We start from the raw sequence: 57671 nt of genomic DNA on the forward strand, positions 1-57671 counted from the left end.
GTTGTTGGCTGTAGTTGTTGGCTGTAGTTGTTGGCTGTAGTTGTTGGCTGTAGTTGTTGGCTGTAGTTGTTGGCTGTAGTTGTTGGCTGTAGTTGTTGGCTGTAGTTGTTGGCTGTAGTTGTTGGCTGTAGTTGTTGGCTAGAATTATAATATTTACAGTGTAAATTAATATGACGATTTACACTGTAAATATAATTAAGTCTCAGTTTACACTGTAAACCAAAACATTATCTGATCACCATTTATGATTTTCATATTGTTCAGCAACAGACTTTCCACGCTCAGTTAAGAATGCTAAGAATGTTTCAGGGCATTGAGTCACAATTAATTCCTGCGGAAAATCAACATGTGCTAACAAAGTCTTAATGCTTGAGAAGTTACCAACATCCGCCGCAAAATGAGCATCAGACCCAGTCGTAATTCGAGCCCCAAGTTCTTTTGCTAGTGCAGCAATATCTTCACATCGAGGTGCACTACCAACACGAGAGCGGCCCAATGATGAGTTATTGATTTCAACTAACACATTATTCTTAGCGGCAATACGAATGACGGCTTCAAAGTCAAAATCATAATTAGGATTTCCAGGGTGACCGATCGCATCAACCACGCCTGACTGTATTGCATTAATCAATGCTTCAGTATGATCACTTTTCGTCATCGGTTTAAAAACGGGCTCATGCAAACTCGCTATCACCCAATCTAATTTCGCTAAAACGGTATTATCAAGATCGACCTCACCCGCAGTATTCTTGATATTTGCCTCAACACCACGTAAAACAGCGACACCTTCAAGAAATCGAGGAAGTACACGTTGATTCGCAAAATACCAGAAATGAGGAGCACCAGGCATTAAAGAAGCATGGTCAGTATTACAAAACATTTTTAATCCCTTTGCCGCAGCAGCTTGGGCATTTTCAATGATTGTACTATAAGCATGACCACTGGATAATGTATGTGTATGTGTATCAACTTGAATTTGCATAATGAAAAACCTCTAATAAACTTGAGAAGATAAAGAATAATAACGAGCAACTATATTTCGTAAATGCTGCTGAGCAACTTTACGACTGGCTAAATGATATCGCTCCCCCACCGCTGACCAAGTTTGTTTTTGCAAAATCTTAGCTACCGCAAAGCCGACATCATCATTCCAAGCACAATCATCTTGCAACAAATACTGTGAGAGCCAGCTTTCAAGACTAGCAACCACGACATCATAACCAAGTCCACCTTGAATAAAGGTTTGTAGCTGATGTTCAATCTGTATCTGTGATAAGCCATAATTCAATGGTTGCTGAACATTTTGAGAATATAATTTAAAAAACAATTGGCTATCAAGCTGACTAAATTGTTCAACTCGCTGGCAAATAAAAGATGCACTGAACAAAGCAACCGCCTCATCAAACCATAATAACGCAGCGCTTGATAACGGTTTAACAAACAATAAAGAATGGAGACCACTCGCTGCATCTTTAGTGATTCCTAACCGCAACGGCCGTAATGAACAATGACACCAAAAATCCACAAGCTCATTAGCCGCACCAAAGCTTGTACCGATATAGTCAATGTTTTCATTCTGTGCTTGTTGTAAAACAGCGTCCACCAAATGGGTACCAATACCTTGTTGTTGAAAACTATCAGCAACAGCAATACGTAATATACGATAACAACGCTGCTCGGCCGCAATCGCATAACCTAAATGAGCCGCTAAGGATTGAGCCAATAAATGCCCTTGTGGACGACGTTTACCTTGCATCACTAATTGTGCAAGTTCAGCATCAAATCCACCTTCTTTAGACACAACACAACAACCAATAATTGTCTTCGCTTGTAACGCAACAATCAGGGATAGCTCAGGATCATCTAGCAGTTGTTGAATATCATTGGGTGAGGTTTGGTAATGGGCGTTAATCAATAAACCAAACAGTTGGTTTAATAAGTTTTCATTAGCCGCTAATTCAGAGGCCGGTAACACAGAATATTCAATCGCAGCGACATCAGAACCAACATCAAGCACAGTACAATTCGGGGCTTCGGCGGATAATAACAACGCTTTAAAAATCCAAGCTTCAAGCGGATCGCCAACAGCCCAGCGAATAGGTTGTTCTAAATGATAACTGCGCCACTGTGGCATTTTAATTGTTAATTGTTGTTTGAATTTAATTTCAAACCCACGCCCAGTACCTTCATAACCATGAATAGTCGTCGCAAAAATTAATCGATTATGATGAGAAAGTAACGCCATTAAGATAGATGCTGGAATAGCGGCAGCTTCATCCACCATAATAAAATCAAATTCTGATGCGCGGTTAACTATTTCATCAGCGGCTACAAATTCTAACTGGCTAGCGCCAAAATGTAATTGATGTCGATGTGGTTGTAGCGCCGTTGCTAAGCGTAATTTAGCAAGTTTAAATACCGTATCCGCACAAGCAAAAGAAGGAGCCGTAACAGCGATTTTAATTGTTCGTGTTTGTAATAATTCAGCAGCAGCAATACCAAGCGCCGCCGATTTACCTCGACCACGATCAGCAGACAACACTAATGGACGTTTACTATGGCCGGTCACAACTTTAATAATCGCATCCACTGCGTCTACTTGGCCTGCAGTTAAACACCCTCGTTGAACATTAGCATCCGTAAATATTTGAGAAGAAGATAAGTCATCAGGTATCACAGCTAAAGATAATAACTCGACAAGTTGTGACTGCTGAATAAGCATAACCTCAGGCTCTAAAAACAAACGACCTAAACGATGATAAAAATGAGAGCTAATATTAGCAAGTCGCCATGTTGGTGGCGTAATAATAACAAGAATACCCCCACCTTTAACGGTGCCAGAAAGTGCACCGAGTGTATTTGCATTCAATCCATCTAATGCGTTGATAGCCACCATATCAAACTCTTGCCCAAGCCATTGCTTTGACTGTTTAAGAGATGAAGGCACAAATGACATTGGCGCATTATCCCCAGCCCATAATCGTTGTGAAAAGTGCTTACCAATAACAGTTGCCATTGTCGTTGCCCATTCGCAATCGCCTTCTAAGACAATTAACTGACGACAAAAATGGTGTGATAATTGTTGCTGAAGTTGAGCGAAGAAAATATCTAACTGCGCCGACATAAATAGATCCATAAATAAATGACCTACAGATCATAACACAGCCACAACAGGCATAAAAAAACCACGCATAATTGCGTGGCTTTTATTAAGTAAAATAAACGTTACTTTAGATAATCATTTAAATAAGCCAGTACATCATTGATTTGACGATCACTCATCTTTTTCAATTTAAGCTGTAACTTATCACCATCACGCATATAAGAGACTTTACCCTTAATTAAATCTTGCGATGTTGGCTTCTCAATCACTGTCTTAGGATGTAATTGCTCACCTAATTGTTCTAATTTACCTGTTACTTCACGCGTAATACGGCTAATGCCTTGTGCGTTAATCGTCTTCCATAATGCTGCATTATCACCGCTCAAATCAGCAATCATGTGTTGCTGTTGTTCGTGATTTAAACCAAAGAAAATACGGTGAAGTTTAACAATAGTAGGACGACCAAGTTCACCCACACTAGGATAAGCCATCAATAATTCCATCGGTAAACTTGCAGCTTTTAGTGCACCACTCACTAATGCTTCACTGCACTGTAAATACTTAGCCAGTTCTTTTTGATCAGCAACTTTGCCAGTATCTAACAGCGACTGCATTTCTTTACCACGTTCAAATAAAGATAATGGCTTATGCGCGTTCGCAACATCGGACAAAAATTTAGCATGCTCAGTATTGATGCCTTTAGCGACATAAATTAGAAAATCTTTATGAGCAATAATACAAGACATACGACGGCGGCTACCGTCTAATACTTCAATACGACCATCATCAAGCCAACGACCAACGGCGGGATATTGCTGGCCACGATCTTTTAACGTTACTAAAATATCAGCAAGAGCATGCTCATTTAAAAAAGCTTGCTCACGCGCATTTTCAGCAAAAACGATCGTTTGTGTGCTGATATCATCTGCGTTTACTTTTACTAATTCAAAAGCAACAGTATCTTCGCCAGCAACAGCTAATTCAATCACAGCGGCTTTATCACGGGCTGCTGTTTGTGCTTCTGTAACATTGGTCGCACGACGTTTATCGGCTTTACCAAATAAACGTGCATTAAGATCTGTAGTTTTAATTGCCATCTGTCAATTACTCCTCGTTCAAGTTTGCCCAGTGGCTGTGCATAACACGTTCTAATTCAAGACCAACACGCTGAATGGCTTCTTGAGCCGTAGAAAGGGTCTTCTTACCGCCCTCAAATTCAGCCGCAGTAAGGTCAAAAACAGTGCTATAAGTGTCTGCACATGTCTCAAAAGCGCGGCTTCGTGGTACTGTCGCCATCATTACTTGCTCACGTAACAAGTAATTCATTTCGGTTAATACTGAAACTTGCTTTTTATTATCGTCTTCAAACATCGTTGGCATCAGACGAATGAATTCTAATCCGTGCCAATCTTCTGGAAACATCTCATAAACAGTGGGTAAATGCTGAAAGAAGTTAACGGTTGATGCCCAGTCTAAACGTTTAGCAGCACAAGGAATGATCAACGCATTTGATGCATACATTGCATTCCAAACTAATGGATCAATATGAGGACCCGTATCAATCATGATGATATCGAACTCATCAGCAATCGGATCAATCACTTTTTCTTTAAGTAAACGCACGATATCAAGATCTTGATTTACAGCCAAATCTTGCCATGCATCAGCATTGAACATCGCATCTTCAGGGAAAGCTGCAATGGTTTTAAGATTCGGATATTGGGTTGGCATTACCACATTATCCATTACAAAATGCTTATCCGTTAACACACCTTCCGGCACGTTATCTAACATTACGTCCACTGCTGAATAAATAGTCTCTTGTTTACCTATACTAATCAATGGATTAAGAAATAAACGTAACGATCCTTGAGGATCAAGGTCAATAAGACAAATTCTGTAACGCTTATCTAAATCTAAGGCTAAACAAGCAGCGATGTGCACCGCTGTCATCGATTTTCCAGTACCACCTTTCTGATTCTGGACATTCACCACCCAAGGTTTACGTCCAGCGCCTTCTCGTTGATAAAAAGCAGGCTTTTTTGCTGACTCCATCAACTGATGTGCTTCTTCAAGGGTAATTGAATAGTGATTTGCTTTATTTTTTGTAAATTGATGCCCAGTCGCTTCCATACGTGAAATTGCATCATCTAACTTGCGACGAGTTAAACCTGAGCGCGTTTCCATTAATGCTTTTGACATTGGTGGAAAAACTTCCTCGCGACGCTCTTCTAAAACAATTTCAATACGATCCGCTTGTACTTGTTTAGTTTGCTCTGCAATATTGAGCAAATTTTGTATCGTCTGTTCCCTATTCATTAGTACTCTTCGCCATGATAATAGACTGCCTCTATTGTACAATAAAACACACTGTAAACAATAAAAAGCTGAACAAAAACATGTAATACCAATCTCAACTAAAAAACATCGATTAATGCAAAAAGCATAAAAAAATAAGGTTTTTAGACTTCAATCTACTCAAAAATCCAACCTAATCTACCTCATTAAACCCATTTCGCAAAACTGTTACAGTGTCACAAGTTTACAATGTAAATTCAACTCATCTGCATTATTAGCGGAACAATGAAAAAATAGTGATAATTTACGGATAATGTCATTTCAATATAAAAAAGAGTCGATGAAAGATTTTATTCTATTTGCTAGTGAAATCACCCAATTTCATTAGTAAAAAGTAAAAAAAAGCAAAATAAAACTAAAAACAACCTGAAATCATATTCAGTGAATTCATAAAAGCTCATGATTACTTGATCATTGTTCCAACAAAGAAGAACAAAAGATGAAACGATGATCAAGCAAAGATAATTGCTAATATAGACCTGTAAACCGTACTTTTAGACTCACTTAATAGCGGAAAAATGATCAAGATAAAGTTCAATGATCACAATTATTGAGTTAACAACACGGAAGCATGTAAAATTGAAGATAAACTACGGGGAACGCTGATTCAATAAGGGTTGGGGCTTCATAGCTGTCATTTAAAATCTACTAAACAACCGCTTAATTTCTTCAATATGGAGAATTGAAATACACCAAATACACGATGATCATTGATCCAATGGCGGATACATGACAAATCCACATTGGTTTACGTTGAATGTCATCTCAATTAAGTGTCAATTCAACTTAAAAAAGCATTTGCGAGAAGCAATACAAGCATAAATATGCCCCAAAAACTTGAAAACACACCAACATGATCATCTTTCCAGTAAAAAAAGGCTATCGATAACACTGAAAATAACAATCAACACCAATAAATACGTGCTCTCACATCTTAGTTGTGGATAACTTTGTGGAAAAGGTGATAATCAATGATGATCATGCTTTCATTATTATTATGATCATGTTTTCAGCTTTATAATGATCATCTTTCCAGTGCTATGATGATCATGCTTTCTAGCGCTATATGATCATGTTTCTGTACTTCTGTTGATCATCGTTCCAACTGCCTGTAAAATAATAATCATTATAAACATACAGTTACAACAAATTTTCTCACCTGATCATTAGATCATATAATCAATAAGATCAGATTTAATCATAAAGATCAGTTTTAAAATCTTTAAATAAAAAACTTTATTTATTGATCTTTTTCTATTAATCTCTACGGAAAGATGATGCTTCTACGGCTAATGACAAATGAATTCCGTTCGAAATACTAAAAAAAATCCGATTGATAAGATATTGATCGAAGCGCCAAGATCACACAAAGATGGTCATTTATTTGTGATCCCTGCAAATTTGGTTGATTGGTTACCCCAATACCAGCATTTTAAAGGTGTAACCAAAAGTATTATCGAACTGTTGAATTTAATTTCATTACGTGGCTTATCAAGCCAAGATGGTATGGTTTCAACAACTGAACTTATTGAAGCAACAGAAGGCCAGTTAACCCGCGCTGCTATTCAGCAACGTTTACGGGCAGCTGTCAGTGTTGGGCTATTTAATCAACAGCCAGTGCGATTTGAAGAAGGCCTTGCTGGTAAAACTATGCTGCATCACTTTATTAATCCAGCACTACTCATCTCTCAGCTTGGTACTGGTAGTTTACTATCAGATCAATTTAAGCAACGTGAAAAACAAAAGCGGTCTAAGGCATTAGCCCAAAATCATGTTAACCGTCGCTTATTGACTGAATATGGTTTAGGTACTCCACCATCGATGCCAGATGAAGCCGATCAAATTGTGGTATCGCCAACAAGTTGGGCTGGTATTATCGATCAAGCTTTAGCGCCACCACGAACAAAGAAAAGTTATCAAAAAGCAATGGTTGCGATCAGTGGCACCAAAGCGATCATTGAAACACGATCTTCAAAATCGATCATGACTGTTGATGATCTTATGACGTTATTTGCGTTGTTTACGCTAACCGTACAATATCACGATCATCATCTTGCGGATTATGAGATCCAACTCCGCTCAATGGCAAATAAAACCCCTGTTTATATCACTGATATTTTAGCTTTACGTGGTAAAAAAGACAGTGGCCCTGCTCGTGATTCTATTCGCGAAAGTATTGATCGTATCGAATTTACAGATTTTCAGTTGCATGAATTAACCGGTCGTTGGCTGAGTGAAAATATGCCAGAAGGTTTTAAAAGTGATCGGTTTAGATTTATTGCTCGTACGATCACAGCATCAGAAGAAGCGCCTCAAGAAGGTGACGATGGTGAGATTCGCATCAAACCTAACTTGTATATTTTAGTGTGGGAACCTTCCTTTTTTGATGAATTACTCACCCGTGATTATTTCTTCTTGTTCCCACCAGAGATTTTACGTCAACATACTTTAGTGTTTCAACTGTACACGTTTTTTAGAAGCCGCATGTCACGTCGCGTTGTTGATTCAATGCTATTAAGTGAATTGAATCAAAAACTTGCTAGAAATATTGAATGGCGTCGTTTTTCTTCGGATATTATTCGTGAATTAAAAAAACTGGCAGAAGGTAAAGTGACCGAGACGATGTTTGCGGTTAATTTATGGGGTTATCATTTAACGATTTCGGCTGATGATGTTGATAAACGTTATACGGATTATCGAATAGATATTAAATCTGATGCTGAAGAAGTTATTCGTTATTCTCGTGCGAAAACCACTAATGAAGGCAAACGTAATATGGCACCAACGATGCCAAATCCATTACGTAATGAGATTATGCCTAAACAAGCACTAGATCAGTTATCCGCGATTATTGATGGCGAATTTGAACCAATCCAACGTAAAGAACCTCGACCTCGAGGGCGGTTAGGACGTCGTATTAAGCTGCGTAAGCATTTAGTTGAAATAAATGCAGATGAACTTACTATCGTTTTATCTAAATATACCTCTTCTGAGGCGCTACAACGCAGTATTACGGCGTTGTCTGCAATGACTGGTCATCCAGCTACTACGATTACAGAAGAGTGTCAGGGGTATTTAGAGAAGCTTGATTGGCTTCATGTCGCAGGGGAGCGTGTTAGTTATGAAACGCTCAGTAAAACGGTTGAGCTGTACAATAGCCGTCAAGATGAACGCCATTTATCCATTGAACGCTTAATTTCAGGTTTAGCGGTACGTCGAAAAGTATGTAAATTGGTTCATGAAGGTCATATAACCGATCAAGTATTAACAGCCTTAGATGATGTCGCAAAAGGAATTTAAAACATAAATAGTGATAGCTGAATAGAGAAAGAGCGTGTTTATCGACGCTCTTTTTGTTTTAATACTGCTAAAGGGTTAACACGTAATACTTTGATGTGTATTACGTTATACTAAGTATTATTGTTAGCGGAGTTAGACGATGTTGTTTAGTAAAAAGAATTTTAGCAGTATTTTATGTTGTATTTTTGTGAGTACATCAACTGTTAATGTCTATGCTGCAACAGCAGATCGTCCTGTTATTGAGCGTCCTAAAATTGGTGTAGTGCTTAGTGGCGGTGGTGCAAAGGGTGCGGCCCATATTGGCGTACTGGAAGTTCTTGAAGAAAATCGTATTCCAGTTGATATTGTGACTGGTACGAGTATGGGAGCCTATGTCGGTGGCATGTATGCCATGGGGCTGTCTGCTCACGAAGTTAAACAACGAACATTTGATATTAACTGGAATACGGGTTATATCGATAGGGCTAGTCGTAATGATCTATCGTTACGAAGAAAGAAACAAGGCGATACTTATCAATTACATACTGATTTAGGTTTGGATATTAATGGTGAGTTTAAATCTCGCCCTGGTGCATTTCAAGGCCAAGGGCTCGCTGTTATTTTACGCCAACTTACCGTTAATTTACCGGCATTAAAAACCTTTGATCAACTCGCTATTCCATACCGCAGTGTTGCGACGGATATAACGAAGGTAACCCCTGTTATTATTGGCTCTGGTAATTTAGCCACTGCAATGCAAGCATCAATGACGGTGCCTGGCGCATTAAAACCCGTTCACCTCGATGGTAAGTTACTTGTTGATGGTGGGGTCGTTAATAATATGCCTGTTGATGTGGCAAAGCAGCTTGGCGCTGAGGTTATTATTGCGGTGGATTTACGTGATAGTTTAATGCCTAAAAAAGATTTAGACAGCGCTTTAAATATTGTGTCACAGTTAACGACCTTTATGACTAATGCCAGTGCTGACTATCAGAAAAGCTTAATGAAGCCGAATGATATTTATTTACAACCCAATGTTTCTTTTATGACTGCAGCTGATTTTGATAAATTAGATCAGGCTTATCAAGCGGGACGGAAAATAGCCCAAGCATCACTTCCTCGTTTATTACGCTATCAATTATCAACTTCTGATTATGCTAAATATAATAAAGAAAAAAATATGAGACGAGTGAAATTATCTGCACATGACTCATATTTTATTGATGATATTGAAATCATCAATAATACTAATTTACCGGATAAAACATTATTAGCACAACTAGAATTAAAAACAGGTAAAGTGATTTCTAATAATGAATTAGAACAATCTGTGAAACGCTTACAGAGTGAAGATATCTATGGGCGAATTAATTATTCAATAAAGCAAAAAGATAATAAAAATATTTTAGTGATGGATATTAATGAAAAATCTTGGGGGCCTGGATACTTAAACTTTACACTGGCGTTTGAAGATGATTTTGAAAGCCGATCTGATTTTTCTTTTGGCGCACAATATATTTATACTGATCTTACCGATAAAGGTGGAGAGTGGTTACTTGAGTGGAAACTGGGGAGTTGGAAGGATATTTCAACTGAACTATATTTTCCGATAGATTATCAACAACATTTCTTTACTGCTTTTGGCGCTGCAACGAGTAATGAAATTCGTCGATTTGATAATTTTAATGCTTATAATTTAAATACAGAAGATCTAAAAAATATTGATGCGAAATATAATCAAACTAATGCTTACGCTGAAATGGGATGGAATATAAGACCATGGGCAGCATTAACATTAGGGTATAAAGGTCAAACAGGTAGTATTGCGGTATCAGCATTGGATAGTAAAGAAAACTATGATTTATATGGACCATATTTAGATCTTACTTATGATGATTTAGATAGCTTCTTCTTTCCATCTTATGGTTCTTATTTAAATGGTGAGATTGGCTATAGTAATACCTTACGTCGACCAACGTCAGGTGAATCAGAGTCTGGTGACACGGTATATTATAATTTATCGATAATTAAACCATTCACATACGATAAACATACAATGGTATTTTCAATAAAAACTGCTGGTTCAGATGCTGATAATTTATTACCTATCTACGCTCAAGATCTTGGAGGATTATTTAATTTATCGGGCTATCATCGTTATGAGTTAAATGGTCGTTATAGTGCTTTAACCAGTTTAATATACCGTTATCGTGTTATTGATAATAATTTTGGAGCATTTAAGTTTCCGGTATATGTTGGCGGTTCACTTGAAAAAGGTGGCGTATGGGATCGCACATCAGCCATGAGTTGGCACAGTGCGATTACTGCTGGCAGTGTGTATGTTGCCGTAGATTCCATTTTAGGGCCTGTTTATTTAAGTTATGGTCAGACATCCACGGGTGAAAGCTCATTCTACCTTTCACTCGGAGGGACATTGTAAATATAAATGTATTAATGTTTATTTATTAACGATGGATATTCAATTGTGAATATCCATTTAATACTTTACATATATTTGACAAATTAAAGTGAATTTAGTTGATAATCGTTAGCGATACACTTTTTGCTTTTATTTATTTATTCTCTGTTTATATGGATATAAATAGATTAACAATAAAATATTTAAAAGTATTATATGATTTTTTCGAGTCTCTTGAGGCTCGTTTTTTTTTGTTATTAATTTGATTGAATACACGCACAAAAACGCCCCTTAATAATAGTAATTAATAAAGGGCGAATAATAGGATGATTATTTAGTATTCCCAATGCTCAATATTATGTGAACCACTAAACTGATTAGGGAAATAATCTTCACACTTACCTTCACGCCATACATCAGCCGTTGCACAGTGTAAACCACCACCAAATGCATACGCATCACGTAAATCAACCGGAATAACGTTAAAGCCGAGTTTATCAAATTGCTCCATTTGTGCTTTTTCGCTGGCTTCAACACACACTGTTTTATGGTCAATGATCAATGTATTCATTGATAGCCACGTACTTGAATAACAAAGTGGTGGTGGGTTATCCCATGCAGGTTTAACGGCTTCAACAATTTGCCAATCATTCTTTTCAAAAATTTCACGTTGGCCGGCAAATAATGGCCGATGTGGATTAAGCAACATTAGACCTGGGCGTAAAGGACAGAATGTAGCATCAATATGAATTGGGTGATTATCTGCAAAACTTAATGTATGGATACGGTATCCCATTGGCTCATATTTACGCTTGATCCAGTGAATACCGGCTAAGTTAGTGGTTAAGCCATGTTGAACAAAGATATCTTTACCTAAGCGCATGACATCTGCGGCATCAAATAAAATATCTGTTTCTTTGGTGCTGTATTCTTTATTTAATGAACGCGCCATTGTTTCTTCATCAGATAAATATTCATAAGCAGCAACATAATCCATACGGAAACTATCGTCAGATAAACGTGGGCGTGGTGCTTGTTCGATCATACATTTTTGATCTGATTCAAAATATTCACGAAGAAGATCAGTGTATGCCAAATATTCAAAATAACGGCTTCTAAAGCTCATGGGTGCCATTAGAATACTTTTACCCATAGTAAGCAAGCAATCACGAGGAGGCATGCAACCAAAGCCTGAGCTGATTGAAAAATCGGGAGTATTGATACGATCATGCCAGTCAACGGCGCCTGGACGGTCAACAATGATGCCACGGTTTTCAAGGATCTGCGCAAAACCATTTAAACATTCGTTTGCACGATCAATGGACTCTTGAGTACGGCGACCTGCTTTACTACCACGCATTGGTGAATCAGCAGGGATCTTTTCATTACTAGCGGGGCAAGCTTCTGGAATATGTTGGTTATCAGCAATACCAACAATAACATGACGAAGAGGATCAAAATCGTTATAAGACTCGACATGTAATCCCGGTCTAACATAAGGCACACCTGATTCTTTGCGCTCAAGCGGTAAAGAAGCATTTGGATAAAAATCGTTTGAAATACTCATTGCAAATTCTCCATGAGAACGAATAGTTGTATTGAAACAGTGTGTATTGGCACATTGTTAGTTTTACTTACGATAACGAATGTTTATTCTTCTATTTAACAATGTGTTATGTCGCTGCCTCTCGCTGTTGAAGATCATGAGTTGTGCTCTTCAATGGTTTTATAATGCGCCTTTAAAACTGATTTTATAGCGAAGTTATGCCGATAAATGTCGATTATATGCTGATGATGGTATTTATAGCGGTTGTTATCACTTTTTAGTGGGGATAACACATAACAATGGCTCTGACCGATTTTTATGGCACTCTGAATATGCTCATTTCAGTTATTACTTAAAAAGCTCGATGGAATATCACATAATTTAAAAAAGACTATATCGTGCCAGTGAATAGCCGCTCACTTTGGACTAAAGCATCTAGCTCTATAGCATAAAATTGTAATAATGGAGTGATTCAAGGAGGGTAGGTTATGTATCAAAGGGTCATTGCAAATACACCTAAATTTTTAATGTTCGATTTACAGCCATTGATTGAGAATAAACAGTTTATTTTTGGAGCTGATTATATATTGATTCGCCCCCAACAAAATGGTGGCACTCTTTATTTGTCTTCCACTGATATACCATTAGTTGTTGGACAGCTAGTCTTAATCGCACCATTCAATCCATTTAAAATAAGTGGTGAAGCGCTAAATAATAATGACAGTGCGGGAGACGTACTGCATTTTCGTTTAAATGCTTTAGGGCAAACTTTTATTGATAGTATTCAATTTACCAATATAAAAAACATGCTGGATAATGCGAAACAAGGTTTGTTATTTGATAGTGGGGGGTTAGAAACTGTATTTGAAATTATGGATAATATAGAAAACTCCTTTGATTTTAAGCAGCTACTGAATATATTAATGCTACTGGATCAGTTAACGAAAACACCATCGCAGCAATGCTTAGAAAGCCACCCTATTACTTTTTCTACCACCAAAAGAACCGAAAATCGGGTTGATATTGTATTGCAATATATTGCGACAAATCTTGCTGAGCCATTAACTGTTACTATCGTCGCCCAGCAATTACACATGGCGGAAAGTACGTTTTCACGTTTTTTCCATACTCATCTAGGGGTGACGTTTCGACAATACTTAATTGAACAGCGGGTGAAACAAGCAGCAAGATATTTAGTCTCAACAGATTGGACTATTGCACATATTGGTGCTGAAGTCGGATTTTCATCATTATCAAATTTTAATGAAAAGTTTAAAACGTTATTACATGTAACACCGCGGCATTATCGAGTGAATCATTTATCATTACGGGAAAATATCGATACATCTCAATCAATACAAGGGCAATTACAAAAGCAATTACATCATTGGCAAACCAGTGCTTCGATTGCGCCCTAATAACAAGAGAATAACGGGGGAATTATTCTCTTGTTGCTTCGTTATAGGTGTCGAAGATGATTGGCTATGAATTGATATTGGCAGCATTTAGCCACCAGCGCATAACTACAACAAGCTAAAAATGAAGCATAAAGCGGTGCCTCAACCCAGCCAAAATGAAATTCAACAAACAGTAGGCAGCCACTAAAAAAACCAATCACTAATGCGCTCAATGCGGCATAAATATTACCAGGTAACCAATGGGCTAATAACGTTGGTGCAACTAATGCTGCCATTAATGTTCCTGATCCTAAAATTGCTAACATAGAAAGCATAAACGGGGGCGCAAACAGCATGATAATAAATCCGAGAGTACCAAGTCCGAGTACTGCACTACGATTGAGTAGTAACAACTGTTTTGCTGTTAGTGATGATTGGGGCCACAATGCTTGACGTAAATCATGAGAAACTGCACCAGATATTGCATGTAATACTGAGTTCGCGGTTGATTTCATCGCAAATAAAATAAACAAGGTCACAATGGCGGACAAGGACGGTGATAGAAATTGGGTTAGAAAGACGGGCATGGCATCGTCAGGGGTCGTTAAGGTTGGTACTTTTACACGAATATAGCAGCCAACGATAGGAACCAAACTTAATAAACACGCCATAGGGGTCATATAAGCCGCTACATGGTGTAATTTAGTGGTATTAGCAAAAGCCATAAACCGTATCGACATATAGGGCAGGGTAGCACTGTAGATAAACGCATACGGTAGAACCATTAATACATGCCAGCGGCTACTACCATAAGGGCCTGAATCTTGCGGCGCTAATAAGTTTTTATCGATGGCATTCAGTTGCTCGATTAACACTGAAGGAGGCAGATCAGTAAAAATGGTCACCATAATAATAATGGCTGATAAGCACATACCGAGCACCATAAACGTATCAGTAAAAGCAACCGCTGCAAGCCCACCGATTGATGTGTAGATAATAATAATCGTCACCATAATCAATGATGCACTGGTGTGACTGATACCCAACCATGGCCCCGCTAATAACCCTAAGGCTTTTATTTGGCCAACAAGGAAAATCAGTAATAGTACGATGGTAATAATGGCACAGAAGGCTTGAGTTACCCGTTTGACACTTTGAGGACCATCATGACTGGCTGCAATATATTCTGCAATTGTTAATGTGCCCATGGTTTGGGCTTTTTGATGTAAAAAGCGTGCGCAAAATAGTACCGCTAAAATCATCGCGGGGGCAAAGAAAAAATTACCTAATAATTCAATCGCACCATATTTATACGCAACGCCAGGAGAGCCCATAAATCCCCAACCAGAGAATGCGGTAGCAACAATGGTTGAGGCACCAATAAAAGGGCCTAAGCAATTTGCGGCAAGCAAAAAACCACCTTCACCCTTGCTGCTGTGCATGACTTTATTACTGTACAGAGCTAAAGCAACCATAATTGTTACGGTTACTAGGAGTAGCCCCCAATTGAGTGAAGTGTGCATAGCGTCACCTTATGATTGTGGTAGCGGCTTATGAGACAATGCCCGTTTCTTGATGATATTAATCACTATCTCTCCCATACCACCACCAATCACCAATACGCCACCAATGGCTTGTAAAACCGTTAATGATTCACTAAAGACTAAAATCCCCAGTCCTGCACCGACAACCGTTTCTAAATAAGATATACAGGCTAATTCCGCTGCTTTTAAATGTTTAGCGGCAATGGTTAATAATGATAGTGCGCCAAAACCAATAAAGAACCCCATTGATAGTAGCCATAGCCATGAGGTGCCATCCATTGCTGCTAATGATGGGGGATTAATGATAAAGCAAATCGCAATGGCTATCGCACCAAATGAAAAGTTAAATAATGAACGCGAGTCTGAACCAATATCGGTACGGTAACGACTAAAGAATAAATACAAGCCATAGCCGATACCTGACATTAATCCCAGAATATCCCCGATCATATTTTCTTTAGAAAACGACAGCGATAACGTCAACCCAGTGTGAGGGTTATAACTGATAATGCCGATAATAAACAAACAGCCAATAAATACTGCGGTTAACATCGATGCAGTCAGGGCTGAAATTTTTTCTTTTAAGAATATCGCAGCGAGGATAGTTGAAAAAACAGGGCCGGTATAAATTAAAAATACCGCATTGGCTAAGGTTGTATATTGGGTGGCGGAGACATATGCGGCTAAGCATAATCCTAAACAGACGCCACTGGTTATGACGGCAGGGGTCAGGGTTATGTTTTTTAATTGTTGCGCTTTACCTTGGTAGAGCATAATGGCAAAAATACAGATAGCACCGACGATCATCCGTGTAAATGCAATGACATCACCACTGGTATTAATATTACGTGAGAACAAGCCAACACAACCCATAAGGGTGGCAGAAACAATCATCGTGGTATATCCAAGCGTTTTAGGGTTCATTTTCTACTCCTTGAATGGGTACTATTTGATTGGTTTACCAATGATCCACCACCGGAATGTTGTTGATAGATAAAAATACCTGTCACCGTGATCCAGAGGATAATATTGGCAATAATAAAAGCATCAATTGCCCAATAACCTGTTTGCATTACTCTTTCCTTATATTTAGGCGGGGGGAGTAATTAAGGGAAATGCTAATTATTTATTAATGACAATAATTGATGATTTTGAGCGAATGAACTAGCTAAAAGCTGCTATAAAATAACCAATAAACGCTCTCTATGTTTAAATGAGATCTTGGTCATTTTTAGGTATTAAGCGGAAAGAACAGGGGAGTTGATAATTTGAATCGAGGTTTAAAATGACAAAGCCCCTCAAGAGAGGAGCTTTATATTGATAAGCTTACGTTTAAATTATAAGCCAATCTGTTCAGTAATAATGGCAATAATGGCTTCTGGTGATTCAGCCTGACGTAAACTGTCACGGAAACTTTCATGAATAAGTTTACGTGCAAGCCCGGCAAAGATACGCATGTGTTGATCACCTTGGTCTTTGTTTAGGGTTAGCATGATAACAAAATCAACTTCACCAGAATCTGACATCCAATCAATCGGTTTATCGAGATGCGCAATACTGATACTAGAATGACGAATATGGTCAGACTTCGTATGTGGAATTGCAAATCCATGTCCTAAACCGGTAGAGAATACGGCTTCACGTGCCCAAATATCTTCCTCAAGCTTATACACTTCATCTGTACGGCCTTGAATACCCAAGTTACCAACTAGCGCTTGGATCACTTCTTCTTTGTTAGCAAAATCGGCGGCTTTAAATACACATTGCTGAACTAATATTGGTTTAACTTGTGCTTGAGCATGACGTTGTTCAAGTAATGCTTCAACTTCTTCAATGGTGGCGCACTCACATGCTTCTGCAAATAACGTTTGGCTGTCAGTAAAGTTGATCTCAGATAGTTGTGCTTTGGTCGCCGCAATTTTTGGTGCACTCATGCTTATCTCATCAAGGCCAGCACCGACGAGTAATGGTAAAACTTTATTGTCTGCACCAAGCTCACCACATAAGCCTACCCATTTACCATGAGTATGCGCAGTAGTAACTACTTGCTTCAATAAGCGTAAGAAAGCAGGGGCTAAGCTGTTATACAGTTTTGATACGCTGGCGTTATCACGATCAACCGCTAATAAATATTGGGTCATATCGTTTGAACCGATACTGAAGAAATCGACTTCTTTACAGAATAAATCAACAATAAATGCCACTGATGGGATTTCAACCATGATGCCCAATTGCAGATCAGCATCAAAAGCAATATTTTGTGCTGTCAGTTGTTGCTTAACGATTTCTAGTTGTTGCTTAACCCAACGGATCTCTTCAATGCTTTGAATCATCGGGATCATGATTTTGGCTTTGCCATGCACAGATGCACGTAAAATCGCGGTTAATTGGGTATGGAACAGTGCCAAGAACTGCGGGTAAATACGTACCGCACGGTAACCTAGGAATGGGTTATTTTCATGGGGTAGGGCGAGGTAATCAATGGGCTTATCGCCACCAATATCCATGGTACGAATGATCACTGGTTTACCATTGGCGGCGGTTAATACTTCACGGTAATGATTAAATTGCTCTTCTTCATCGGGTGCTTGCTGGCGATCCATAAACAGCATTTCAGTGCGGAACAGACCAATTCCTTCAGCCCCTTGTGCAAACGCATTATCCGCTTCTACTGAACAGGCAATATTAGCAGCGACCTCAATCGTGTGACCATCTTGAGTGGCTGCTTGCTGGTGGGCATACTGACTTTGCTGTTGTTTAAGTGTATTCGCCAATGTGATGGCACGATCGAAGTAACCACTAACTTCATTGCTAGGCTCGATAGCCAGTACCCCTAACTGAGCATCAACATAAACATGATGATTTAATGCCGCCGCACAGTCTTTAATTTCAATCCCTGACAAGGTTGGAATATTAAATGCACGTGCCAAAATTACGGTGTGTGAAGTGCTACCAGCATGGGTTAACACCAAGCCTTGCAGTAACGCTTTATCAAGCCCTAAAAATTGACTTGGGGTTAAATCGTTGGCGATCACAATACTTGGTAGCTGGAGTGAAAATTCAGCTTGGTTATCAAGTACTGTTGGATAAGCGGCGGTTAATAGTTGAATTGATACATCTTTGATATCCAGTACGCGTTCACGTAAGTAACTACTTGCTGACTGTTCAAGTTGATGACACAGTTTTTCCATCACTGCCAAAATAGCATTAGCCGTTGAATGGGTTGCTAGCAGTGTTGTTACGCCATCAATGAAGCTTGAGTCGTTAATGATGGCTAAATGCGCACTAGTGATTTCTTGTTCATGGTGTGAACCATTAGCAATGGTGTTATTTAAGTGAGTACTAACTTGTGCTCGTGCTTGCTCAAAACGTTGGGCTTCATTGTTATCGTGGGTTGTTGTCGCAAATTGCTGTGGATCAATTTGGCTCATTGCAACGAGTACACCACAACCAATACCTGGGGCAAGACGTTTACCGGTGATCAAATGGGGTTGGTGGCGTAATAATGATTGCGGTAACACGATTTCGCTCTCATCCGATAACGTTTCTAATGCTTCATCACAATGTGGAAATTGTTGTTCAATGTAAGTTTGAAGGGTCTGATATGCTTGTTCACTGTCTGCACCATCAAAGCTTAAGGTACAGTTATCATTTAATAGCGTATCTGTACCCACTAATGCCAAAACACTTTTTGCATCACCTGAATTGTTAGTGCGGTGATTGGTTAGCGTAATTTGACACTCAAACTGACGGCACTGTTGTTCTAAATGGTTTGCTGGACGCGCATGAATGCCATTAGGTAATACACATTGAAACTGAAATTGGTGAGTCATAAATAATACGCCTTAAATTTATTTAATGTTATTGGTGAGCTAACAGCAGTTGCTGACATTGAGAAAAAATACGTCGTGGATGCTGCAATGCATCTTGAATAGAAACTTCTAGACAGCGATGTTTTGTAAAACGGTCACTTTGCTCGACATTAATATCGGCTGCGAGGATAACAATATCAGCACGCTCAACATCCTGGTCGGTGAGGCGATTTTCTACTCCCATTGCTCCTTGGGTTTCGACTTTTATTGTGATCCCGAGTTTTTTCGCTGTCTCAGTGAGCTTGTCGGCTGCCATGTAGGTATGTGCAATCCCTGTTGGACATGCGGTAATCGCGACAACTCTCATATGTCTCTCCTGCTGTTAGATAATGTAATGCTAGGGCAATGGCATAAATATAAGCAGTTAATAGAGAGCAAGATAGAAGAGAAACGACGCTTTTATAGGACATTTGTAACCGTAATAACCAACCGTGATAAGGATCTCATTGCATTTTTGGTGAATGTTCTCAGTAATGATTAGCATTTTTGTGCGTTGGGTATTGAAAGGTAATAGTACTTTAATGATGGTTGGCTGCATTTATTAAGGGAAGAATGACGGCATTATTATTAATTGATAGTGCTTAGAATGTGGTGTTAAGAAGAAAAGATGAATAAATACAAGAGCGGTTGTCATCACGTAATAATAAAAAGGCAGCATGAGCGGGGGACTGCATGCTGCTAAAGGTCATTGTTCGGGAAAATAATGACAATATTTTATATTTTAAACGCTGGGTTAATTATTACTTAAATTAAAAATATAAATAGTGGATAAATATCACTTTAATAGCACTATTCTATCTAATCGTTTTTTATGTGATATCACGCAGTCTTCTTTAAATAATAATGATGATGTTTGATAATATATAAATTAAATATGGTCATTAATTATATTTAAACAAAAATAGCAAACTGTGATATTGAGTCAAAATATCGCAATATAACAATGAGAGCCTACTCACAGCGATTAGGTGTTGTTACAAATATACAGTGAATGCGTAATTTATCCTATATCGCCATAATTCTTTATTTTTAATAATGCGAGTCAATAAAACGAATAGTGATTTTATTTAATCTTATTGATCCAATTGTTTTAATAATATCAACCTTGCTCAGTAAGAGTGTGGTGCAATTAAAAAATAGGGATAGAAAACCATGTTTAAACTGTCAATCGTCGCAGCAGCAATTGCTCTTTCTGTTGGTCTTGTCGGCTGTAATAATGATAATTCAACCCAATCATCAACGGATAAAAACGATAATCTGCCAACATTAGCGGTACTTAACTATGTTGATCCTTTGATTGGCACGGATGGTTTAGGCAATGTTAATCCTAGCCCTGTAACCCCTGAAGGTATGATCCAACCAAGCCCTGATAACTGGAATCCGACGAATTGGGAAGGGAAAGGATCACCATCTGATTATCATCACTATTTAAATCAATTATCAGGATTTAGCACCACCCATATTTCGGGTGCAGGTAAAGGGGATCTTAATGATTTTGCATTCTTACCTTATACCGGTTTTCACTCAACCGCTGTTACGATGGATAAGCAAACTGAAATATCAAAAGTGGGTTATTACGCGGTTGATCTTATTGAAACAAAAGTTAAAGCTGAATTAACAGCAACGGATCGAGTTGCTTTTCAGCGCTATAGTTTTCCAGCAGGTGCCGATCGTAAAGTAAAGATCGATTTACAACATGAGTTACTCGAACAATACGGTAATCACTCTCGCAGTATTTATTATAAAAAAGTGGCAGATAATGCTATTGCGGGGGCGCGTACCAGTAATGAATGGGGTCAGTGGCAAACGGTATATTTTTATGCTGAGTTTTCAGAACCGTTTAGTGGTCACATGGCGTATGTTGAAGGTAAGCAAACTGCTGCAACAGAAGTTGGATTAGCCGATTATCAAGGTTACGGCGATAAACGTGATCGAGTACGTGATGTGGTGACCTACCTTAACTTTGGTGACGGTGATCAGCCTATCACGGTTAAGATTGCCATCTCTGGTACCAGTATTGATGGTGCGATGGCCAACTTACAAGCTGACGACAACGGTTATGATTTTGATGAGGTTGTGGCTGACAACCAACAGCAATGGGCGAAGGTGTTAAATAAATTCACCATTAAAGGGGGAACCCAAGCCGATAAGACCATGTTCTATACTTCGCTTTACCGTACTTATGTCGCGCCGTTTGTGTATCAAGACGTTGATGGTAAATACCGTGGTATGGATGGCAAAGTCCATCAAGCTGATGCCGATTTTACTAACTATTCAGTGTATTCTATGTGGGATACATTCCGCGCTGCTCATCCACTTAAAACCATTATAGATAAAGAACGTGCAATTGAATACGCCCATGATTTGATGAATAAATTTAAAACTGGTGGTGTATTACCTAAGTGGGAATTGCATTCTGATTACACCGGTGAAATGGTCGGTTACCCTGCGGTTTCTGTGATTGCCGATGTAATGGTGAAATACCCTGATGCTTTTACTCAACAAGATTTTGAATTAGCACTTAAAGCGGCAGATGTGTCAGCTAACTTTGATTTAACTATTACACAAGATTGGGTGCCTTATAAAGATGCGTGGAATGGTGATAAACGTTTTACGGTCATGACCCGTCATGGTGAATATGCTGAGCAACACGGGTATGTGCCAGCGGACGCTAAGAAAAAACCTCAAGATGGTGGTATCGCCCAAGATAAATACGATGAATTAGTCAATGAATCGGTGTCATACGGATTAGAAAATGCTTACTACGATTGGTGTATTGCCCAAATCGCTAAGTTAGCAGGTGATGATGCTCAATATCAACGTTATATAGCACGTTCACAAGCTTACAAGCCTTACTTTGATCTCAATAAGGCTGAATATGCTAAATACGGTGCAACTGGATTTATGCGCCCTAAAAATCATGATGGTTCATGGGTAAATAACTATCCATCATGTGCCATTGACGGTCAAGGCGATCCAATTACGCCGTTACCTGAGGGTTGTGATATTAATGATGCTAAATCATTTGATATTTTCTGGCCTTACCGTGCCGAGCATCGTGGTCAAGATTTCACGGAAGGGAATACATGGCAATGGAGTTGGTTTGCACCGCATGATATCGTTGGTTTAAAACAAACCATGGGCGGTGAGGCAGGTTTCTTACAGAACTTAGATGCGTTATTTACTGCAAATGATAAAGCTGATACCTCTCAAGGGGATATGACAGGTTATATCGGTCAATTTATCATGGGTAATGAACCTGATCATCACGTGCCATACTTGTATAACTGGACGGCAGAGCCTTGGAAAACCCAAGAATATGTCGATCAGGCGATGAAAAAATTCTTCCACCCAACCAAAGCGGGTTTAATTGGTAACGAAGATGTAGGTCAAATGTCAGCTTGGTACATTATGGGTGCATTAGGCTTCTATCAAGTGAATCCTGGCGCACCGATTTATACTATTGGACGACCACTGTTTGATGAAGTGAAATTTGATATTGATGACGGTCAATTTACGATAACGGCTGAAAATAATAGCCCTGATAATATCTATGTTGAATCGGTCACTATTAATGGAAAGCCCTTGGGTAATCATTATACTTTTGCTCATAGTGAAATTATGGCTGGTGGCGAATTACACTTTGTGATGACCAATAAAAAGCCAACAATTAAATAAATTAATATTAGTTATATTTGAAGCAGACAAAGTTGATTATATTTGTCTGCCTCTCAATACTGTTCGTTTCTTTATATCATTCATTGTTTAATCATCATTGATATTTACGTTTCAATATTAATTAAACGGTGGGTTTAAATTACATTGTTTTATTTATTTCTTAAATACTGTCTATTTCAGCGTGGTCGCTAATGGTTTTTTATTAATGACTATTAATAACAGTGTTAAAAAATAATATATAAATTAGAAAAGGATTTGAAATGAAATTCAAACGTACCCTACTTTCAATGGCTGTTATTGCTGCAACATTGAGTTTAACGGCTTGTGATGACGACACGCATAATATTGATGTTAATGTTACTGTCCCTGATGGTGATGGCACTCTTCCTCCTGTTGACGAAGGGGATAAGCCCGTTTGTCCACCGACTGGGGACGGTGATTGTGATGATAAACCAAGTACAGAAAACCCAGTTATTGATATGGGGGTTCATATTCCGGTTGATTTATCGGGCATGGATGTCACCCGCTACGTTAATCCATTTATAGGGACTGGTAATTTAGGTAATACTTACCCTGGTGCAACTACCCCTAATGGCATGGTGCAATTGTCCCCGAATAATGGCTCTAATGGCTGGGAGTATATTTCTGGCTATTATTATCATGACGCTCGTACCAGTGGTTTTTCTCATACTCATTTATCTGGCGCGGGGGCTGGGGACTTAAATGACATTCTGGTAATGCCAATTAACTCCCGTTCAGACTTTATGATCAATGAAGGTTCAGCGACCCTCAATTTAGAAGCATCCCATTTTAAACATAAAGATGAGCAGGCGACCGCGGGTTACTACAAGGTTGAGTTGCTTGACTATGACATTACTGCTGAACTGACAGCGTCTGATCGTGTTGGTGTGCACCGTTATACGTTCCCACGCGATACAAAATCTGAAATTATCGTTAATACCGGATTTAAGCTTAACTGGGATTACACTTCTGATTCTTTTATTCGTTGGGATAAAGAAAATAACCGTTTGATTGGCCACCGTTTATCTGATGGTTGGGCAGCCTCTCAGAAAGAATATTTTGTGATGGAGTTTGATCAACCGATCAAAAATGTCCGTTTTGCTTATTATGATAAAGAGACTAAACAATACGTTAATGCGCCAGCTGACTTTACTGAAATAGGGTCAATTAAAGGCTCTCAAACCTATGATGCGGTTAATGATCGTGATGTGTTTGGTAAATATCAATATGCTCGCGCTTATGTTGAATTTGATACTGAAAAACAAGGGTTAGCCGTTGAAGCAAAATTGGCGTTATCAAGTACTGCGATTGGTAATGATGGCACCAATAAAGCGCCATTAACGGGAGCGTTCTTGAATCTAACTGAAGTTGATAATAAAAACTTTGATGATGTACGTTTAGAAGCCACCAATGAGTGGGAAGCATTACTGGGTAAAGTAAAAGTTGAAGGTGATGAAACCTACAAGCAAACTTTCTATACTGCGATGTACCATGCTTTCCTAGGTCAAACAACGCACTCAGATATTGATGGTAAATATTACCGTGCATTCCAAGGTCGTAATGCTTATCCAAATGGTCGTCCATCTTGGGGTAAAGAAGCGCCATTAGTGGATGATGTTCGTTTAGCCGATGCCAACAATGATGGTAAAGCTGACTTTACTCGTTATGACACATTCTCACTGTGGGATACTTACCGTAATGTACAACCACTAGCATCAATCTTTACCCCTAATGCATTAGCGGATGTTGTGTTATCAATGCTTTCTTATGCAGAAGAAGAATTTACGCCTCTTGATGCGGCGGGTACTGCGAGCGAATCTCGTAAAGGCCGTTTACCTGAGTGGACATTTAAAGGTAATGAAACCGGCATGATGATGGGGATGCACTCAACCCCGGTTATTTATGATGTATTGGCAAAAGGCATCCTTGATACGCGAATGACAGAACTTGGTTTTAGTCAGGCAGATCAAAATGATATTAAAGCGCGCTTAATTACCGCCATGGTAACGGATGCACGCGGGAAAACGAGCCAAGGTGTGTCATGGATTAAAGAATATGAAAAAAATGGTTGGGTGCCAGCACAGCTCCATGATACAGAAACGGACTCATACGGTAAGCACTCACCTTTTAAAGATTCATGGACAGCGTCATATTCACTTGAATATTCAATGAATGATTGGATGATTGCAAAATCCATTGCCTTGGTGTTTGGCGAAGATGATCCACGTTATACCGAATTTGCTAATCGCTCAAATAACTGGCAAGCACAGTTCGATTTTGGTGGCGAAGCAAATACACCGTGGAAAGGGTGGTTTAAAGCGCGTGATAATAATGGCCAATTTATTGATAAGAACTGGACAGATCCTGTAACCGGTGGAAATGCTGGTAAAGATTGGCGTCCTGACATGTTTAACTGGGCATTCTCAGAGTCAAACGGTTGGCAATACTTCTTTAGTGTACAACATGATATTCATGGTCTAAAAGATCTGATGACTCAAGCGGATCGTAAGTTTAACCCTGAAGCAAAAGAGGGCGAATTATTTGCGGCACGTTTAGATGAGTATTGGTCAACATATCCAGATCGTAATGCGGGTGATAACCAGTTCCCTGTCTTTAATACTGGTAACGTAGGTCAACACGTACAAGGTAATGAACCTGATCTGCATGTGTCTTATTTGTATAACTACGTGGGTCAGCCGTGGAAGACTCAAGCGGCGATTGCAGCCTCAACTAATGTTTGTTACGACAACACTGCTGATGGTATTTGTGGTAATGATGACTTTGGTACGCTTTCTTCATGGTTTGTGTTCCGTGCGCTAGGTTTCTATCCAGTGAATGCAGGCAGTATTTATGAAATTGGTACACCGATGTTTGAAACTGCTTCCATTGATGTGGGCAACGGACAGTCGTTTAATGTGGTCGCAAAGAACGTGAGTCGTGAAAATATCTTTATTCAAAACGCAACGTTTAATGGTAAGACGTTTAATCGTACCTATCTTACTCATGATGAGATTATGTACGGTGGTGACCTAGTGTTTACGATGGGTGATACACCAAATAAACAGTGGGGTGCTGCCGCTGACTCTACACCACCAAATACTGGAATTGGTGAGTTCTTACACGAGAAATCACTACCTGTTGGTGCTCGATAAAGAGTTATGCTTTTTTAGCATAAAAATTATTTATAGTTATTGTTCTTCAAATCCTACGGTTAACTACCGTGGGATTTTTTTATTCCTCTTTTTAATATTCAAATCATAATCAATATCAAAAATTGTATTGATTATGAATCCATTTATAGAATCAGTGTTTGTTATTTTAAGATTTATTTTAAATTGAAATAAAGCGTAGTATTCATGATATATCCACATATATAAATAAAATAATAAAGCTATTAAAAATATTTGATAGATTATGCATTGTTAATAAGTATGATTGACGGCAAGTAATTTATTGTCATTAATAAGTATTGAGTTCAATGCGTTTAATGTCATTATTTTCAAGGCGCTTAGAATATAAATGGCAATTGGAGATATTATGCCTATTTCTCGTCGTAACTTTCTAAAATCAGCTATCGCCACGGCTATTGCAGCAAATGGTTTAACACTATTCCCCGCTAACTTTGCATTTGCTGATGATACAATTTTAATTCCTAGTGCAAGCCACTGGGGACCTTTCTATGGTGTAGTAAAAGACGGTAAATTAGTTGGTATTCAACCTCGTAAAGAAATTGATCCACTGCCAACTGAAATGTTATTAGAAGGTTTATTAAGCCGAACTTACAATAAAACACGTATCCAATATCCAATGGTGCGTAAATCATATTTAGAAAATTTAGGTGGTGACACAAAACCTGAATTACGCGGTAAAGAACCGTTTGTTAGAGTAAGTTGGGACACTGCATTACAATTAACAGCCAGTGCTATTCTGCACACAATTGAAAACAAAGGTAACCAAGGTATTTTTGACTCATCTTATGATGGTTGGTCAAATACAGGCTTATTACGCCCACCTGTTGTTCAAGGTCGTTTCTTTAATTTAATTGGTGGTTGTAGCACCACTATCGGTGACTATTCTGCGGGTGCTTCAACCGTTATTTTGCCGCACATTGTCGGTGATATGGAAGTATATTCACCACAAACAGCTTGGCCTGTTATTGAAGAAAACACTGAAGTATTTGTGTTAGTGGGTAGTGATCCTTGGAAAACCAACCGTGTTGAATTCCGTGTTGCTGATCATCAAATGCAAAGCCATTGGCTTAAATGGAAACAAAAAGGGATTAAGTTTATTTCCATTAACCCTAAACGTACCACGACCGATCATAATTTAGACAGTGAATGGGTATCAATTATTCCAGGTACTGACACTGCACTATTTAATGCGATGGCTTTCCATTTACAAGATCAAAAATTAGCAGATCTTGAATATTTGAAAAAATATACTGTAGGTTATGATCAATATCTTGATTACTTATTAGGTAAACAAGATGGCGTAGCTAAAACACCTGAGTGGGCAGCTAAAATTACGGGTATTCCCGCTGATGAAATTAAAAAGTTAGCCGTATTATTTAAATCTAAAAAAACCCAAATTGCAGCAGGTTGGGCCGTTCAACGAGCTGATCACGGTGAGATGATCCACTGGTCGATTATTAACTTTGCAGCAATGGCGGGTAAAATTGGTAAACCTGGCGAAGGTTTTGGTTTTAGCTGGCACTATGGTAACGGCGGTATGCCACAATCAGGTGCATCATTACCTGTAACATTAGGTCAAGGCTTTAATCCTATTTCTGCAGGTTGTCCGGTTGTACTTCAGTCTGAAATGTTACGTAATCCTGGTAAGTCATTTACTTATAATGGTCAAACTTTAAAATTCCCTGATATATCAATGGTATACAACTCAGGTAATAACCTGTTCTCACACCAACAAAATCTTAATGCTTTAATCAAAGCAATGAATGACAAAGTTGAGACTTATGTTTGTCAAGATACATGGTGGTGTGCGTCAGCGCGATTTGCTGATATTGTTTTACCAGCAACCAGTGCTTTAGAGCGGGTCGATATTACTTCTGGTGGCACATACAGTAATAATAAAGTTTATGCTATGCAGCAAGTGATTGAACCTTATGGCGAAAGTCTAGATGACTATGAGATTTTCCGCCGTTTAGCGAAGATTTTCCACGTAGAAGATAAATATACTACGGGTAAAGATATGATGACGTTGCTGAAAACAGCTTATGAGTCATCAACTGCTGCGAAAATTAAACCGTTTGATGAATTCTGGAAAGATGGCGTTACTGTTATGCCAACCCCAGAAAAAGCAGATTACTGGCAACGTCATGGTGCATTCTATGATGATCCAGAGAAACACCCATTACATACGCCATCAGGTAAAATCGAACTATACAGTGAATCTATCGCTAAAATGAAGTTGGATGACTGCCCACCAGTACCGACTTATATGCAACCGTTCGAGTTTTTAGGTAATGCTAAAGAAGGGCAATTGCATATTTTGAGCCCACATCCTTGGATGCGTTTACACTCACAAATGGCAAACGCAGATACCAATAGTTATGAGTGTGTTGATGGACGTCAGTACTTATTGATTAACGATCAAGATGCGCATGCTCAAGGCATTAAAGACGGTGATTTGGTTGAGTTACACAATGATCGTGGTGCGTTACTGTGTGGTGCTAAATTATCAAAAGAAGTTCGTCGAGGCGTAGCATGTCTACATGAAGGCGCATGGATGCAACTTGATAAATTAGGTCGTTGTAATAGTGGTCAGATTAATATTATTACATCGGATCAATCATGTGGCGGACTAAGCCAAGGTACAAGTGCGAATACTTGTTTAGCATATTATAAAAAATGTACCGATCCATGTTCACCAAATAAAGCCTATGAACCACCAATGATCGAACAACCAACAGGACCAAATGATGGTTCTATTTTACCTATGGTTGATCTTAATATCGATGGTCGTATTGCATTACTTCATAAAGCAAATGCAGGTAAAAAAGCACCGAAGATCAGTCGTGGTCAAGAAATTTTCTATGCAAGTTGTACTATGTGTCATGCGGCACCTAATCCATCAGCACATACTCGTGCACAGTGGGAAGGGATCACACAAAGTATGTTCCCTCGTGCGGGTTTAAATGCAGCTGATCGTAAACTTGTTTTAGAATATTTAGATAAACACGCTGCAAAAGCGTAATAAATTTAGATTAGATATTGATTTTATATGATTAAAATCCGAACAACTCAATGGAGTGTTCGGATTTTTTTTATAAAAAAACGTAGATTATGAGGCCAATGCCACAAAATAAAACAACCGATATTGTTAAGCCTTATGATTCATAATAAATTTGTTTGGCTACGAAAATCTTGTGCCTCGTTAAGTTAATCCTGAACAATTAGCTTACGAGGCAGTCCTTCTCTTCGATTTCATTTCCCGTTTCTCTTCTTAAAATAACAGCGTTTATTAACGCTCATTCTAGTGACTATCTGGTTTTTTTTATCAGTTAATATTCAAATTATCAGAACTATCTTATTGAATTAAATAATTTTAAGCTATGGGGTTATTAGTAATTCTGCCACATTATTATTTCGCCTTTTTTGTGGCGTATTTGCCATCAAATATTCGCTGGTGGATGATGTAATTCTTACTGTTAGTGCTAACGATACGAATGTGCCCCCAGTGTTTAAATGTATAAAATTATGCGATTGAAATTCGTTAAATGATCATTCCTCTAGTGAATAAATATCCTTTTAAAGAATAAAAAAGGCGAACAAAATTTGACAACTATTATTAAATGATTATTATTCTCATTCTCTTTTACCTAAAGGTAACATCAAATGATGCTTAATTGACTGAGGTGATTTTTGATTAATAACAATAAACTTGCTCTGGGGTTGTTATGTCTGGCAACAGCAAGTGGCACCATAAATGCGGCAACTATTTATAAAACAGATGATTCAAAATTAAATATTGGTGGTCGAATTGAAGCGCGATCTGAAAATGCAGATCATGATATTAGCGATTTAAGTCGAGCGAGAATTAAGATTTCGGGTGAGACGAAACTAACAGATACTATTAACGGTATTGGTGTTTTTGAACAAGAATTTAAAGCTGAATCAGAAAAAACACGTCACTTATATGTTGGTATTAAAGCCGCTTTAGATAATGGCTATGCAACTCTTGTATATGGTAAGACAGATGGTGCTATGAGTGTTGTTACAGATATTACCGATATTCAAGCGTTCTATGGTGCGATTGCCGCTGACAAATTTAAAGTTGGTAAGCGTATCGCTAACAGTATTGCTACTACTTATACCAACGACTTCGGAACCACTTTAAGCGCAAACTATGCTGGAGCTGAAGGTAAAGTAAAAGGTGATTTTGATCATGGTTTCTCTGTCGCCGGATCTCAAACGATCGGCGATACTGGATTCACCACTGCGATCGGTTTTGCCAAGCAAACTAAAGTTCAACGGCAATCAAAACAACAATTTGATATTGGATTAGGTTATCAATTAAATAAATTATATCTTGGTACTTTGTATACTAAACAGAAGGTTAAGGGTGAAACGGGTAACGGTTATGATGTTGTCGCTGCGTATAAATTCAGTTCAATATATACCGCGACTATCGGATTTGGTGAATTGAATTTTGAGAATGCGAATGACACTCGTGCGGCCAATGTTGATATTACCGCAAGGTGGAATCGTCAGTTTAGAACCTATGCCGCCATTAATGTCGACACTATAAAGAACGACGTACAAGAAATGATTGGTATTCGTTACGACTTCTAACTCTCAAAAGGTTTTATTATGAAAACTCGCTTAAAGACGTTAACTATAGCTCTTGGCGCTATTGTTTCTTGCTCTGCCTTTGCCGCAGATTATCCAATGACGGTCACCGATATTACTGGTCGCGCGATTACGTTAGATCATCAACCTGAGTATATTGCACTGGGCACAGCCCGTAACTTTCCATTATTAGAAATCGTTTACGGTAAAGACGCTGGTAAGCATTTAGTCGCAATGCGTGATGATATGAAAAATTCAGCCCCTAGCATGTATGATCTTTACCTTAAACGTTATCCGTCGTTAGCGAAGGCACATAGCATTGGTAAAATCAGTAAAGGGCAATTTGATGCTGAAGCCTTTATTAACATGAAACCTAAACCTGATGTGCTGATTATTGGTTTAGATAGTGCTAAAAAAGCCCAGTCAACGGGATTGATTAACAAGCTAGATGCGGCAGGTATTCAGGTGATCACTGCTGATTTCCGTGAAAAAACTATTGCCAATACTTTAAACTCAGTGACCACTGTTGCAACTGCATTAGGCCAGCAGCAACGAGGTCAAGCCTTCTCTGATTATTACCTTAAACACTTAAACCATATTAAGGATGTAATTGCACAACATCCTGAAATTAAATCAAAAAATGTCTTTCTTGAAACGGCAGCAGGCTATACCTTTGAATCTTGCTGTGATACCTATTCTGGTGGCAATATGAGTGATTTTATTACTCTATTAAAAGCTGAAAATATTGCAACAAAGCCATTAAAAGGGGCACATAAAGGAGTAATGTCACCGGAAACAATCATTACCGCCAATACGGATGTTTATATTATGCAGTCAGCAGGGTGGATTGAGAAGAAAACAGGTAAAGCGACCCATGGCATTCCATTAGGTTATGCAATGAACACTCAGGCTATAACAGATCAAACTAAATTGCTGATGTCTCGTGATTGGTTAAAAGCAACCAAAGCATTCCAAACTAAGGATGTTTACGCTGTCTATAAACCGTTTTACAACTCGCCTTATAATCTTGTTGCTCTTGAATATTTCGCTAAATGGATTCGCTCTGAATTATTTAACGATCTCAATCCTGAGCGTACCTTTGAGGAAATGAATAAACAGCTTGGTGATCATGATGTGAAAGGTATTTTTGGGATCAGTAATTTTGAAGTAATGACACAGTAGTTTCTGTTTAGTTAAATAAATATTGAGTATTAATATTAGAAGACTTAAAGCCTGTTGATACTAAAATTAGTAGGCTTTTTTTATTAAATAAATACAAGTTAATGTTCTTATATAGTAATTAATTTATATAATCTGAATAAATATTTATTAGGTTAAACGGTTTATAATAAGATTGTTTACAACTAAGCGTTAGTTATTATATTTAAAATAGCCCCTATAGTAGAGGCTTTAAATCAATCTTATGATTTGTTAATCGCTTTTATATACATAATTAAAACCATACCTAGACCTAATAATTGCCATAGATACTGGCCATCAGATGATCCCGCAATGGTTTGACTAAAGAGTAAAACACTGGTTACGAATAGTGATGCAGTCGCTGCTCGTTTTGTGAAGTCATTATTTTCATTATGCATAAACTCACGTTTTAGTATAGCAATTATAATCATAACAGCAGGTAAACATTGAAGAAAAATTATGACTGGAAATAAAATGTCATATGCAGGAGTAAACAGTGTGTGTGCTACCTCTGATTTATTCCAGCCTCCTGTTATATATGATTCCCACCCAGCCCATGAGTCGCCTTTATTGAACTCTGTTGGGTTGAATGCTGCAATGGTTACACCAAAAAACTTATCAATAAATCCATTTTTAAACCAAAAGGCGAAAAGAAAAATTTGAACAGGAATTATTTGGAAGTTTATTCTTTTTAAAATATTCATCGTGAAAATATCCTTATAAAATACAAAATATAATTATATGAAACTGGACGTGGATTTTTTTATAATTGTTTTTAAGCCTTTATTTATTCTATATATAACAATGTTACAATTTATTTGTAAGCGTTGGTATGGTTATTTGTTTGCTATTAATTAAATGTTTGTTTTCAATTTTATTAAAAATGATGGCTGGCGATTTGAAATGAAATATTAAATATATTACTTTTAAAAATAATATATTTAATATTTGTATGTTTCTGGTTGGTGTTATTTTTTTGGCGTGTATGTGAGGGAAATATACTTCTAATTTATAAAGGATAACAATATGTAAGGTCTTAGCTTGGAAAAATAATCATTTAAGAAAATTAATAATATAAAAAGACCACTAATCATAAATCAGTGGTCTTTTGTTTATTAAAGCCTGTAATCACTGATAGTCAGAATAATTACATCCGTGCTTTAAAGATATTAACGATTTCTTCTTGGCTAGCTTTGCGTGGGTTAGTTAAAGAACATGCATCGTTTAGGGCGTTTTGCGCCATAAATGCGAGCTTATCTTCTGTAACACCAAGATCTGCTAAACGTTGTTTAGTACCAACTGCTGCTGATAAACCATCAATTGCTTCAAGGGCTGCGTTAACCGCTTGCTCTTGTGTCATCGTTGCCGTATCAATCCCCATTGCTTTGGCGATATCAACAAAACGCTCAGGTACTTGTTTAGCATTAAAGCGTGACACTTCAGCAAGTAGAATAGCGTTACATAGGCCGTGTGACAGGTCGTAAACACCACCTAATTGGTGCGCCATTGAGTGCACGTAACCGAGAGAAGCATTTGAGAATGCCATTCCCGCTAAGTACTCACCGTACTGCATTGCATCACGAGCTGCACGGTCTTGACCGTTACTTACTACTGTTTCTAAGTTATTAACAATCAACTCAATCGCTTTGATGGCTGATGCATCCGTGATTGGTGTTGCAGCGGTTGAAACATAGGCTTCAACAGCGTGAGTTAATGCGTCCATACCTGTGGTTGCGGTTAGGAACTTAGGCATTGCGACCATTAGTTCTGAATCGTTAACGGCAATAATAGGGGTGAAGTGCTTATCAACTACTGGGTATTTAGTTTGATCTTGTTGGTTAGTGATGATCGCAAATACTGTCATTTCTGATGCCGTACCCGCTGTTGTATTCACTGTTACCAATGGCAGTTGTGGTTTTTTCGATAAGTGAACACCTTTAGAGTAATCACGAATATGACCCCCGTTAGCTGCAACTAACGCAATACCTTTTGCTGTATCGTGTGATGAACCACCACCAAATGAAATCACGAAGTCTGCTTTGCTTTCAGCCAATAGGGCAAGACCATCTTCGATATTTTTCTCTGTTGGATTAGGTTGCACACCATCATAGATAACGTAATCAAGGTTATGTGCTGTTAGCTCATCTGTTAGCTTACTAACCAGACCCACTTCAACTAACACACTATCAGTAACGATAAGTGCTTTTTTCAATTCTTTTGACGCTAATTCAGCACCTAGAGATTGAATTGCATTAGGACCCATTAAGGTGACAGGTGGCATGTAAAATACATTGCTCATAGTAAAGCTCCGATAATTATTGATTAATTTATAATGACTTACCACGATAGCCATAAGTCTGAATTTATTTGATGTCGCGTTATAAACGACTGGTGATGTAACATGCTATATCGAACGTAGTGGTTATTATTTGTGTCGATACCGCTATTTTACACCTTGTCATTTTGGTAATAATAGAGGTAAAAATAAAACACTTTTACTTGTGTGTAATAATTACATTGTACGTAAAGTGTGGTGTGTTTCTCTGTAAACTATGACTTATCTGCTGCGGATAGTAGTTTTTCTGCAAACGTCATTTGAGTGTTTTTGTTAGTGACCACAATGCCTGAATGTGATTTATCAGCAGTAGCATTTACTGCGTAATGACGTGCAACCACAGTGTTATTAGCTTGATTGTTGAAGCTAACATTACCTGTGAATGCGCCATCACGTGCTGATGCAGTGTAAGATGTGGCGATAATAGCGGTCGCGATAATTGCTTTAATAACTGTTTTCATGAGTCGTATAACCTTATATTTATAATTGTTTGTCAACGCTGTCTGCGTTTCGATGGGGTTATATTAACAATTACCAAAAACAAAACAATACAAGATAATTGCAAAAGATTATTACCATATAGAGATAATGGCGGTGAGGATCGAGCTTTCTAGTGGCGAGGGATAAAAGCCGCTTTAACTATTGCGGATATATAAGTTATGAGTAATTTTCGTCGGTTGAGTGTAAATGGTCGTAGAAACAGTAATTGATGAATGCCGTAGCATGGTTAACAAAATAACAATCTCGGTTTATGGCGATTATTGGCACTTAAAAGGATTCAAAACAGCACTTATGGGGTTGTTTTTTATTAAAAGTGATCGCGTAGCGCGGGATAGATCCATACTGTTAAATACAGCTGTTTTCAGTGGAAATTAATTCTTTAAGGTGTGACATATACGAATTGTTGCGCCAGATGAAATATATTCAAGTAATAGTTTACATTTACGACTGCGTATTGGGTTATTGATTTTATTTGAACCAATAGTCAAACATTGAATTAATCCAACAGATTCATATCCTTCATATGGTATGAGAACATAACCGTTAATATTAAGTTTTTTTTTATACCCTTTCGAGTGAGCACTTATTGAAACCATATTTCGATCATGTCTATGGTTACGAACTTCCACGATAACTTCATTTTCTTCCATGTTTTTTCTCTTTCAATATTTTCGAACATAATACTTGTTATTTCTTTCTAATAAATGTCGATATGGACATAACGTGATATGTGGATGCCATATGTTAAATACAGCCGTTTCTAACTCTAGGTGTCGAGTTATAGGTATTTGTGGTCTTAGAATCGTTTTTAGAGACGAGTTGACGGGTATTTGAGTCATGTCAGACTGATAAGCGATTTATGGCGAGATTGATTGATAAATGTAATTTACAAATCTCATAATATTAATTATGCCAAGTACAACACGTCTTTACGTTATTGATCTAGGAACTTAAATTAAACTCCTTATTATATGGATGAGTGTTCTGTATTTTGTGAGATGATAAATGATTAAAATAGATTATATTTTTAATGATAATTTGGGTGAGATTGAACTCGGATTATTAACTGGTTTTGAGTCAAAAGAAGATATTTTAGAATCAATTGGTACATCTACCCTTGAGGACATAATAATCGAAGATGTATTACAAATATTGAATCCTGATATTGACCCTACACCTATTATGGTAGCAAGAGTTCGAGGTGGAGATAGAGGTGAGCCAATTTCACCCAAGTCAGAAGCGGAACGATTAGGCTTTTCAAAACTAGTAGCAACAATAGATGACTCAAAAGTTATTATTATCTAGTATTTACTTCCTTTTTGAGGTTTTTATGCGTTATTTATTATTGATGCTGGTTTTATTCTTTAGCGGAATAACACATTCGTTACCAGTTGATCGTGATGCTATTATTAATGATGATTTAAAAAATAAACCTGAACTTTATAATCAAGTCGCTAAATTAATTCGAGCATATGGGTATAGATGTGATTCTTTAAGTGGTATTCACCCAATGTTATTATCTCGTGGCTTTACTGTATCGTGTAATAATTTTTCATATTCGTATGAAATAAAAGACAAAGGTGGGAATTGGGTTGTTACATTAAATTAAGATATAAAAGATAAGTTAATTTGTCAGTACTCATAAATAGATTAACTGTTAAATACCGCCTAATTTGAGGCGGTATTTTTGTATGCGAGGTAGATTTTAAATAAATCTAGAATATTACTTATCGCGTTGGTTTTATTTAATAAAAACAAGGTTGTTTAGATAACACAACGGTCGCAATGAGTGCGACCGTTATAGGCTAGAAAAGAGAGTTATTAACGTTAATTAAACACTAAATTGGCAGATCAAGTTTGTCGTAACTACGTAGCTTATAATTGATGATCGACAGAACCCAGCAACCAATAAATATCGCGATAACACCAATACCGACGATACCAAAATGATCGGTCATGGTATTAATGCCATCCCAAAACGAGCCGCTTAATTTTAAACTTGATGCAATGGCGCTTAATGCTTCTAAGCCACCAATAATCAATGCAACAATGACAGAAATTCCAGTAATGGTCATATTGTAGTAAAGCTTACGTGAAGGTTTTGAAAATGCCCATCCATAAGCGCCAAGCATCACTAGATTATCTAGGGTATCTATTAATGACATACCGACGGTAAATAAAACCGGGAAGATCATGATTAACCAGATGTTCATTCCTTGAGAGGCATTGGTTGCTGATAGTGCTAATAACGTAATTTCAGTTGCAGTATCAAAACCTAAGCCAAATAAGAAACCAATAAAATACATGTGCCAGCTTTTATTGATAAATTTAAATGAAAAATGGAATAATTTATTTAATGGACCGCTTAATTGAATATTTAAATCCGCATCTGTTGGGCGAATACCTTGTTTATAAGCATTGAATTTTTTATAGACTGAAAGAAAAATTCTAAGGTTGATATAGGCCATAATTAATAAAAATAAAATAGAAACGCTGGTACCTATAATGCCGCCAATATCGCTGATAAAAGGGATTTTTGACTTAAATGTACCAACGGTTAACGCAATGGCTGCCGCGGCTAGCATTACAATAGTTGAATGGCCTAGCGAGAAAAAAGTACCAATGGTGATGGGTTTTTTACCTTGTTCCATCATTTTTCGAGTGGTGGTATCAATTGCTGCGATATGATCAGCATCTACAGCATGGCGTAAACCTAAGGACCATGCTAATAGCGACATACCAAGCATTGCAGGGTGTTGATAGAAGGCAAGTACAGCAATTACCCACACTATTATATTGATCAAAATAAGGCTAGATACCAGCCATATCGCGTTTTTTTTCGTATTATCACTGATTTTCATTATATTTAGTCTCTAGTCTTTATTGATTATGTTTAGAACGTTACGCTAAGAGGATGAGTGAAAATTAATGTTTATTAACAGCGTAAACTAAATATAATATTTCTGTTTTAATAATAGTTATCATTCTCTTTACTTTTGATGGTTATCTTTGTCCATGTATTGAATTTATAATATTTTCTTGTTTTTTTATCATTGAGTTATCTTTTTGTTATTAACAATAAAGCCACTTTTTATTTGTGGGTTATACGTTATCCGTCATTATAAACATCCCTTTGACGTATGTATTTAATTTTTAATGGTTGTTATATCGATAAAAGTAGCACAGTATATTTTGGCTCTTTAAATACAAAAATAATTTAAAAGAATAAAAAGGTGAATGTTATGTCAGTAACTGTTGAAGGCAAAAAATTATCAGTATTAGGTCAATTCCCACAAGCAGGACAACCCGCACCAGAGTTTACACTTTGTGGTGCAGATCTTGGTGATTTGACACTGAGTTCACTTAAAGGAAAGAAGGTTGTTTTAAATATATTCCCAAGTGTTGATACGCCTATTTGTGCGATGAGTGTACGCGCGTTTAATAAAATGGCGGCGGATGTTGATAATACGGTTGTAGTTTGTATTTCAGCCGATCTTCCATTTGCTGCAAGTCGCTTCTGTGCTGCAGAAGGGCTTGAAAATGTTAAAACAGCGTCATTTTTCCGTGAGCCTCAGTTTACCCAAGCATACGGTGTAAATATTAATGAAGGGCCATTAAAAGGTTTAGCTGCGCGTGCTGTGATTATTTTAAATGAAGATGGTCAAGTGACTTACAGTGAACGCGTTGCTGAGATTAAACATGAACCTAATTATGAAGCAGCAATGATGGCTTTACGCTAAGAATTACCTTATAGCTTGTAGGGCTAGAGAGGTTTTCAATTAATTAAAAAAGTCGTTATGTGGTTATACATATAGCGGCTTTTTTATGCGTAAAAATAAAACTGTGATATTGAGTCCAAAGAGAGCTTTAAAGGAATATGCGTTATGTCACAGCGAATAATTGCGGTTACAAAAAGCCAGTGAATGCGTAATTAATCCTATATATCCTATCACTAAGTTTATTGATAATTCAGTTAGAATTTTTCAATCGTAGTTGTCGATATAACAATCTACAGCTAACGAAATAAGCTAGGGAATGGATATGTCGACAATGAAAATAATGCCTTTGGCACTGATGGTCGCAGCAGTATTAGCTGGGTGTAATAACGAAACGATAAATAATACGACCATTGTGCCAGATAAAGATCAACCTGCGATTGAGTTAACGGGTAACACTAAATTTGTCGACCCATTTATTGGTACTGGCTTTAATGGTCATACTTTTCCGGGGGCAGTGGTACCTGAAGGTATGATGCAGCTTTCACCCGACACTGAATTGATGGGGTGGCATTCTTCATCAGGTTATCATTACGATAAAGATACGTTATTTGGTTTCTCTCATACTCACCTAAGCGGTACTGGTATGGGGGGATTAGGCGATATTCTATTTTTACCGTTTACTGAAGATAATCAAAAATATATCGAAGATAATGATGATTACCGTAACGCTATTTCAGTGAAAATGGATAAAACAACTGAACATGCTGAAGTTGGCTATTACAACGTAGAAATTGCAGACAATGATATTAAAGCTGAGCTAACCGCTTCTGAACGGGTTGGTTTCCATCGTTATACTTATCCTCAAGATACTGATCAGAAATTAAAAATTGATTTAAATTCTATATTAAACAGTGATTGGGGCTCTACGTCATTACGTAATCAATTAACGGTCAGTGATGATGGTTATACGATCACGGGTGAAAGAGATGCCGCACATTTTTCTGGATGGGCTAAAAATCAAAAAATATTCTTCTATGCGACCTTTGATAAAAAAATCAAGAACGTTGTTATTCTGGCTAACGGTAAGCCTGTCGATGGATTAACTGCCGAGCATGCATCAGTGTTACTTCATGATGAAACGGGTAAACCAGTGAAGCGTACTAAAGCGGACGTTACCGCTTATGTTGAATTTGAAGCTGGTGATACCCAAGTTGTAAATGCTGCGGTAGCAATCTCTGCCGTGAGTGCTGATGGTGCTAAAGCAAACCATGATGCAGAAGCTCATCAGTCATTTGATGAAGCTCGCGCCAGTGCCGTTAAAAAATGGCAACGAGCATTAAATTTTGATGTGAAAGGTGGTACGCCAGAGCAAAAAGAAATTTTCTATACTGCGCTTTACCATACAAAAATAGCCCCTCAAGTGCATCAAGATGTCAGTGGTGAATTTAGAGGTATGGGTAAAGGTTCTATTCGTAATGGCGAAGGTGAATATTCTATTGCTTATGGTCAAGCAACGCCTGAACAACCAAACTTTTCGGTGTATTCATTATGGGATACTTTCCGTGCGTTACATCCATTAAAAACCATTACTGAGCCTGAACGTGCCGTTCAATATGCCAAGAATATGGTTCAGAAATGGCGGGAAAGTGGTTTATTGCCTAAGTGGGAACATCTAGGGGATGAAACAGGCACCATGATTGGTTATCCCGCGGTTGCTGTTATTGCTGATGCAATCACCAAGTTTCCGAATGAATTTACGCAACAAGAAAAACAACAAGCACTGCAAGCTGCGGTTGAATCATCCACTTATGATAACTATGCAACATTAGCGCAAGAGTGGGATCTTGATGTATTAAAACGAGTTCTACCTGATGCCATCAAATTTTCTCAGCAACAAGGTTTTGTACCTGTCGCGAATGAAAATGCTGAAAATATTAAAGAGTCGGTATCTTACGGCTTAGAAAATGCATTTTATGATTGGGCTATTGCACAAATTGCTAAAGCTGCGGGTAATACTGACATTGAGCAACAATATTTAGCGCGATCAAAAGCATTTGAACGTTACTTTGATAACAATCCAACTGAATATGCCAAGCATGGCGTAACTGGTTTTATGCGTCCATTAACCATTGATGGTGAGTTTATTTCGCCATTTGATCCGTATAATACGGCTCATGAATCAGGTCCTTATGCAGAAGGTAATGCATGGCAATGGACTTGGTTTGTACCGCATGATATTAAAGGTCTGCAACAGGTCATGGGTGGGCAAGCTGCGTTTGCGAAAAACTTAGATGCGACCTTTACCGCCGGTAGTGAAGGTACAGAAACAGCCGATATGTCGGGAATGATTGGCCAAGTAGCCTTTGGTAATGAGCCATCGCATCATATTCCATACCTTTATAATTGGACCGCGGAACCTTGGAAAACCCAAGAAGTGGTCGATTATATTTTAGATGAAATGTACTTTGCAGAACCTGCTGGCATTATTGGTAATGAAGATGTTGGTTCTATGTCGGCATGGTATGTGATGTCTGCAATGGGTTTCTATCAAGTTAACGCAGCAGCACCTATATATACTGTTGGACGGCCATTATTTGATGAAGTACGTTTACCTGTAAAAGACGGTTTCTTTACCGTTAAAGCGATTAATAATGCCGATGATAATATGTATATAAAATCGGTATCAATTAATGGTAAGCAGTTAGATAACGGTTTGTTCTTTAATCACTCCGAATTTAAAGTAGGTGGTGAACTTAAATTTGTGATGACAGGTGATAAATCTCAGGCTATGCAAGCTTCATTCATTGAATAATTAGAGTTAACTAAACAAATAAATAAAGAAAATAATCGGCAGTCATTTATATTTAATGGCTGCTTTTTTATATATTAATATTATTGATTATTACGTTGAACCAATGTCACTAAAATATAAGTTGGTGATAAAAATCCAGTAAATGTTCTTTTTTGCTACTATTTAAATAGAGTGTTTATTTTTATTATTAATCGAATGTAAAGTGAGTTGATATTTATTTAACTCGTTACTCAACCATCAATAATATAGGTCGATAATAATGATAAATAAACTGAGTCCAATAGCATTTTCTATTGCATTAGCGATGGGATTAGTTGGTTGTAATTCTGATGATACATCGGTATCTAAAGATAATATCACTCCAGTTTCAGACGTATATTTACAATATGTAAACCCTTTTATTGGTACTGGTGCTGATGGTCATACTTTCCCTGGTGCGGTATATCCATCGGGAATGGTACAGTTAAGCCCAGATACTGAGATGGATGGTTGGGGCTCTGCTGCGGGTTATTTTGATCATGGCAAGCAACAAGATATTCCAGTGTATGGTTTTTCACATACTCATTTAAGTGGTACTGGCATTACTGATTTAGGCGATATACTTGTCCTACCGTTTACTGAAAAAAATAACGCAACTTATAATACCTTTGATAAAGCGAATGAAATTGCAGAAGCGGGTTATTATTCCGTTGAATTAAACCGTGGTGATATAAAAGCGGAATTAACCACAACAGCACGTGTGGGTTATCATAAATATACCTTCGCTGAAGGGACTACTCCATTTATTAAATTCGATTTAGATCATACGTTAAACAAGAGTTGGGGTAATCGTACCACTGTCGGTAATATTGAAATAATTGATGAATATACTATTCGAGGTCAACGTAGTTCAGATGGTTGGGCAAATAATCAACATGTCTATTTCTATGCTAAATTTAATCAACCGATTGTGAAAGCAACCGCATTAATTGATGGGGTTGAAACGAGTGTTAAATTAAATAATGATAATATTGAAGCGGTTAAAACAATCGCTTATTTAGAGTTTGCGCCAACAGATCAACCATTAGAATTAAAAGTGGGTCTATCTCCTACGGGCATTGACGGCGCAGAGAAAAACCTTAATGCAGAAGTACCTGCGTGGGGCTTTGATCGTGTGTTAGCGCAATCTCAACAGGCATGGCATAACGAGTTAGCCAAGGTTGAAGTTGAAGGTGGCACTGAAGATCAAAAACAGATTTTCTATACTGCCCTATACCATGCTTCTATTGCGCCAATGATTTTCCAAGATGTGGATGGTCAATATCGTGCAATGCGAACCCAAGAAATTAAAGACGCTGGGGATACACCTAACTATTCAGTGTATTCAATGTGGGATACTTTCCGCGCTTTCCATCCCCTACAAACTATCATTAATCCACAACGCGCGACAGAATATGCCAATGATTTAATTCGTAAATATAAAGATGGCGGTATGTTACCTAAGTGGGAATTACAAGGCCATTATACGGGGACGATGATTGGTTTTCCGGCCATTTCAATTATTGCTGATGCAATGGCAAAGGATTTAAAGGTGAATGCGCAAGATGCATTAGAGGCGGCAGAATTCACCGCGCGTTATCATGAGAAAAGTGAATTTCCAGATTGGACTGACGATCAAAACATTGGTGCTGCAAATGTGGTGCAAGTGAAGGTTTATGAACAAAATAAATATGTTCATCATGGCTACTGGAACTCAGCATCTTATACCTTAGAGTTTGCTTATGGTGATTGGGCAGTATCAGAAATTGCGCGTATGGCAGGTGATGTAAAACTGCAAGACGAGTTTTTAAGCCGTGCTGATAACTGGTTGCAGCATTGGGATAAAGTTAGTGGCTTCTTACGTCCGAAGAATCACCCATTAAGTGTTAGTCCGAATAAACCTGCATCACAATTTAATCAGCCTATTGATGAGTCGCGCAAAGATGAATGTGTGATGATAGATGTGGTACAAACGGATGGTAGTAGCAAAGCAATGGAGCAATGCCCACTATTGCCATTTGATCCGTATTTTGTTGATGAATTTGCCTTTACTGAAGGTAACGCATGGCAGTGGAAATTCCAGCCAATGCATGATTTTGAGCGTCTAAAGCAAGAAATTTATGCAGCTGATGTTGCTCAAAATAAACCGAATATGACGCCTGAAAAATCATTCCGTGAAGACTTAGATGAGTTGTTTACTGCTCGCTCTTCAAATACTGGTGAAGAACTGCCCGATTTAACCGGTTATATTGGTCAATATATGCATGGTAATGAGCCATCACACCATATTCCATACTTATATAATTTGACTGATGAGCCTTGGAAAGCACAAGAATATTTAGATCAAATAATGAATCAGTTCTATACCACTGAACCGACAGGTTTGATTGGTAATGAAGATGTCGGCCAAATGTCAGCATGGTACATCATGAGTGCTTTAGGCTTTTACCAAGTGACGCCAGCCGATCCTACTTATTCAATTGGTCGTCCATTGTTTGATAAGGTTGCGATTGATGTGAAAGGCGGTGAATTTACCATTGTGGCTGACAATAATAGCCCAGTGAATAAGTATGTGCAGTCAGTCACCATTAATGGTCAACAGCTAGGTGCTAACCTAACCTTTAAACACAGTGATATCAAAGCCGGTGGCGAATTACGTTTTGTGATGACAGGTGATAAGAAGCAAGCATTGCAGGCGATATTTTAATTAACGAAAATTAAATGAAAATATATCGTCTTAAAATAGGTTGATGATTTTTAATGAAGGCTAAGTGCATAGCACTTGGCCTTTTTTATGCTTTTGATTTGGTGTTTATATTGCTAAGCGTAAATGTGGGCGATAATTTGCTCGCTAGGCAATAGTTTGCTCGATCCTGGGCAATAACTTGCTCAGAGTATTAGTTGAATCATTGTTTTTATTTTTATTTACTTATAATTCAATATTTTATTGTTATTTTTTAATGTGGTATGGAAGTTGCTTTAAAAGTAATGAAATTCCAATATTTTTAAGGACATTACAATTCCAACTCCATGTTATATCTCTATCCAAGGTCGTACTCAGGGCAACATCACCGCAGATGCATTCACTGCTAATTCTGTTGGTAACATTTACGTTGAAGGCCACGAAGACCAAATGCTGGTGCAAGAATTTAAGCATACCGTAACCGTGCCAACTGACCCACAGTCAGGTCAACCTGCTGGTCAACGTGTTCATAAACCTTTTAAATTTACTGTGGCGTTAAACAAATCTGTTCCGTTGATGTACAACGCATTGGCATCAGGTGAAATGCTGCCAACGGTTGAACTTAAGTGGTACCGCACCTCTGTTGAAGGTAAGCAAGAGCATTACTTCACAACTACGTTAACCGATGCAACGATTGTAAATATCGACAATCAAATGCCACATTGCCAAGATTCAATCAAAGCTGATTTCACTCAACTTATTGAAATCTCAATGGCTTACCGCAAAATTAATTGGGATCACACTGTCTCTGGCACATCTGGTGCTGATGACTGGCGCGCGCCGTTAGAAGCATAAGTATCAAATAATTATTGCCCGCGCTGTCATCCAGTGCGGGCTTTTAGCGTTTATGCTTGTGCTAAGGCATTTTTTGATCGCTTTAGCACAGGCTTAATTGAGGCAATATCATGGCACAACAAACAGGATTACAATTCACCTTTACCGTTGAAGGGCTTGACGCGTCAACATTTGCTGTGACTGAATTTAAAGGTAACGATACGTTGTCTTTGCCTTTTTCTTTTACGATCGATTTAGCCAGCCGAAACTCAAGTTTAACGCCGCTTGAAACCATTGATCACAATGCAAAATTGACGGTTTGGCAGCACGGTGAATTACAACAGCAATGGCATGGTATTGTGCGCCAATTTTCTCAAGGCGATACCGGCCACAGCCATACAATCTATCAAGTTGAATTTGTGCCACCTTTGGCGCGATTAGCCTTGCGTCAAAATAGCCGTATTTTCCAAACACAAACGGTGCCTGAAATTATCTCTATCTTGCTGCAAGAAATGGGGATTAATGATTATAGTTTTGCAATCAGCCGCCAATTGGTACAACGTGAATATTGCGTACAATACCGTGAAAGTGATTTAGCCTTTATCGATAGAATTACCGCGGAAGAAGGGATTTTTTATTACTTCAATCACGACAATAAGAAAAATACTCTTATCTTTAGTGACGATACTCAACACGCTGTCAGTCTCGTTGAGCCTCTGATTTACAACAGCCGCAGTGGTGGTAGCAGTAACGTGCCTTTTATTCGAACTTTTGCGCGTAACACTCAAATTTGCTCATCATCCGCTCAGCTAAAAGACTACAGCTTTAAAAAACCAGCTTATAGTTTTTTGCAAACTTCAGTAGCCAAAGAAGCGGATTATCAACAAGCCACCTATGAGCATTTTGATTACCCTGGTCGTTATAAAGACGATGCTAGTGGTAAACCTTTTGTGCAGTTTAGAATTGAATCTCTTCGACGCGATGCTCAGACCGCGAATGCTAAAACTAATGTACCCACTATTCTTCCCGGCGTGAAATTTACGCTACAAGAGCATGATGATGACAGTTGTAACCGTGACTGGTTGATCATTGCTGTCACCCATGTTGGTACTCAACCCCAAGCATTAGAAGAAGCCGGCGGCGAAGGCGCAACAACCTATAATAATGAGTTTGTTGTCATTGCCGCTCATCGTCCTTGGCGCCCGCCGTTTAATGCCAAACCCACCGTTGATGGCCCACAAATCGCGATGGTTGTTGGGCCTGAGGGTGAAGAAATTTATTGTGATGCATTTGGGCGAGTCAAACTTCAATTTCCTTGGGATCGTTACAGTAACAGTGATGATAACGCCAGCTGTTGGGTTCGCGTTTCACAAGGTTGGGCGGGTAGCCAATATGGTATGGTTGCCCTGCCTCGTGTAGGTCATGAAGTGATTGTCAGTTTTTTAGAAGGCGATCCTGATCAACCGATCATCACAGGCCGTACTTATCACGCCACTAATCAGCCCCCTTATGAATTACCTGCCCATAAGACCCGCACTGTTTTACGCACTGAAACCCACCAAGGTGATGGTTATAACGAACTGCGTTTTGAAGACCAAGCTGGCAAAGAAGAAATCTACGTTCGAGCTCAAAAAGATGTCAATGTCTTAGTTGAAAACGACCGTACCGATAACATTAAACATGATTTACACCTTGATGTAGAAAATGAACGCTTTAGCCATATCAAAATGAATGATCATGTAACAGTTGATGGTGAAAGTCGCCACCATGTTAAAGGCGATCAAACATTGATGATCGACGGCACATTACATCTTAAACAGGGTAAAGCGATATTGAATGATGCGGGTAATGAGATTCATATTAAAGCAGGTAATAAAGTTGTGATTGAAGCTGGTGCTGAAATTACATTAAAAGCAGGCGGTAGCTTTATCAAAATAGACGCGTCGGGTGTGTCATTGGTCGGGGCGGCAGTGAATTTAAACTCAGGAGGGAGTGCGGGCAGTGGTTCAGGCTATGCGGGTGTTTCACCGTTATTACCCGGCGCGGTTGAAGCTGCCGTGGCATTAGCTGCAATAACACTCATAAATTGGCCGCAGCAACTTGAGGCCATGAAGGGAAAAGTACCCGTTTGTGAAGTGTGTATGGAGAATGCACAATGAGTTTTAGCCTTCAACTCCCTAAGCCGATCCTCGACTTTGACATCCTTAGTCATGAAGCGTGTTTTCTTATTCTTGATGGTAGCCAAATTGAAAAAATTGAGTTGTTATTACTGCAACAAGATTTGCAACCTCAAGCTATTTGCCCGTTACGCTTTTTACCATTAAGAGAAGTATCACCATTCATCATTAAGCTAACACCAACCGCAATGTCTTGGTTTACTCAATATAATCAGGCAAATGTGGGATATATCATTAGTAGTGATGCCAATATCGACCAGCTTGCCACCATACTATCGGACTTCTTTGAAGTTCTTTCGCCATATGGCTCTAAGGTTTTTTTTAAAGTCGGCCAACCAGAGGCAATGAATGTGATCTTAAACGATCAAGAATGTTATCTCTGGACTGCTATATCCAAAGCTTGGTTGCCAACCCGCGAGGGATGGATTTCTCTTTGTCATGACGAAAACATAGATATTAAAGAGAAACCTAAGGCCTATCACTTATCAGATCAACAGTGGAAACAATTAGGTGATATCACTCGTCGTAATACCGTCGAAAAAGTACATCAACATTTGAGTACTTACTTTCCTGAGGCGCTTCAACAACACAATTATCCTTTACTTTGGATAAAGGAATGGGTGCAAAATGCCCATGATATGCAGTTTGAAACAGATACTGATGTCCTTCATTTTTTTAATATTCTCGCATTACTCGGAGAGAATGTGTTGAAGACTGATCGCTACCCTCACATCAAGCAATTATTAGAAACACCATCAGCGCAAACACCGTCAATGCGAGTAGCAAAAGCTGATGAACTCGCCCATAAGGAGGTTTCTCATGTCAAGTGATGCTTATAATGCCGCAGAAATTGGTGGGTCAGCTAGCCCTAGTTCACCTGCGGGAGCCTGTCCGCTACAAGCTAAAGACGTTGGTATTATTCCGGTTCGATATGCTATTGATGGTGCAATGGGAGAAGAGCCCTCTTATTCATTACCTGACGGAACTCATTGGAAGCCGACCTTTAAACTTAATCAACACTATACGCTTCGTCAGCTTCGTGACGGTTGGCTGTATGTGTTTAGTAAAAAACTGAAAGTACTTCATACTTATAAAATTGAAGGTGAAATTTTTAAGGCTCAACATGAAGGCGGTACTTGTGCATCATGTTTAACCTATGATTCCGATGATACAATTTGGCTTAGCTACGCGCATCAAGCTTGGACTCCACGTATTGTTACGCTATTCAGTAATGAGGATGAATACCGTAATAAATGGATGCGGCCGTTAAACATCTCGGCATTTAAACGGAGAATGAATGGGCCTCATGCTGGAATGGCAAAAAATCTTGAGTCTTCAGTGGCTGATATTGGCTCTGTTAGTCAATATATCATTAATGGTTTTTCAATCACCTCGACACCATTAGAGGCAGACACGTCTACGTCAGAGGGTGAGTTTAGTCGAACTAAAAAAGCGATTGCAGCCCCGACTTATCAAGCAGCCCTTCCAAATGCTAATGTTAATGATGGTTTATTCATTGCGCTAGAAGATCCATTGGCTGATATTACCGACATTGCGTTGAAATTAGGCACATTTCAAGCACAGAAAGAATTCATCTTTGGTAGTGATACAGATAAACACAAACTGCTGATGTCAGAGTTTACCCGTTCTATTGCACGTGTACCTTATGACCCAAAAACTGCGCCAATGGCATTGAAAAATAAACTAAAAGACAGTCCATTGGAGACATTAAAGTTTGAGGCTGCTTTAAATGAGTACTTACGTTATCAATTCCCACTGAAGCAAACACCATATGGGAGTGAAGCTAATGCTGTTAATGCCTTATCTTCTGATACGGTACGTAGCGTTGCACGAAATACACTCCAAAATACTTATGGTTACACTCCAACAGATAAAGATATTGAAAACTTCAAAAGTCGAGAAAAAAATATTGGTGAAATCAACTGGGAGCGAATGTCTACGTTCCTAACCAATAAATATAACGACCTAGATAAACTAAAAGGTGAAGCAGCACCGTTAATTGAAGATCTCGACAATGCATTAATATCATTGGGAGAAGATGCATTACGCGTCGGTATTGATATTGAAAGTGAACAGGGACAAAGCTTCCTTAATCAATTGTTCTCACAATTATTTTCTTTAATGACCGCTGTATCAAAGGAGTGGAAAGCCGCCCAAAAACAGTCACTACTGGCACTGGCGCCTTATTATTACAGCCCTGAATTTCAATCTGTGATCCATAAGAAAATATCGTATGATGCGGTCTCACTTTCAAGTTCAAGTGATGTTACCAATATGGTATCTCGTCTTGGTGAAAGCTACGGATGGCTTGTTGATGGACGTATTCCTGACACCGATGATGCGATAAAGGCAACACTCGTTGCTGCAATAAGCGCATTTTCAAAGGCAAGCCGTTCAGCTTGGGAAGGACTGATGGATAGTCTGTTTCCATACCATTTTTCAAGTAAAAATGGGGTGGATTCTGGACTACAGCTTATTGTCGCTCGAAGTTTAGTGAGCAAAGAGAATAAAATTCAAATTTCTTCAGATTATAGTACGCAATTGGCGAAGTTTAATAAGACGTTAACCCCCTTTCTTCAACAAGCAGAGCGTCAATCTGGTCAGTTACATTCCCAGAATACAACCGCAATGCGTAATGCATTGGCGAAGACAAAACAACAAATCGCAAATCATATCGCACAAGAAATGCCACTATTGATCACGTTTGAAACAGAAGCCATGAATACTGCGGTGCGTGAGAAACTGACTGCGTCAATTGTTGGGCTTCGTTCTCGTATTGGCCAATCAATGGAAAGTATTAACGGTGCAGGCACTGTTATTGGTGGATTTGCAGCAATTTGCAACCTTTGGAATTTATCGGTTGTGTCTAAGCAAGTGGTCTCTAAACTCAATAATGCGAGTTCTACCCAAGAGCAAGCGGATGTGTATATCGAATTAGCATCAACGATATCGTGGACTCTCTCTGCATTTGCGGGAGTGGGGCGTGATGCGCAAGTAATTGCTAATGAACTTGTTACATTGTCAGTGAAAAATGCTTTCGCTGAATCCTCCAGTAAGCACCTTAATCAACAAGTAGTGATAAAACGCTTTGCGGCCGCGGCGAAAGTAACCGCTATCTTTGGTTTGTTTGCAGCCAGTACAGAAATGTATTTAACCGAAAGACAATGGAGCCAGTCAGACGATATCTTTGAGAAAGTCTTATTGACGGGTAAGGGACTTGCACTTTTTGTGCAAACTGGAGTTTCTTTTACTCAATTAGTTTATCTTGCCACTGATGTCACAATTGGTGGAATCATTGCGGCTTGGATGGTCAGTGCCTTATTCTATGCAGGTATTGCCTACCTAATCTTCTCGGGTTTGTATAATTATTTTCATCGCGATGAAATGCAAAAGTGGTTAAAAGGTTCAACTTGGGGTAAATCACCAAAAATACAAACACCAGAACAAGAGTTAATGGGGCTAGAAAATATCATCTGGAAGCCAAAGATCGAATTGACTAAAAACAGTGTCGATATATATTTGCCTTCTTATCTCTTCGATGATGAGAAGCAACATTGCGATTTACAAGTGGTGGTAAATAAAAAGAAGAGTACTTCTTATGCTGACATTGCAACAGAAATGAAAAAACCATCGAAGGTGATGGTTGATGTTACTCAAGCAAAAGTAATGAAAACAGCAACGAATGTTACGTATATTTCGGTTCCTGTTAAGTATGATCAGGGAGATACAGTCGCTATTGCCATAAACTACGACAGAGCATGGACACATAATAGCCAAAGTTACGTAGGGAATATAAACAAAACGGGAACGTTTGATTTAGAAAAACCCGAAGACGCAATAAGCAACTCTAACGGCGCCGTCGGTATCAAACTGTCTATAGTAGGATTAAAGTAATGGAACCACTTGATAAAGAAAAACAATTTGAACGCCTCTATGCCACTCCTCCTGTCTACGAATGGGAGCTAATTGTTAATCCAATACCTTTTCGAACACAAATGACATATTTCTTTCTTTTGTTTTCTATTTTACTTAGTGTGATATTTTTTTTGACAGACTCTGGTGCATTTTCAGTTGTACCAATATTAGGAGCTGCTTTTTTATGTCCATGGTTTCGCTATTTAGTGAATGCAGATAAACGCCACTATTATGCGATAAATCAGTACGGGATGTACTCAACAGAAGAACAAATCATCCCAGAAATTGCTTATACCATAGTAAGACGCTCGGCATGGGTTGGCTGCGCTATTTGTGTGTTTGCGGCAATATTCATTGGACCGATGGCATTTGTGGGGGCTGGCGGCGCAGCATTGATGTCATTTACGATGACAAACTTTCGTTCTATACCACATAAAAGTCAGTGTTTGTTTGATACATCTGCCATATTAAAAAACTATCGTGCAAATGATTATCTTCTAAGAACAGAACATTCATTGATTTCGTTAATTATTCCAGAAAGTAAATTAACGCCAATTATTGAAGTCATCAAGCAATATAACGACACCTTTGAAGAAGAGTTCGTTGATTTATATAAAGATGCTAAATTCCACGCTCGGCCTGTTATTCTGGAAATAGTGCGTTAAAAGAGTTTATACAAAGATCAATAACCGCTTGTTATTTATGAGCGGTTTTTATTGGGTTCTGTCGCTCGATAGAGAAAGAAAGTGACGATGTAAGCATTTCGAGAAGGTCATGGATTTCATCAGCCACCAATACCCTTCTGTATAATTATTTTCACCGCGATGAAATGCAAAAATGGTTACAAGGTTCAACTTGGGGCAAATCACCAAAAATACAAACACTAGAACAATAGTTAATGGGGCTAGAAAATATCATCTGGAAGCCTAAGATCGAATTGACTAAGGACAGTGTCGATATATATTTGCCCTCTTATCTCTTCGATGATGAGAAGCAACATTACGATTTACAAATCGTTGTACAGAAAAAGTCTAAAAATATAAATTTGAGTTATGCGCCTCCTCACGTCATCCAAGAAGAAATGAATAAACCGCGGAAAGTGATGATTGATGTCACTCAAGCTAAACGGAAGAAAACGGCGAACGGTGTCTTTTATATTGCAGTTCCTGTGACCCATGATGAAGGTGATACTGTTGTTATTGCGATAAACTACGACAGAGCATGGACACATAATTGCCAAAGTTACGTAGGGCGTTTAAACAAAACGGGAACGTTTGATTTAGAAAAAACCGAAGACGTGATTATCAATCCTAACGGTATCGCTGGCCTTAAACTCCCTACAACAGGATTAAAGTAATGGAAATACTTGATAAAGAACAACAACTTGAACGCCTCTATGCCACGACTCCTGTCTATGAGTGGGAGCTGATAATTAATCCTGATCATAGCCGAACTAAAACAACTTATGGTATTTTTTTAGTTTTAGTCCTTATCGGTTGGATTACTTTGTTTTTTTTACGTGATAGCACTGGATTAATAGTGGCAGGGATATTTACCTTGAATGCTATTATTCTGAGCCCTTGGTATCGCTATTTACTTAATGCAGACAAGCGCCACTATTACGCGATAAATAAGTACGGGATGTACTCAACAAGTGAGCAGATAATTCCTGAGATTGCTTACACCATTGTAAGACGCTCGGCATGGGTTGGTTGCGCTATTTGTGTGTTTGCGGCAATATTCATTGGACCGATGGCATTTGTGGGGGCTGGCGGCGCAGCATTGATGTCATTTACGATGACAAACTTTCGTTCTGTACCATATAAGAATCAGTGCTTGTTTGACGGCTACGCTAAATTACTAAATTTTAGAGAAGAAGATTATACTTTATGTTCGCATAACTCTATGGCTGGCTGTAAATTAATCATTCCTCAAGAGAAACTTGTGCCAATTATTGAAGTCATCAAGCAATATAACGACACCTTTGAAGAAGAGTTTATGGATATATATAAAGATGCTAAATTCCAAGCTCGGCCTATTATTCTGGAAATAGTGCGTTAACTTACCTTTAAGAATAACAAAACCCGCGCCCTTTATTGGGGGCGGGTTTTGTTTTATTGGCACAGATATGGAGAATGATCTTAAGGGAAAAGTGTTTCCATTTGAATTCAGGATTAGTCAGTTGCCAGATTAAACCCGATATGATTGCCTTATTTTTAATAATACTTCGTTGTTTATTCTTTGATGATAGCCTTTGTTACAACTTCCTATCTTTCATACAAATTGAAACATATTGCTGATATTTAAAAGAAACAAGAGCGAGTATATTTTATTTAAATTTCTTTATTATATTTCCATTTTCACGGTTGTTGAGTATCTCAATCGTTTCAAGGACAGCAATAATGACAAGGTTTAAGTTGAAGATCACTCATGGCTTATCTCATCATCCTGATATTATAAAAGTGACGACGGATCCTCGCCAAGCTTTACGTTTTCTTGAACGTGAAGTGTCGCCTTATACGCGTGGTTTTACGAAAATTGTCACTACCGATAATAAGCAGTATGTAAAAAGTATTGCAGAAGATGATAGTAAAGCCTTTCGCTATGATTATGTACCTTATAATCAACTTGATGTGATATGGCAAAAGCTGTGGGGATTTGTACTTAATAAATGTAAATAATGAAATGACCATTGCTATATAACAACACCCTGTAAGTATGATCTTAGCAGGGTGTTGTTGATCTTAGTGTCACTGTGTTCTCTTTTCTGTGAGAATAATTACTTAGTCATGATCACTTCAGCTTGGCGCTCTTCTGGCTTATCCATGCCCGTTTGCCACAACCAATAAGTAATATTACCCGGACAATTTAAACTCACCACTTTGTGATTACCGTGGCAATCTATCGCATGAATAGTAACGCCTTCAGTATAGCCATCTTTTAGATAATCAAGATCGCGAATTGCTTCATACACAGCGTCATCAAGGGTCATGCCCATTTTCATATATAACACTACCGCATGAGCCGTTGAACAACGAATACTCATTTCCCCGGTGTGAGTACACGCACAAGCCCCGTAACGACTGTCAGCATAAGAGCCAGCACCAATAATTGGGCTATCACCTAACCGACCAGGGTATTTCCATGCCCAACCAGAAGTAGACGTGGCTGCAGTAATTTTGTTATTAATATCACTGCTTAAAAAGACGGTAGTGTCACGTACCCGTTCAGGATCGGTGGCATTATTTGATAATGGCGCAAGAGGTACATTAGGAAATGCTGCTTGTTGCTCAGGTGTCATGGCTTGCTCTAGCTTTTCCCACCACACTTGCTTTGAATCTTCGATAAGATTGTTACCAGCAACCGCATTAATTTCATTGGCAAAAATAGCCGCACCTTCACCAACTAAAATTTCATGGTTGAGATCGGTCATTACCTTATAGGCGACTTCTATTGGGTGGATGTAACCTTTTAATGCACCAACAGCGCCAGTACGTAGACTGTCACCGTCCATTACCGATGCATCTAATTCCATTTCGCCTAATACGTTAGGCCAGCCGCCATAGCCCACGGTACGCACCCGTGGATCTAATTCCACCAGCTTAATGCCTTCAACTAAAGCCCGTAAGCCTTCTTCACCTGCTTGCAGGCGACGTGCTGATGCTTCAATGCCTGGGTAGGCTTCTGAGTTTGCTAATAAGATCATGTTCAACGTCCTTGTTATTGGTGCAACCGATCTTGCAAGATCAATTGTTGGCAAAGCTCGGTTAATAATAAAGTGCCGTAGCCCGTTGTGGCTTTCGGGTAAATTTTACGGTGATTCATACCCAGTGACATTGCGGCTGAATCAATATGGATCCATTTTTGATCAGGTTGAATAAAGTGTTCTAAAAAGGTAGCTGCAACACATGGGCTACCGTCAGGCTCTTCGCTACCGTGGCGCAGATCAGCAAAGTCACTTTCAAGTGCGGTGGTAAACATGCCACCCGTCGGCATCGGCCATAACGGTTCAGAACATGCTTGACCTGCTGTTTGAGCACGCGTAATTAAATTATTATCATTACCCATTAATGAGGCATAGGCTTTACCAAGTGCAATACCAGTACCGCCAGTTAAGGTTGCAATATCGACTAAATAATCAGGTTGGTAGTGCTGCTGAGCATAGTGCAATACATCCGCTAGCACCATTCGCCCTTCGGCATCGGTGGTGATGATTTCAACATTGGTTTTATTGAGCATCGTTACCACATCACCGGGTTTAATGGCTTTACCTGACGGCATGTTTTCAACCAAGCCACATAAGCCAATCACTCGAATAGGTAATTGCAGTTGTGCAATAGCATTAAGTGCACCAACAACCGCCGCTGCACCGCCCATATCGACTTTCATGGTGCTCATGTATCGTGGTTGTTTAATGCTGATACCACCGGAATCAAAGGTTACGCCTTTACCGACTAAAGCGACGGTAAACTTGGGATCTTGAGGATGATAGTCGAGGCATAACAAGCGTGCTTCGCGATCACTGCCTTGGGCGATACTCATTAAGCCGCCAAAGCCTTGTTCAAGCATCATTGCATCATCGAGATAAGATAACTTAATGTTATTAATCGCTAATGCTTCTACAGCTTCGACAAAGGATTGTGGATACAGAATATTTCCCGGTTTATTGGTTAACTCGCGTGCAATCAATTGACTGTGAGCAAGAATTTTACCATTTTCAAACGCTGTGTTATCACTAGCATCAGCATTCAATAAGGTGAAATCTGCCAGTGTTGGGGTTAATAATGAGCTGTTAGTGTGACGATAATGATAATTTGATAACGCTAAACCAAAAGAGAGCCATTTCAGCCATTGCTGACGTTCAAAACGAGTGGCAATATCGGCATCTATGCACAATTGAAGCGTGGTCGCTTGCGTAAATGTAGTCGCGATTAAATAGCCAATATCTTGAATATCAGCAACAGCAATAACGCACTTACTGATCTCAGCATTAAAATCATTCACATCTTGGTTAACGGTTAATGTTGAATGTTTACCCAAGGTCAGATGAAACGTTCGCGTTAATTGATCGCATTGATGCTCACGATTAAAAGTTAAAGTTAATGGGTTACTCTTCATTATTTGATTCCACCATCAGCGATAGGGTGAGGCATTTCGGTTTGAGTATCGATAAGGGTTGCATCACTGCGCTGTTGCCAACGACGCATGCCTTTGTGAGAACGTAACTGAGGGTTGGCAATTTCATCGACGGCAAAGTTTAATAACGATAAACCGATAGCAATAAAAATAAGCGCCATACATGGTGCAAGTATTTCCCACCATGCGCCAATCAGCATCGATGATGAAGTTTGGACGTTATATAGCATCACCCCCCAACTGATGGCATTTGGATCACCAAGACCAAGGAACGATAAGCTGGCTTCGGTCATGATCGCGAGCAATACACAGCCTATAAAACTAGCACCAACAATCGACATTAAGTTAGGCAGAATTTCAACGGCAATAATGCGCCACGGTGATTCACCTAATACTTCTGCAGCACGAATAAATTCTTTTTCACGTAAAGATAGCGTTTGAGAACGCACCACTCGCGCACCCCATGCCCATGAAGTAATGGCGATCACAATCGCTATCGTAAATGGCCCAGCCTGACCAATAAACGCAGCAATAATAAATAGCAACGGTAATTGTGGAATCACCAACATGATATTCATGGCTGCCGTTAAAATTTCATCAACTTTACCGCCAAAATATCCAGCTGAAACACCGATTAAGGTTGCCAGAAAACACACTAAAATACCTGCGCCTAAACCAACGGCCAGTGAAGTACGTGCGCCATAAATTAATTGTGACCACACATCACGCCCCATGCGGGTAGTCCCTAAAATATGATCGGCTTTTTTTGACATCAGCAGGGTACGTTTATTGGTCGCTAAGTTTTTCGCTATCCAACCATCAGGATTATTCTGCGCGGCTTTTACTACAAAAGCTGGGTATTCATGAGGGTTGCCTGTTCCTCTATCTGGTGCATGATTAGTGATCATTGGCGCAAACAGAGCCGCTAATACAAATACCACTAAAATACAGAGTCCAGTTAATGACTTAGGATTACGAATTAATAATTGAATAATACCTTTCATGTTATCGATCTCCCTTACGTAGACGTGGGTCTAACAGCACAATTAATAGATCGGCCATAAAGTTAAAGAACAACATAAATAAGGTCATCAGTAATAATTGTCCTTGAAGTACTTGGTAATCACGGGCGTGAATTGCGTTTAACAAAACGGTTCCAAGACCGGGGTAGTTAAAGATCATTTCCACAATTAACTGGCCACTGATTGCAGTACCTAAGGCCATTGATAGTGCGGTTACGCTAGGCAGCATGGCATTACGAGCGGCATAGTTAAAAATAACGCGATGTTCACTTA

40 protein-coding genes (1 of these 40 running past the window's edge) are annotated in these 57671 nt (G+C 38.6%); 21 read left to right on the forward strand and 19 right to left on the reverse strand.

The genetic code is table 11. The annotated features are described in order from the left end of the window. Positions 1-235: 235 nt before the first annotated feature. From C9I86_RS14665 to C9I86_RS14680, 4 genes are all read right to left on the reverse strand, one after another. On the reverse strand, positions 236-982 hold the full coding sequence (locus tag C9I86_RS14665) for a phosphatase (protein ID WP_080156503.1): 747 nt from the start codon (positions 980-982) through the stop codon (positions 236-238). 12 nt (positions 983-994) lie between these two features. Next, a complete protein-coding gene (locus C9I86_RS14670; protein WP_107276750.1) occupies positions 995-3124 on the reverse strand; it encodes a tRNA(Met) cytidine acetyltransferase TmcA in 2130 nt (709 codons plus the stop codon). Positions 3125-3225: 101 nt separating this feature from the next. After that, positions 3226-4200, reverse strand: coding sequence for a ParB/RepB/Spo0J family partition protein (locus C9I86_RS14675; RefSeq protein WP_080156501.1), 975 nt, complete (start codon positions 4198-4200; stop codon positions 3226-3228). Between the two features lie 7 nt (positions 4201-4207). Further along, entirely contained in the window at positions 4208-5422 is a 1215-nt protein-coding gene (locus C9I86_RS14680; RefSeq protein ID WP_080156500.1) for an AAA family ATPase, read from the reverse strand. Positions 5423-6760: 1338 nt separating this feature from the next. Here C9I86_RS14680 and C9I86_RS14685 point away from each other — a divergent pair. Together C9I86_RS14685 and C9I86_RS14690 are read left to right on the forward strand one after the other, a co-directional pair. Next, positions 6761-8761, forward strand: coding sequence for a replication initiator protein RctB domain-containing protein (locus C9I86_RS14685; protein ID WP_080156499.1), 2001 nt, complete (start codon positions 6761-6763; stop codon positions 8759-8761). A 139-nt stretch (positions 8762-8900) separates the two neighbouring features. Further along, positions 8901-11180 (forward strand): patatin-like phospholipase family protein, encoded by a 2280-nt coding sequence (locus C9I86_RS14690; RefSeq protein ID WP_107276751.1) that lies wholly within the window; start codon positions 8901-8903, stop codon positions 11178-11180. 313 nt (positions 11181-11493) lie between these two features. Here the strand turns inward: C9I86_RS14690 and C9I86_RS14695 are convergent, their stop codons facing one another. Continuing rightward, positions 11494-12726, reverse strand: coding sequence for a serine/threonine protein kinase (locus tag C9I86_RS14695; protein WP_080156497.1), 1233 nt, complete (start codon positions 12724-12726; stop codon positions 11494-11496). Between the two features lie 467 nt (positions 12727-13193). On the opposite strand from C9I86_RS14695, the gene C9I86_RS14700 reads away from it, so the two are divergent. Then, positions 13194-14123, forward strand: coding sequence for a helix-turn-helix transcriptional regulator (locus C9I86_RS14700; protein ID WP_080156496.1), 930 nt, complete (start codon positions 13194-13196; stop codon positions 14121-14123). Positions 14124-14164: 41 nt separating this feature from the next. On the opposite strand, the gene C9I86_RS14705 is transcribed toward C9I86_RS14700, so the two are convergent. The 5 genes from C9I86_RS14705 to C9I86_RS14720 form a co-directional block, all read right to left on the reverse strand. After that, on the reverse strand, positions 14165-15625 hold the full coding sequence (locus C9I86_RS14705; RefSeq protein WP_107276752.1) for a sodium:solute symporter: 1461 nt from the start codon (positions 15623-15625) through the stop codon (positions 14165-14167). 9 nt (positions 15626-15634) lie between these two features. Further along, positions 15635-16570 carry a DMT family transporter gene (locus tag C9I86_RS14710; protein ID WP_080156494.1) on the reverse strand — a complete coding sequence of 312 codons (936 nt, stop codon included), beginning with the start codon at positions 16568-16570 and terminating at the stop codon, positions 15635-15637. After that, on the reverse strand, positions 16567-16719 hold the full coding sequence (locus C9I86_RS20090) for a hypothetical protein (protein ID WP_158258953.1): 153 nt from the start codon (positions 16717-16719) through the stop codon (positions 16567-16569). Before C9I86_RS20090 ends, C9I86_RS14710 begins: the two co-directional genes overlap by 4 nt. A 264-nt stretch (positions 16720-16983) precedes the next feature. Continuing rightward, on the reverse strand, positions 16984-19479 hold the full coding sequence (ptsP, locus tag C9I86_RS14715; RefSeq protein WP_107276753.1) for a phosphoenolpyruvate--protein phosphotransferase: 2496 nt from the start codon (positions 19477-19479) through the stop codon (positions 16984-16986). Positions 19480-19507: 28 nt separating this feature from the next. Beyond that, complete coding sequence (locus tag C9I86_RS14720; protein ID WP_065193308.1) at positions 19508-19825, reverse strand: PTS fructose transporter subunit IIB; 318 nt, start codon at positions 19823-19825, stop codon at positions 19508-19510. Between the two features lie 845 nt (positions 19826-20670). On the opposite strand from C9I86_RS14720, the gene C9I86_RS14725 reads away from it, so the two are divergent. The 5 genes from C9I86_RS14725 to C9I86_RS14745 all read left to right on the forward strand — a co-directional run bounded on the left by C9I86_RS14725 (position 20671) and on the right by C9I86_RS14745 (position 32207). Next, on the forward strand, positions 20671-23196 hold the full coding sequence (locus tag C9I86_RS14725) for a GH92 family glycosyl hydrolase (RefSeq protein ID WP_107276754.1): 2526 nt from the start codon (positions 20671-20673) through the stop codon (positions 23194-23196). 260 nt (positions 23197-23456) lie between these two features. Beyond that, the gene (locus C9I86_RS14730) at positions 23457-26369 is read left to right on the forward strand and encodes a GH92 family glycosyl hydrolase (protein WP_107276755.1); all 2913 of its coding nucleotides are present in this window, start codon (positions 23457-23459) and stop codon (positions 26367-26369) included. Between the two features lie 385 nt (positions 26370-26754). Continuing rightward, positions 26755-29430, forward strand: a complete 2676-nt coding sequence (locus C9I86_RS14735) for a molybdopterin-dependent oxidoreductase (RefSeq protein WP_107276812.1) — start codon at positions 26755-26757, stop codon at positions 29428-29430. Between the two features lie 668 nt (positions 29431-30098). Beyond that, complete coding sequence (locus C9I86_RS14740; RefSeq protein ID WP_241956905.1) at positions 30099-31028, forward strand: porin; 930 nt, start codon at positions 30099-30101, stop codon at positions 31026-31028. 18 nt (positions 31029-31046) lie between these two features. Beyond that, complete coding sequence (locus C9I86_RS14745; protein ID WP_107276757.1) at positions 31047-32207, forward strand: ABC transporter substrate-binding protein; 1161 nt, start codon at positions 31047-31049, stop codon at positions 32205-32207. A 239-nt stretch (positions 32208-32446) separates the two neighbouring features. Here C9I86_RS14745 and C9I86_RS14750 read toward each other — a convergent pair whose 3' ends face one another. The 4 genes from C9I86_RS14750 to C9I86_RS14770 all read right to left on the reverse strand — a co-directional run bounded on the left by C9I86_RS14750 (position 32447) and on the right by C9I86_RS14770 (position 35711). Beyond that, positions 32447-32923 (reverse strand): hypothetical protein, encoded by a 477-nt coding sequence (locus C9I86_RS14750; RefSeq protein WP_107276816.1) that lies wholly within the window; start codon positions 32921-32923, stop codon positions 32447-32449. A 449-nt stretch (positions 32924-33372) separates the two neighbouring features. After that, entirely contained in the window at positions 33373-34524 is a 1152-nt protein-coding gene (locus tag C9I86_RS14755; RefSeq protein ID WP_107276759.1) for an iron-containing alcohol dehydrogenase, read from the reverse strand. A gap of 251 nt (positions 34525-34775) precedes the next feature. Next, positions 34776-35021 carry a hypothetical protein gene (locus C9I86_RS14760; RefSeq protein ID WP_107276761.1) on the reverse strand — a complete coding sequence of 82 codons (246 nt, stop codon included), beginning with the start codon at positions 35019-35021 and terminating at the stop codon, positions 34776-34778. Between the two features lie 411 nt (positions 35022-35432). Then, positions 35433-35711 carry a hypothetical protein gene (locus tag C9I86_RS14770; protein ID WP_107276764.1) on the reverse strand — a complete coding sequence of 93 codons (279 nt, stop codon included), beginning with the start codon at positions 35709-35711 and terminating at the stop codon, positions 35433-35435. A 355-nt stretch (positions 35712-36066) separates the two neighbouring features. On the opposite strand from C9I86_RS14770, the gene C9I86_RS14775 reads away from it, so the two are divergent. Both C9I86_RS14775 and C9I86_RS14780 read left to right on the forward strand, forming a co-directional pair. Beyond that, a complete protein-coding gene (locus C9I86_RS14775; RefSeq protein ID WP_107276766.1) occupies positions 36067-36366 on the forward strand; it encodes a hypothetical protein in 300 nt (99 codons plus the stop codon). Beyond that, positions 36341-36670 carry a hypothetical protein gene (locus C9I86_RS14780; RefSeq protein ID WP_107237727.1) on the forward strand — a complete coding sequence of 110 codons (330 nt, stop codon included), beginning with the start codon at positions 36341-36343 and terminating at the stop codon, positions 36668-36670. Before C9I86_RS14775 ends, C9I86_RS14780 begins: the two co-directional genes overlap by 26 nt. Positions 36671-36899: 229 nt before the next feature. Here the strand turns inward: C9I86_RS14780 and C9I86_RS14785 are convergent, their stop codons facing one another. Further along, on the reverse strand, positions 36900-37922 hold the full coding sequence (locus tag C9I86_RS14785) for a HoxN/HupN/NixA family nickel/cobalt transporter (protein WP_107276770.1): 1023 nt from the start codon (positions 37920-37922) through the stop codon (positions 36900-36902). 381 nt (positions 37923-38303) lie between these two features. Between C9I86_RS14785 and tpx the strand changes: the two genes are divergently transcribed. The 11 genes from tpx to C9I86_RS14840 all read left to right on the forward strand — a co-directional run bounded on the left by tpx (position 38304) and on the right by C9I86_RS14840 (position 53921). Continuing rightward, a complete protein-coding gene (gene tpx, locus C9I86_RS14790) occupies positions 38304-38801 on the forward strand; it encodes a thiol peroxidase (RefSeq protein WP_080156484.1) in 498 nt (165 codons plus the stop codon). A gap of 301 nt (positions 38802-39102) precedes the next feature. Further along, positions 39103-41592: a GH92 family glycosyl hydrolase gene (locus C9I86_RS14795; RefSeq protein ID WP_107276772.1), complete on the forward strand. Its 2490-nt coding sequence runs from the start codon at positions 39103-39105 to the stop codon at positions 41590-41592. A gap of 259 nt (positions 41593-41851) precedes the next feature. Continuing rightward, a complete protein-coding gene (locus C9I86_RS14800) occupies positions 41852-44317 on the forward strand; it encodes a GH92 family glycosyl hydrolase (protein ID WP_107276774.1) in 2466 nt (821 codons plus the stop codon). Positions 44318-44629: 312 nt separating this feature from the next. Further along, positions 44630-45148, forward strand: a complete 519-nt coding sequence (locus tag C9I86_RS14805) for an Hcp family type VI secretion system effector (RefSeq protein WP_107276776.1) — start codon at positions 44630-44632, stop codon at positions 45146-45148. Positions 45149-45258: 110 nt separating this feature from the next. Further along, entirely contained in the window at positions 45259-47286 is a 2028-nt protein-coding gene (locus tag C9I86_RS14810; RefSeq protein WP_107276777.1) for a type VI secretion system Vgr family protein, read from the forward strand. Next, entirely contained in the window at positions 47283-48134 is an 852-nt protein-coding gene (locus tag C9I86_RS14815) for a DUF4123 domain-containing protein (RefSeq protein ID WP_107276779.1), read from the forward strand. Before C9I86_RS14810 ends, C9I86_RS14815 begins: the two co-directional genes overlap by 4 nt. Next, entirely contained in the window at positions 48124-51219 is a 3096-nt protein-coding gene (locus C9I86_RS14820; RefSeq protein ID WP_107276781.1) for a toxin VasX, read from the forward strand. The genes C9I86_RS14815 and C9I86_RS14820 overlap by 11 nt, the downstream gene beginning before the upstream one ends. After that, positions 51219-51905 carry a hypothetical protein gene (locus C9I86_RS14825; protein WP_107276783.1) on the forward strand — a complete coding sequence of 229 codons (687 nt, stop codon included), beginning with the start codon at positions 51219-51221 and terminating at the stop codon, positions 51903-51905. Before C9I86_RS14820 ends, C9I86_RS14825 begins: the two co-directional genes overlap by 1 nt. Positions 51906-52138: 233 nt before the next feature. After that, positions 52139-52597 carry a hypothetical protein gene (locus C9I86_RS14830; protein WP_199190804.1) on the forward strand — a complete coding sequence of 153 codons (459 nt, stop codon included), beginning with the start codon at positions 52139-52141 and terminating at the stop codon, positions 52595-52597. After that, a complete protein-coding gene (locus C9I86_RS14835) occupies positions 52597-53301 on the forward strand; it encodes a hypothetical protein (RefSeq protein WP_107276785.1) in 705 nt (234 codons plus the stop codon). The genes C9I86_RS14830 and C9I86_RS14835 overlap by 1 nt, the downstream gene beginning before the upstream one ends. Before the next feature lie 341 nt (positions 53302-53642). Then, a complete protein-coding gene (locus C9I86_RS14840; protein WP_107276787.1) occupies positions 53643-53921 on the forward strand; it encodes a hypothetical protein in 279 nt (92 codons plus the stop codon). 98 nt (positions 53922-54019) lie between these two features. Here C9I86_RS14840 and C9I86_RS14845 read toward each other — a convergent pair whose 3' ends face one another. The 4 genes in view from C9I86_RS14845 to C9I86_RS14860 are tightly spaced (at most 14 nt apart) and all read right to left on the reverse strand, a layout consistent with a single transcriptional unit that may run on beyond the window. After that, positions 54020-54946, reverse strand: coding sequence for a N(4)-(beta-N-acetylglucosaminyl)-L-asparaginase (locus C9I86_RS14845; RefSeq protein WP_107276789.1), 927 nt, complete (start codon positions 54944-54946; stop codon positions 54020-54022). A gap of 14 nt (positions 54947-54960) precedes the next feature. Then, entirely contained in the window at positions 54961-56358 is a 1398-nt protein-coding gene (locus C9I86_RS14850; RefSeq protein ID WP_107276791.1) for a leucyl aminopeptidase family protein, read from the reverse strand. After that, the gene (locus C9I86_RS14855) at positions 56358-57380 is read right to left on the reverse strand and encodes an ABC transporter permease (RefSeq protein WP_080156467.1); all 1023 of its coding nucleotides are present in this window, start codon (positions 57378-57380) and stop codon (positions 56358-56360) included. Before C9I86_RS14855 ends, C9I86_RS14850 begins: the two co-directional genes overlap by 1 nt. 1 nt (position 57381) lies before the next feature. Beyond that, on the reverse strand, positions 57382-57671 hold the end of the coding sequence (locus C9I86_RS14860) for an ABC transporter permease (protein ID WP_080156466.1). 697 nt of this gene lie beyond the right edge of the window; 290 of the gene's 987 nt are visible here — the last part of the coding sequence; its start codon lies off the right edge, out of view; its stop codon occupies positions 57382-57384.

Origin of the sequence: Photobacterium sp. NCIMB 13483 (assembly GCF_003025475.1) — a bacterium.
Lineage (GTDB): Bacteria > Pseudomonadota > Gammaproteobacteria > Enterobacterales > Vibrionaceae > Photobacterium > Photobacterium piscicola.

What these genes read in the sequence shown, in the direction of transcription:
- C9I86_RS14670 (WP_107276750.1), bottom strand. Translation starts at nt 3,124, where the DNA reads ATGTCGGCGCAGTTAGATATTTTCTTCGCTCAACTTCAGCAACAATTA.
- C9I86_RS14700 (WP_080156496.1), top strand. Translation starts at nt 13,194, where the DNA reads ATGTATCAAAGGGTCATTGCAAATACACCTAAATTTTTAATGTTCGAT.
- C9I86_RS14680 (WP_080156500.1), bottom strand. Translation starts at nt 5,422, where the DNA reads ATGAATAGGGAACAGACGATACAAAATTTGCTCAATATTGCAGAGCAA.
- C9I86_RS14710 (WP_080156494.1), bottom strand. Translation starts at nt 16,570, where the DNA reads ATGAACCCTAAAACGCTTGGATATACCACGATGATTGTTTCTGCCACC.
- C9I86_RS14815 (WP_107276779.1), top strand. Translation starts at nt 47,283, where the DNA reads ATGAGTTTTAGCCTTCAACTCCCTAAGCCGATCCTCGACTTTGACATC.
- C9I86_RS14810 (WP_107276777.1), top strand. Translation starts at nt 45,259, where the DNA reads ATGGCACAACAAACAGGATTACAATTCACCTTTACCGTTGAAGGGCTT.
- C9I86_RS14720 (WP_065193308.1), bottom strand. Translation starts at nt 19,825, where the DNA reads ATGAGAGTTGTCGCGATTACCGCATGTCCAACAGGGATTGCACATACC.
- C9I86_RS14840 (WP_107276787.1), top strand. Translation starts at nt 53,643, where the DNA reads ATGACAAGGTTTAAGTTGAAGATCACTCATGGCTTATCTCATCATCCT.
- C9I86_RS14780 (WP_107237727.1), top strand. Translation starts at nt 36,341, where the DNA reads ATGACTCAAAAGTTATTATTATCTAGTATTTACTTCCTTTTTGAGGTT.
- C9I86_RS14730 (WP_107276755.1), top strand. Translation starts at nt 23,457, where the DNA reads ATGAAATTCAAACGTACCCTACTTTCAATGGCTGTTATTGCTGCAACA.
- C9I86_RS14775 (WP_107276766.1), top strand. Translation starts at nt 36,067, where the DNA reads ATGATTAAAATAGATTATATTTTTAATGATAATTTGGGTGAGATTGAA.
- C9I86_RS20090 (WP_158258953.1), bottom strand. Translation starts at nt 16,719, where the DNA reads ATGCAAACAGGTTATTGGGCAATTGATGCTTTTATTATTGCCAATATT.
- ptsP (WP_107276753.1), bottom strand. Translation starts at nt 19,479, where the DNA reads ATGACTCACCAATTTCAGTTTCAATGTGTATTACCTAATGGCATTCAT.
- C9I86_RS14830 (WP_199190804.1), top strand. Translation starts at nt 52,139, where the DNA reads ATGGGGCTAGAAAATATCATCTGGAAGCCTAAGATCGAATTGACTAAG.
- C9I86_RS14685 (WP_080156499.1), top strand. Translation starts at nt 6,761, where the DNA reads ATGAATTCCGTTCGAAATACTAAAAAAAATCCGATTGATAAGATATTG.
- C9I86_RS14705 (WP_107276752.1), bottom strand. Translation starts at nt 15,625, where the DNA reads ATGCACACTTCACTCAATTGGGGGCTACTCCTAGTAACCGTAACAATT.
- C9I86_RS14755 (WP_107276759.1), bottom strand. Translation starts at nt 34,524, where the DNA reads ATGAGCAATGTATTTTACATGCCACCTGTCACCTTAATGGGTCCTAAT.
- C9I86_RS14785 (WP_107276770.1), bottom strand. Translation starts at nt 37,922, where the DNA reads ATGAAAATCAGTGATAATACGAAAAAAAACGCGATATGGCTGGTATCT.
- C9I86_RS14800 (WP_107276774.1), top strand. Translation starts at nt 41,852, where the DNA reads ATGATAAATAAACTGAGTCCAATAGCATTTTCTATTGCATTAGCGATG.
- C9I86_RS14690 (WP_107276751.1), top strand. Translation starts at nt 8,901, where the DNA reads ATGTTGTTTAGTAAAAAGAATTTTAGCAGTATTTTATGTTGTATTTTT.
- C9I86_RS14665 (WP_080156503.1), bottom strand. Translation starts at nt 982, where the DNA reads ATGCAAATTCAAGTTGATACACATACACATACATTATCCAGTGGTCAT.
- C9I86_RS14675 (WP_080156501.1), bottom strand. Translation starts at nt 4,200, where the DNA reads ATGGCAATTAAAACTACAGATCTTAATGCACGTTTATTTGGTAAAGCC.
- C9I86_RS14770 (WP_107276764.1), bottom strand. Translation starts at nt 35,711, where the DNA reads ATGGAAGAAAATGAAGTTATCGTGGAAGTTCGTAACCATAGACATGAT.
- C9I86_RS14735 (WP_107276812.1), top strand. Translation starts at nt 26,755, where the DNA reads ATGCCTATTTCTCGTCGTAACTTTCTAAAATCAGCTATCGCCACGGCT.
- C9I86_RS14745 (WP_107276757.1), top strand. Translation starts at nt 31,047, where the DNA reads ATGAAAACTCGCTTAAAGACGTTAACTATAGCTCTTGGCGCTATTGTT.
- C9I86_RS14725 (WP_107276754.1), top strand. Translation starts at nt 20,671, where the DNA reads ATGTTTAAACTGTCAATCGTCGCAGCAGCAATTGCTCTTTCTGTTGGT.
- tpx (WP_080156484.1), top strand. Translation starts at nt 38,304, where the DNA reads ATGTCAGTAACTGTTGAAGGCAAAAAATTATCAGTATTAGGTCAATTC.
- C9I86_RS14825 (WP_107276783.1), top strand. Translation starts at nt 51,219, where the DNA reads ATGGAACCACTTGATAAAGAAAAACAATTTGAACGCCTCTATGCCACT.
- C9I86_RS14820 (WP_107276781.1), top strand. Translation starts at nt 48,124, where the DNA reads ATGTCAAGTGATGCTTATAATGCCGCAGAAATTGGTGGGTCAGCTAGC.
- C9I86_RS14795 (WP_107276772.1), top strand. Translation starts at nt 39,103, where the DNA reads ATGTCGACAATGAAAATAATGCCTTTGGCACTGATGGTCGCAGCAGTA.
- C9I86_RS14855 (WP_080156467.1), bottom strand. Translation starts at nt 57,380, where the DNA reads ATGAAAGGTATTATTCAATTATTAATTCGTAATCCTAAGTCATTAACT.
- C9I86_RS14850 (WP_107276791.1), bottom strand. Translation starts at nt 56,358, where the DNA reads ATGAAGAGTAACCCATTAACTTTAACTTTTAATCGTGAGCATCAATGC.
- C9I86_RS14835 (WP_107276785.1), top strand. Translation starts at nt 52,597, where the DNA reads ATGGAAATACTTGATAAAGAACAACAACTTGAACGCCTCTATGCCACG.
- C9I86_RS14760 (WP_107276761.1), bottom strand. Translation starts at nt 35,021, where the DNA reads ATGAAAACAGTTATTAAAGCAATTATCGCGACCGCTATTATCGCCACA.
- C9I86_RS14845 (WP_107276789.1), bottom strand. Translation starts at nt 54,946, where the DNA reads ATGATCTTATTAGCAAACTCAGAAGCCTACCCAGGCATTGAAGCATCA.
- C9I86_RS14695 (WP_080156497.1), bottom strand. Translation starts at nt 12,726, where the DNA reads ATGAGTATTTCAAACGATTTTTATCCAAATGCTTCTTTACCGCTTGAG.